The organism is Aquisalibacillus elongatus (genome assembly GCF_003843875.1).
GTDB classification, from domain to species: Bacteria; Bacillota; Bacilli; order Bacillales; family Alkalibacillaceae; genus Aquisalibacillus; species Aquisalibacillus elongatus.
Window position 1 is genome coordinate 56604 of record NZ_RKRF01000009.1, and the last position, 57671, is coordinate 114274.

The 57671-nt window shown below is 37.8% G+C and carries 66 protein-coding genes, 1 riboswitch and 2 other annotated features (2 of these 69 cut by a window edge); of the genes, 33 read left to right on the forward strand and 33 right to left on the reverse strand.

Annotated elements, in window-relative coordinates; all coding sequences use genetic code 11:
* A protein-coding gene (locus EDC24_RS08460) for a GNAT family N-acetyltransferase (RefSeq protein ID WP_245998056.1) crosses the window boundary here: on the reverse strand, positions 1-53 show its 5' portion. 373 nt of this gene lie to the left of the window's left edge; 53 of the gene's 426 nt are visible here — the first part of the coding sequence; it begins with the start codon at positions 51-53; its stop codon lies beyond the left edge, outside the window.
* Between the two features lie 238 nt (positions 54-291).
* Between EDC24_RS08460 and EDC24_RS08465 the strand changes: the two genes are divergently transcribed.
* Positions 292-837 (forward strand): LOG family protein, encoded by a 546-nt coding sequence (locus EDC24_RS08465; RefSeq protein WP_124221645.1) that lies wholly within the window; start codon positions 292-294, stop codon positions 835-837.
* Between the two features lie 37 nt (positions 838-874).
* On the opposite strand, the gene EDC24_RS08470 is transcribed toward EDC24_RS08465, so the two are convergent.
* Genes EDC24_RS08470 through EDC24_RS08480 form a run of 3 tightly spaced genes read right to left on the reverse strand, consistent with a single transcriptional unit; the run spans position 875 to position 3123 of the window.
* The gene (locus EDC24_RS08470; RefSeq protein ID WP_124221646.1) at positions 875-1465 is read right to left on the reverse strand and encodes a hypothetical protein; all 591 of its coding nucleotides are present in this window, start codon (positions 1463-1465) and stop codon (positions 875-877) included.
* Positions 1466-1480: 15 nt separating this feature from the next.
* The gene (locus EDC24_RS08475) at positions 1481-2173 is read right to left on the reverse strand and encodes an aspartate/glutamate racemase family protein (RefSeq protein WP_124221647.1); all 693 of its coding nucleotides are present in this window, start codon (positions 2171-2173) and stop codon (positions 1481-1483) included.
* Between the two features lie 41 nt (positions 2174-2214).
* Positions 2215-3123 carry a cysteine hydrolase family protein gene (locus tag EDC24_RS08480; protein WP_124221648.1) on the reverse strand — a complete coding sequence of 303 codons (909 nt, stop codon included), beginning with the start codon at positions 3121-3123 and terminating at the stop codon, positions 2215-2217.
* 115 nt (positions 3124-3238) lie between these two features.
* On the opposite strand from EDC24_RS08480, the gene EDC24_RS08485 reads away from it, so the two are divergent.
* From EDC24_RS08485 to EDC24_RS08495, 3 genes are all read left to right on the forward strand, one after another.
* Positions 3239-3994, forward strand: coding sequence for a MerR family transcriptional regulator (locus EDC24_RS08485; protein ID WP_124221649.1), 756 nt, complete (start codon positions 3239-3241; stop codon positions 3992-3994).
* Between the two features lie 97 nt (positions 3995-4091).
* A complete protein-coding gene (locus EDC24_RS08490) occupies positions 4092-4889 on the forward strand; it encodes a TIGR00266 family protein (RefSeq protein WP_124221651.1) in 798 nt (265 codons plus the stop codon).
* Positions 4890-4961: 72 nt separating this feature from the next.
* A complete protein-coding gene (locus tag EDC24_RS08495) occupies positions 4962-5135 on the forward strand; it encodes a YfhD family protein (RefSeq protein WP_124221652.1) in 174 nt (57 codons plus the stop codon).
* Between the two features lie 41 nt (positions 5136-5176).
* On the opposite strand, the gene EDC24_RS08500 is transcribed toward EDC24_RS08495, so the two are convergent.
* The 3 genes from EDC24_RS08500 to copZ form a co-directional block, all read right to left on the reverse strand.
* Positions 5177-7597 carry a heavy metal translocating P-type ATPase gene (locus tag EDC24_RS08500; RefSeq protein ID WP_281274512.1) on the reverse strand — a complete coding sequence of 807 codons (2421 nt, stop codon included), beginning with the start codon at positions 7595-7597 and terminating at the stop codon, positions 5177-5179.
* A gap of 15 nt (positions 7598-7612) precedes the next feature.
* Complete coding sequence (locus EDC24_RS08505; protein WP_124221654.1) at positions 7613-7930, reverse strand: metal-sensing transcriptional repressor; 318 nt, start codon at positions 7928-7930, stop codon at positions 7613-7615.
* A 97-nt stretch (positions 7931-8027) separates the two neighbouring features.
* A complete protein-coding gene (gene copZ / locus EDC24_RS08510) occupies positions 8028-8237 on the reverse strand; it encodes a copper chaperone CopZ (RefSeq protein WP_124221655.1) in 210 nt (69 codons plus the stop codon).
* 202 nt (positions 8238-8439) lie between these two features.
* Between copZ and EDC24_RS08515 the strand changes: the two genes are divergently transcribed.
* Both EDC24_RS08515 and EDC24_RS15165 read left to right on the forward strand, forming a co-directional pair.
* Complete coding sequence (locus EDC24_RS08515; RefSeq protein ID WP_124221657.1) at positions 8440-8973, forward strand: hypothetical protein; 534 nt, start codon at positions 8440-8442, stop codon at positions 8971-8973.
* Positions 8974-8999: 26 nt separating this feature from the next.
* The gene (locus EDC24_RS15165) at positions 9000-9158 is read left to right on the forward strand and encodes a hypothetical protein (RefSeq protein ID WP_170158520.1); all 159 of its coding nucleotides are present in this window, start codon (positions 9000-9002) and stop codon (positions 9156-9158) included.
* A gap of 412 nt (positions 9159-9570) precedes the next feature.
* On the opposite strand, the gene EDC24_RS08520 is transcribed toward EDC24_RS15165, so the two are convergent.
* From EDC24_RS08520 to EDC24_RS08540, 6 genes are all read right to left on the reverse strand, one after another.
* Positions 9571-10215 (reverse strand): permease prefix domain 1-containing protein, encoded by a 645-nt coding sequence (locus tag EDC24_RS08520; protein ID WP_124221659.1) that lies wholly within the window; start codon positions 10213-10215, stop codon positions 9571-9573.
* The gene (locus EDC24_RS08525; protein WP_124221661.1) at positions 10202-10555 is read right to left on the reverse strand and encodes a PadR family transcriptional regulator; all 354 of its coding nucleotides are present in this window, start codon (positions 10553-10555) and stop codon (positions 10202-10204) included. Before EDC24_RS08525 ends, EDC24_RS08520 begins: the two co-directional genes overlap by 14 nt.
* Before the next feature lie 245 nt (positions 10556-10800).
* A complete protein-coding gene (locus EDC24_RS15490) occupies positions 10801-10884 on the reverse strand; it encodes a putative holin-like toxin (RefSeq protein WP_425455184.1) in 84 nt (27 codons plus the stop codon).
* Between the two features lie 150 nt (positions 10885-11034).
* Positions 11035-12009 carry a DUF5667 domain-containing protein gene (locus tag EDC24_RS08530; RefSeq protein ID WP_124221662.1) on the reverse strand — a complete coding sequence of 325 codons (975 nt, stop codon included), beginning with the start codon at positions 12007-12009 and terminating at the stop codon, positions 11035-11037.
* 15 nt (positions 12010-12024) lie between these two features.
* Positions 12025-12519 (reverse strand): hypothetical protein, encoded by a 495-nt coding sequence (locus EDC24_RS08535; protein ID WP_124221664.1) that lies wholly within the window; start codon positions 12517-12519, stop codon positions 12025-12027.
* A 69-nt stretch (positions 12520-12588) separates the two neighbouring features.
* On the reverse strand, positions 12589-13230 hold the full coding sequence (locus EDC24_RS08540) for an HD domain-containing protein (protein WP_124221666.1): 642 nt from the start codon (positions 13228-13230) through the stop codon (positions 12589-12591).
* 135 nt (positions 13231-13365) lie between these two features.
* A riboswitch (TPP riboswitch) is annotated at positions 13366-13468 on the forward strand.
* Between the two features lie 90 nt (positions 13469-13558).
* Here EDC24_RS08540 and EDC24_RS08545 point away from each other — a divergent pair.
* From EDC24_RS08545 to EDC24_RS08570, 6 genes are all read left to right on the forward strand, one after another.
* Positions 13559-14146: a YkoF family thiamine/hydroxymethylpyrimidine-binding protein gene (locus EDC24_RS08545; protein WP_124221668.1), complete on the forward strand. Its 588-nt coding sequence runs from the start codon at positions 13559-13561 to the stop codon at positions 14144-14146.
* Between the two features lie 14 nt (positions 14147-14160).
* Complete coding sequence (locus EDC24_RS08550) at positions 14161-14766, forward strand: ECF transporter S component (RefSeq protein WP_245998059.1); 606 nt, start codon at positions 14161-14163, stop codon at positions 14764-14766.
* Positions 14750-16327, forward strand: coding sequence for an ABC transporter ATP-binding protein (locus EDC24_RS08555; protein ID WP_124222079.1), 1578 nt, complete (start codon positions 14750-14752; stop codon positions 16325-16327). Before EDC24_RS08550 ends, EDC24_RS08555 begins: the two co-directional genes overlap by 17 nt.
* Positions 16311-17090 carry an energy-coupling factor transporter transmembrane component T family protein gene (locus tag EDC24_RS08560; RefSeq protein WP_170158521.1) on the forward strand — a complete coding sequence of 260 codons (780 nt, stop codon included), beginning with the start codon at positions 16311-16313 and terminating at the stop codon, positions 17088-17090. The genes EDC24_RS08555 and EDC24_RS08560 overlap by 17 nt, the downstream gene beginning before the upstream one ends.
* A 207-nt stretch (positions 17091-17297) precedes the next feature.
* Positions 17298-18080 (forward strand): helix-turn-helix domain-containing protein, encoded by a 783-nt coding sequence (locus EDC24_RS08565; RefSeq protein WP_245998062.1) that lies wholly within the window; start codon positions 17298-17300, stop codon positions 18078-18080.
* Positions 18080-18475, forward strand: a complete 396-nt coding sequence (locus EDC24_RS08570) for a VOC family protein (RefSeq protein ID WP_124221673.1) — start codon at positions 18080-18082, stop codon at positions 18473-18475. Before EDC24_RS08565 ends, EDC24_RS08570 begins: the two co-directional genes overlap by 1 nt.
* 20 nt (positions 18476-18495) lie before the next feature.
* Here the strand turns inward: EDC24_RS08570 and EDC24_RS08575 are convergent, their stop codons facing one another.
* Complete coding sequence (locus EDC24_RS08575; protein WP_245998068.1) at positions 18496-18855, reverse strand: nuclear transport factor 2 family protein; 360 nt, start codon at positions 18853-18855, stop codon at positions 18496-18498.
* On the reverse strand, positions 18852-19820 hold the full coding sequence (locus EDC24_RS08580) for a threonine ammonia-lyase (protein ID WP_124221675.1): 969 nt from the start codon (positions 19818-19820) through the stop codon (positions 18852-18854). Before EDC24_RS08580 ends, EDC24_RS08575 begins: the two co-directional genes overlap by 4 nt.
* 169 nt (positions 19821-19989) lie before the next feature.
* Between EDC24_RS08580 and qoxA the strand changes: the two genes are divergently transcribed.
* The 4 genes from qoxA to qoxD are packed head-to-tail and all read left to right on the forward strand — an operon-like array spanning position 19990 to position 23753.
* The gene (qoxA, locus tag EDC24_RS08585) at positions 19990-20925 is read left to right on the forward strand and encodes a cytochrome aa3 quinol oxidase subunit II (RefSeq protein ID WP_124221676.1); all 936 of its coding nucleotides are present in this window, start codon (positions 19990-19992) and stop codon (positions 20923-20925) included.
* Positions 20915-22849, forward strand: coding sequence for a cytochrome aa3 quinol oxidase subunit I (qoxB, locus tag EDC24_RS08590; RefSeq protein WP_124221678.1), 1935 nt, complete (start codon positions 20915-20917; stop codon positions 22847-22849). Before qoxA ends, qoxB begins: the two co-directional genes overlap by 11 nt.
* 1 nt (position 22850) lies before the next feature.
* Positions 22851-23453, forward strand: a complete 603-nt coding sequence (gene qoxC / locus EDC24_RS08595) for a cytochrome aa3 quinol oxidase subunit III (protein WP_124221680.1) — start codon at positions 22851-22853, stop codon at positions 23451-23453.
* On the forward strand, positions 23454-23753 hold the full coding sequence (qoxD, locus tag EDC24_RS08600) for a cytochrome aa3 quinol oxidase subunit IV (protein ID WP_124221682.1): 300 nt from the start codon (positions 23454-23456) through the stop codon (positions 23751-23753). It begins immediately after the preceding gene.
* 25 nt (positions 23754-23778) lie between these two features.
* On the opposite strand, the gene EDC24_RS08605 is transcribed toward qoxD, so the two are convergent.
* Positions 23779-24048 carry a hypothetical protein gene (locus EDC24_RS08605; protein ID WP_245998071.1) on the reverse strand — a complete coding sequence of 90 codons (270 nt, stop codon included), beginning with the start codon at positions 24046-24048 and terminating at the stop codon, positions 23779-23781.
* A 205-nt stretch (positions 24049-24253) separates the two neighbouring features.
* Between EDC24_RS08605 and EDC24_RS08610 the strand changes: the two genes are divergently transcribed.
* The 10 genes from EDC24_RS08610 (at position 24254) to EDC24_RS08655 (ending at position 33840) form a co-directional block, all read left to right on the forward strand.
* Positions 24254-25333 (forward strand): GGDEF domain-containing protein, encoded by a 1080-nt coding sequence (locus EDC24_RS08610; protein WP_170158522.1) that lies wholly within the window; start codon positions 24254-24256, stop codon positions 25331-25333.
* A gap of 64 nt (positions 25334-25397) precedes the next feature.
* Positions 25398-25650 (forward strand) — a binding site (T-box leader).
* 42 nt (positions 25651-25692) lie between these two features.
* Positions 25693-25962 (forward strand) — a binding site (T-box leader).
* A gap of 51 nt (positions 25963-26013) precedes the next feature.
* Positions 26014-27315 (forward strand): anthranilate synthase component I, encoded by a 1302-nt coding sequence (trpE, locus tag EDC24_RS08615; protein WP_124221688.1) that lies wholly within the window; start codon positions 26014-26016, stop codon positions 27313-27315.
* Positions 27316-27927: an anthranilate synthase component II gene (locus tag EDC24_RS08620; RefSeq protein ID WP_124221690.1), complete on the forward strand. Its 612-nt coding sequence runs from the start codon at positions 27316-27318 to the stop codon at positions 27925-27927. It begins immediately after the preceding gene.
* Positions 27899-28927 carry an anthranilate phosphoribosyltransferase gene (gene trpD / locus EDC24_RS08625; protein ID WP_124221691.1) on the forward strand — a complete coding sequence of 343 codons (1029 nt, stop codon included), beginning with the start codon at positions 27899-27901 and terminating at the stop codon, positions 28925-28927. Before EDC24_RS08620 ends, trpD begins: the two co-directional genes overlap by 29 nt.
* Entirely contained in the window at positions 28924-29706 is a 783-nt protein-coding gene (trpC, locus tag EDC24_RS08630) for an indole-3-glycerol phosphate synthase TrpC (RefSeq protein ID WP_211342360.1), read from the forward strand. The genes trpD and trpC overlap by 4 nt, the downstream gene beginning before the upstream one ends.
* Positions 29703-30314, forward strand: coding sequence for a phosphoribosylanthranilate isomerase (locus tag EDC24_RS08635; RefSeq protein ID WP_124221695.1), 612 nt, complete (start codon positions 29703-29705; stop codon positions 30312-30314). Before trpC ends, EDC24_RS08635 begins: the two co-directional genes overlap by 4 nt.
* Complete coding sequence (gene trpB, locus EDC24_RS08640) at positions 30314-31504, forward strand: tryptophan synthase subunit beta (RefSeq protein WP_124221697.1); 1191 nt, start codon at positions 30314-30316, stop codon at positions 31502-31504. Before EDC24_RS08635 ends, trpB begins: the two co-directional genes overlap by 1 nt.
* Positions 31505-31519: 15 nt before the next feature.
* Positions 31520-32314 (forward strand): tryptophan synthase subunit alpha, encoded by a 795-nt coding sequence (gene trpA, locus EDC24_RS08645; RefSeq protein WP_124221698.1) that lies wholly within the window; start codon positions 31520-31522, stop codon positions 32312-32314.
* 71 nt (positions 32315-32385) lie between these two features.
* The gene (locus EDC24_RS08650) at positions 32386-33060 is read left to right on the forward strand and encodes a hypothetical protein (protein ID WP_124221700.1); all 675 of its coding nucleotides are present in this window, start codon (positions 32386-32388) and stop codon (positions 33058-33060) included.
* A 48-nt stretch (positions 33061-33108) separates the two neighbouring features.
* Positions 33109-33840, forward strand: a complete 732-nt coding sequence (locus EDC24_RS08655) for a sulfite exporter TauE/SafE family protein (protein WP_124221701.1) — start codon at positions 33109-33111, stop codon at positions 33838-33840.
* 283 nt (positions 33841-34123) lie between these two features.
* On the opposite strand, the gene EDC24_RS08660 is transcribed toward EDC24_RS08655, so the two are convergent.
* Positions 34124-35176, reverse strand: coding sequence for a C45 family autoproteolytic acyltransferase/hydrolase (locus EDC24_RS08660; protein ID WP_124221703.1), 1053 nt, complete (start codon positions 35174-35176; stop codon positions 34124-34126).
* 733 nt (positions 35177-35909) lie between these two features.
* Between EDC24_RS08660 and EDC24_RS08665 the strand changes: the two genes are divergently transcribed.
* Entirely contained in the window at positions 35910-36401 is a 492-nt protein-coding gene (locus EDC24_RS08665) for a hypothetical protein (RefSeq protein ID WP_124221705.1), read from the forward strand.
* 234 nt (positions 36402-36635) lie between these two features.
* On the opposite strand, the gene EDC24_RS08670 is transcribed toward EDC24_RS08665, so the two are convergent.
* Positions 36636-37118: a GyrI-like domain-containing protein gene (locus EDC24_RS08670; protein ID WP_124221706.1), complete on the reverse strand. Its 483-nt coding sequence runs from the start codon at positions 37116-37118 to the stop codon at positions 36636-36638.
* Between the two features lie 140 nt (positions 37119-37258).
* Here EDC24_RS08670 and EDC24_RS08675 point away from each other — a divergent pair, with 140 nt between their 5' ends.
* The 3 genes from EDC24_RS08675 to EDC24_RS08685 all read left to right on the forward strand — a co-directional run bounded on the left by EDC24_RS08675 (position 37259) and on the right by EDC24_RS08685 (position 39700).
* Entirely contained in the window at positions 37259-37633 is a 375-nt protein-coding gene (locus EDC24_RS08675; RefSeq protein ID WP_124221708.1) for a PH domain-containing protein, read from the forward strand.
* Between the two features lie 116 nt (positions 37634-37749).
* Positions 37750-38271 carry an RNA polymerase sigma factor gene (locus EDC24_RS08680; RefSeq protein WP_124221710.1) on the forward strand — a complete coding sequence of 174 codons (522 nt, stop codon included), beginning with the start codon at positions 37750-37752 and terminating at the stop codon, positions 38269-38271.
* Positions 38258-39700, forward strand: a complete 1443-nt coding sequence (locus EDC24_RS08685) for a hypothetical protein (RefSeq protein ID WP_124221712.1) — start codon at positions 38258-38260, stop codon at positions 39698-39700. The genes EDC24_RS08680 and EDC24_RS08685 overlap by 14 nt, the downstream gene beginning before the upstream one ends.
* A 39-nt stretch (positions 39701-39739) precedes the next feature.
* Here the strand turns inward: EDC24_RS08685 and EDC24_RS08690 are convergent, their stop codons facing one another.
* Entirely contained in the window at positions 39740-39967 is a 228-nt protein-coding gene (locus EDC24_RS08690) for a hypothetical protein (RefSeq protein WP_124221714.1), read from the reverse strand.
* Between the two features lie 232 nt (positions 39968-40199).
* Between EDC24_RS08690 and EDC24_RS08695 the strand changes: the two genes are divergently transcribed.
* On the forward strand, positions 40200-41396 hold the full coding sequence (locus EDC24_RS08695) for an MFS transporter (protein WP_124221715.1): 1197 nt from the start codon (positions 40200-40202) through the stop codon (positions 41394-41396).
* A gap of 87 nt (positions 41397-41483) precedes the next feature.
* Here the strand turns inward: EDC24_RS08695 and EDC24_RS08700 are convergent, their stop codons facing one another.
* Both EDC24_RS08700 and EDC24_RS08705 read right to left on the reverse strand, forming a co-directional pair.
* Complete coding sequence (locus EDC24_RS08700) at positions 41484-42911, reverse strand: sensor domain-containing diguanylate cyclase (RefSeq protein WP_124221717.1); 1428 nt, start codon at positions 42909-42911, stop codon at positions 41484-41486.
* Between the two features lie 179 nt (positions 42912-43090).
* A complete protein-coding gene (locus tag EDC24_RS08705) occupies positions 43091-44797 on the reverse strand; it encodes a methyl-accepting chemotaxis protein (protein ID WP_124221719.1) in 1707 nt (568 codons plus the stop codon).
* A 140-nt stretch (positions 44798-44937) separates the two neighbouring features.
* Here EDC24_RS08705 and EDC24_RS08710 point away from each other — a divergent pair, with 140 nt between their 5' ends.
* Positions 44938-45288 (forward strand): DUF488 domain-containing protein, encoded by a 351-nt coding sequence (locus EDC24_RS08710; RefSeq protein ID WP_124221720.1) that lies wholly within the window; start codon positions 44938-44940, stop codon positions 45286-45288.
* Between the two features lie 18 nt (positions 45289-45306).
* Here the strand turns inward: EDC24_RS08710 and EDC24_RS15070 are convergent, their stop codons facing one another.
* The 6 genes from EDC24_RS15070 to EDC24_RS08735 form a co-directional block, all read right to left on the reverse strand.
* On the reverse strand, positions 45307-45717 hold the full coding sequence (locus EDC24_RS15070) for a hypothetical protein (protein WP_170158523.1): 411 nt from the start codon (positions 45715-45717) through the stop codon (positions 45307-45309).
* Positions 45718-46006: 289 nt separating this feature from the next.
* Positions 46007-47308, reverse strand: a complete 1302-nt coding sequence (locus tag EDC24_RS08715; RefSeq protein ID WP_124221722.1) for an alpha/beta hydrolase — start codon at positions 47306-47308, stop codon at positions 46007-46009.
* Between the two features lie 61 nt (positions 47309-47369).
* Entirely contained in the window at positions 47370-47852 is a 483-nt protein-coding gene (locus tag EDC24_RS08720; protein WP_124221724.1) for a DUF456 domain-containing protein, read from the reverse strand.
* An 11-nt stretch (positions 47853-47863) separates the two neighbouring features.
* The gene (locus tag EDC24_RS08725; protein WP_124221725.1) at positions 47864-49090 is read right to left on the reverse strand and encodes an ABC transporter permease; all 1227 of its coding nucleotides are present in this window, start codon (positions 49088-49090) and stop codon (positions 47864-47866) included.
* Entirely contained in the window at positions 49087-49797 is a 711-nt protein-coding gene (locus EDC24_RS08730; protein ID WP_124221727.1) for an ABC transporter ATP-binding protein, read from the reverse strand. Before EDC24_RS08730 ends, EDC24_RS08725 begins: the two co-directional genes overlap by 4 nt.
* Before the next feature lie 98 nt (positions 49798-49895).
* Positions 49896-50495, reverse strand: coding sequence for a DUF3889 domain-containing protein (locus tag EDC24_RS08735; protein ID WP_124221729.1), 600 nt, complete (start codon positions 50493-50495; stop codon positions 49896-49898).
* A gap of 153 nt (positions 50496-50648) precedes the next feature.
* Between EDC24_RS08735 and htpX the strand changes: the two genes are divergently transcribed.
* Positions 50649-51554 (forward strand): protease HtpX, encoded by a 906-nt coding sequence (gene htpX, locus EDC24_RS08740; RefSeq protein WP_124221731.1) that lies wholly within the window; start codon positions 50649-50651, stop codon positions 51552-51554.
* A 95-nt stretch (positions 51555-51649) separates the two neighbouring features.
* Here htpX and EDC24_RS08745 read toward each other — a convergent pair whose 3' ends face one another.
* The 6 genes from EDC24_RS08745 to EDC24_RS08770 form a co-directional block, all read right to left on the reverse strand.
* The gene (locus EDC24_RS08745; RefSeq protein ID WP_124221732.1) at positions 51650-52750 is read right to left on the reverse strand and encodes an ABC transporter permease; all 1101 of its coding nucleotides are present in this window, start codon (positions 52748-52750) and stop codon (positions 51650-51652) included.
* On the reverse strand, positions 52751-54019 hold the full coding sequence (locus EDC24_RS08750) for an ABC transporter permease (protein ID WP_124221734.1): 1269 nt from the start codon (positions 54017-54019) through the stop codon (positions 52751-52753).
* Positions 54020-54032: 13 nt separating this feature from the next.
* Entirely contained in the window at positions 54033-54965 is a 933-nt protein-coding gene (locus tag EDC24_RS08755) for an ABC transporter ATP-binding protein (RefSeq protein ID WP_124221736.1), read from the reverse strand.
* A 120-nt stretch (positions 54966-55085) separates the two neighbouring features.
* Positions 55086-55727 carry a response regulator transcription factor gene (locus EDC24_RS08760; protein WP_124221737.1) on the reverse strand — a complete coding sequence of 214 codons (642 nt, stop codon included), beginning with the start codon at positions 55725-55727 and terminating at the stop codon, positions 55086-55088.
* A complete protein-coding gene (locus tag EDC24_RS08765; protein ID WP_170158524.1) occupies positions 55705-56826 on the reverse strand; it encodes a sensor histidine kinase in 1122 nt (373 codons plus the stop codon). Before EDC24_RS08765 ends, EDC24_RS08760 begins: the two co-directional genes overlap by 23 nt.
* 120 nt (positions 56827-56946) lie before the next feature.
* A protein-coding gene (locus EDC24_RS08770; protein WP_124221740.1) for a hypothetical protein crosses the window boundary here: on the reverse strand, positions 56947-57671 show its 3' portion. It continues 691 nt past the right edge of the window; only the last 725 of its 1416 coding nucleotides appear in the window; its start codon lies beyond the right edge, outside the window; it ends in the stop codon at positions 56947-56949.

The window sequence follows — 57671 nt, forward strand, 5'->3', positions numbered from 1 at the left end:
CTCATTAATTTAGTTAATTCCTCTACATCAGACAAATTTGCTTCTCGAATCATATTTTTACCTCTTTTCTAAGTGGTGTCGTTTATAATTGATTTCTAGAATTGTTTAAAATGTCCTGCTGTTAAATTCAATCAAACGATTGTTTAATTCTTGAACATTAATGTAGACAAGGTTTTCACAACTTTAATCAAACGTTTGATTGATAAATTTCACAAACTTGAAAACTCACATAATCAAGGATAAATTAGAATAAATATTATTACTTAATCTTAAGACATAAGGAGTGTCACTATGAAACGTCTTGCTGTTTTTTGTGGCTCTAGAGATGGAACGAATGATCATTATCGAAACACTGCCAAAAGGTTTGGGGAATTACTTGCGCAACATGATATTGAAATTGTCTATGGAGGAGCCATTGTTGGACTGATGGGAGCTGTAGCAGAAGGAGCTCTCGAGCATGATGGTAAAGTCATTGGTATCATTCCTGAACGCCTGAAAACTGTAGAAATTATGCACCCTGATGTTACGGAAATGCATGTTGTCGAAACAATGCATGAAAGAAAAGCCAAGATTGCAGAATTGGCAGATGGATTTGTCGCTTTACCAGGTGGTGCGGGAACAATGGAAGAATGGTTTGAAGTCTTTACCTGGGCACAAATTGGTTATCACCAAAAACCATGTGCTTTATTAAATATTAATGGCTATTACACACCCTTAATAGAGCTGTTTGACCATATGATCTCAGAGGGATTTGCCGATCCACATTATAAAGAATTCATTATGATGGAAGAAGAACCTGAAGACTTAATCGATCGTCTTAGATTATTTTCGAATTAAAAAGGAGCGACTTTCTTACGAAAATCGCTCCTCTACTCTATTTTTCTTCAACTTGAACCTTCATTAAATATACGACTCGATTGTTGTTAAGTATTTGATCGACATCATCATACGCTTTAATACTGTTCTCATTATTACTTTGGTTAAATACAGCAATGGTATATTCCTGACTTTTTTCTAGATCAATCGAACCATCAATTAAAAAGCCGTGAGATATCGGGTTGCTATTTATATTTGATTCGAATTTATTACTACCTGTAGTACTACCTGACTCATCAAAATCATAGAGTCTCATATCCAACAAGTCAGCTTGAGGATCGACGATAAACCACCCGATAGTTCTGTTAGCATGCTTGATGTTTTCATCTACCGTCCTAAAATGTTTACTATCAGGATTAAATAACTCACCTTCATGATAGCGTTCAATCCACACATCTAATTTAGTATTCTCAGGATCTTGAAACGTCAAGTCAAATTCCATCACTGGACCTAGAGCCAGACGTTTTGTACTTTTAGCCGTATTCGATTCTTCTAAAGGCTCAAGCGTTACAAACGCGTCGTCAGCACTCGCCTCAGGACTACACGCAATTAAGGTTAATAAACTTAATAAAAGAACATACTTTCTCACATAACTCCCCCAAAACTATTCTTCTAGCGCTTCATCAACTGCTGCTTTTACATGAATTTCTGTTGTATCAAACACTGGCAATTCCATATCATTCTGTTGTATTAATAAACCTATTTCCGTACAACCAAGAATAATCCCTTCCGCACCTTGGCTCACAAGGTCTTGAATAACTTTTAAATAATATTCTTTTGACGAATCTTTAGTTTCACCATATACTAATTCATCAAATATAATCTTATTAACTTTTTGTCGATCATCCTCATTCGGCACAACAACATCAATGTCTGATGAATCAATACGTTCTTTATAAAAATCTTGTTCCATAGTGTATTTAGTACCAATTAAACCTACTTTATTTAACTCTTTTTGATTAATTGACTGAACGGTTGCATCTACAATGTGTAAAATCGGAATTGTAATGCGCTCCTCAATAATCTCGACTACCTTATGCATGGTATTGGTAGCCAGTATAATAAAGTCGGCACCTGCTAACTCTAATGACCGAGCGGCATACCATAATGCATCTCCAGCTTTCCACCAGTCACCTTGTGTTTGCCACTTTTCAATTTCAGCAAAATCAACACTGTAAATAATACACTGCGCAGAATGTAATCCGCCTAATTCTTCTTGAACTTTTTCGTTTAATAAACGGTAGTAAGTGGCTGTTGACTCCCAACTCATACCACCAATGATCCCGATTGTTTTCATGATTCACCTCTCCTCGACATTTCCCGGGAAATATCAACAATTTACAACTCTAATTCTGTAGAATTAACTAACTGTATACCGTAATTTTCTACTAATGAATTCCAAGCTTTTTCATTGATCTCTTCAAATCCGGGTATACAACTCATGCCATCTTTTAAAACATAAATGTTCTGTAACCATTGTATATCATTAGAAAAGTGCTCTGCAATTTGTCGAACTGACTCATAAACACAATGTGATTCAGCTTCACCCGCTATAACAACTTGATCAAATTCACGTATATAGTTTAAGAGGTTGTAATCAGTTTGATCTTCTTGACTATACTCAGGCTCAATAATACCGTATTTTTCGCTAAGTGGATCCTGTCCTTTCACGACCTTCTTCACTTCAGTATCTCGAGCAACTGAATGAAAATGTGCTATTTTAGAAAACTGGCTTTCTAGTGCTGCACCCGGTGTGCCCTTAACACAATGGTAAGGCCAAATGCATAACTTTTGTCTGCCTATTTCTTCAATCTGACGAACATATTCAACACTTTCTTCCTTATGAGCAACCGGAATCCATTTTCCATTTTCCACATCTTCAGCTGTAATAATCGTTAATGGTTCTGGGTGTTTCCCTTCTGAATCCACCCACCAACTTGGGTGAAAGATTTGATTCAATTCGTGAGTATCTAATGATACAGCAATGCTTGTTATTTTTTCTAAATTATTATAAATAAATTTAGTGATTCGTTCTAGGTCCTTATGTGCTCCAGGCACTCCTAATGCCCCTTCTTCCATAAAGTCATTTTGAATATCAATCCCTAGAAAGAGCACTTTTTTATTATCATTCTTAGCTGGTTCTACTTCTTCTTCAATTGCTTGTTTTACCACTTCATTTAGATTGACTTTCTCATATGTACCTATCTTCGCTACATTCACAATCTCATTATAAGATGTGTTTAACATGTTTCATCCCCTCCTATTTTTATTATAAACGATGTTAATCATTCTTTCATTTTATAAAAAAAATTCTTGACCCTTACGTAACGTGATGGTTTAACTTAGAGATTGAGGTGATGATATGTATCAAGTCAAAGACGTTTCAGAAATCACAGGTGTTAGTGTGCGCACACTACATCATTATGACAAAATCGGACTTTTAAAACCTAATCGTGTTAATGAAAATGGTTACCGTCTCTACAACGATAATCACTTAAATCAATTACAACAGATTTTATTTTTTAAAGAGCTTGATTTTTCCTTACAGCAAATAAAAGAAATTATGTTAGATGACGATTTCGATGAAGCTGAAGCACTAATAAACCATCGAGAACTCTTAGAAAAACGTAAACATCGCCTCGAACAATTAATTCAGACGATTGATGAGACTTACAATTCTTTAAAGGAGGATCAACAAATGAGTAAAAAGAAAATGTTTGAAGGCTTTAATATGGGTGACATACGTGAGCATGAAAATAAATATAAAGACGAAGTAAAAGAAAAATATGGCCATACAGATGCTTATAAACAATCTCAGGAGCGAACAGCAAAGTATACTGAACAAGATTGGAAAACGATTCAAGAGAAATCTAATAGTATTTATAGCCGATTAGCAGAATTAATGGAACATGACCCTTCCCACAATGATGTTCAAAACGTTATAGGTGAATGGCATTCATTAATAAATGATTATTTTTACGAATGCCCACGTGAAATGTTTAAAGGACTTGGGGACATGTATGTCAGCGATGAACGATTTACAAAGAATATCGATCAATACGGGCAAGGATTAGCTAAATTTATGCGTGATGCAATGTATATCTATGCAGATTCCTAATTCCCATCAGTAAAGTTTTTACAATCTAGTAGGATTAACTCATGTTTTTATCGAATAAACATATTATCAAATGATAAATGTTTAGGGAGAGGATATGATGAATAACCACGAAATTGATTACGAACTTCATGGAGATGACATGCAGTTCGTCGAAGTTGAGCTTGACCCTGATGAAACGGTCATTGCAGAGGCTGGAAGTTTAATGATGATGGATGATGGTATTGAGATGGAGACGATTTTTGGAGATGGTTCAGAGAGCCAAGGTGGATTTATGGGCAAATTACTTGGGGCTGGTAAACGAGTCATTACGGGCGAAAGTTTATTTATGACTGCTTTTACTAATTCAGATTCAGGTAAAAAACATGTTTCTTTTGCCTCACCTTATCCCGGTAAAATTGTACCAATGGACTTAAGTGAACTAGACGGTAAAATCATTTGTCAAAAAGATGCATTTCTTGCCGCTGCTAAAGGTGTGTCAGTTGGTATTGACTTTCAGAAGAAAATTGGCGCTGGCTTTTTCGGTGGGGAAGGCTTTATCATGCAAAAATTAGAAGGCGACGGAATGGCATTTGTCCACGCAGGCGGAACGATTTACCGTAAAGATTTAGAGCCCGGTGAAACACTTCGGGTGGACACAGGTTGTTTAGTAGCCCTATCGAAAGATGTTGATTATGACATTCAATTTGTCGGAGGGATTAAAACAGCATTATTTGGTGGAGAAGGATTATTTTTTGCAACTTTAAAGGGACCAGGATCAGTTTGGGTTCAATCGCTACCATTTAGCCGCCTAGCAAGCCGAATTTTTGCAGCGACACCTGAACAAGGTGGCGAACAAAAAGGAGAAGGAAGTATCACCCAGGGACTATTTGATATGTTCGGAGGCGATAGAAGATAAACTTCCATTAATAACTAATAAAATCATTTCATTTTCACATACTAATCACAACTTTAATAATGAGGTGATGGTATGGGAAAAGACGAACACAAGCGAAAAAGTAAGAACCGAATGGCACAAACGCCGAAAAACCAACTTCGAGCCCATGATGTTGAATTTTCAGAGTCAATGGCTGACCAAGAAGATCTTGAGGCTCAAGCAAGAGCACGAGCAGCTGATACCAGAATTAAAAATCAAAAGCGTTAAAAAAGAAAAATGCGTCCGCGGACGCATTTTTCACTTTAATCTTATATTTCTTGTCTTTTAAGTCTTAACGCATTCGACACGACGGAGACTGAGCTAAAGGCCATTGCAGCGCCTGCTACCCATGGAGCGAGTAACCCAATCGCTGCAACTGGAATGCCTGCACTATTATAAGCGAGCGCCCAGAATAAGTTCTGTCGAATATTACGCATCGTTTTCTGGCTTAATTTAATCGCTTGTGCGATATTCGATAAATCGCCACCAACTAGTGTCACATCCGCTGCTTCGATTGCAACATCCGTTCCTGTACCGATTGCCATACCAATGTCTGCAATCGCAAGAGCCGGCGCATCATTAATACCGTCTCCTACCATCGCGACTTTCTTGCCTTTTTTCTGTAATTCTGATACTTTGTCAGCTTTGTTTTCTGGTAGAACTTCTGCAAAAACGTGAGATTCTGATATGCCGACTTCTTTTGCCACAGCTTGAGCTGTTCGGGTATTATCACCTGTCATCATATAGACTTCAATTCCAAGGTTTTTCAGTTCTTCGATGGCTTTTTTCGATGTTGGCTTGACTGTGTCTGCAATGCCAATTGTAAATCTTAACTCACCATCAATCGCAGCCAATACAGCCGTTTTACCTTCTCGTTCAAACTCTTGTAATTTATCTTCAACAAGTTCTGTATTAATGCCTTGCTCAACCATTAACTTACGAGTTCCAACTAAAACTTGATGCTGATCAATTTGCGCCTGGATTCCGTGGCCAGAGACCGCTTCAAATGAATCCGGGTCTTCAACTTCATAGTCATGCTCCGTCGCATAAGCCATAACCGCTTCTGCGAGTGGATGCTCAGAACGCTTCTCTGCTGCGGCTACTAAGGCAAAATCATTATTAGAGCCTGAAACCGTCATGACATTCGTCACTCTTGGCTTACCTTCTGTAATCGTACCAGTTTTATCTAGCAACACCGCTTCAATGGCTTGCGTTCCTTCGAGGTATTCACCGCCTTTAAATAAAATGCCTTTTTCAGCACCTCGACCAGAACCAACCATAATTGATGTTGGCGTTGCAAGCCCTAATGCACATGGACACGCAATGACTAGAACAGCAATTGATGCTTCTAATGCTGATGACCATACACCAGGGTCTACAAACATAAACCACACAGCAAACGTCACAACAGCAATCGCAACCACAATTGGAACGAAAACCCCTGAAATACGGTCAGCCATACGCTGAATCGGCGCTTTTGATCCTTGGGCTTCTTCAACGATCTTTATAATCCCAGCGAGCGCGGTATCTTTTCCAACTTTTTTCGCTGTTAGCGTAATCGTTCCATTTTTATTAATCGTAGAACCAATCACCGCATCGTTTTCACCTTTATCAACTGGAATAGATTCCCCTGTAATCATGGATTCATCAATTGATGTTGACCCTTGAATGACTTCACCATCAACCGGAATCTTCTCACCAGGTTTAACGATAATATGATCGCCAACTTGAACTTGCTCAACCGGGATACGCTCTTCTTTTCCATCCCGTAAAACTGTTGCTTCTTTGGCTTGAAGCTTGAGCAAGTTTGTAATAGCTGCTGTCGTACGCCCTTTCGCTAATGCTTCAATATATTTACCTAATATAATTAACGTAATTAAAATCGCACTTGTCTCAAAGTAAAGGTCTGCATGTTGAATGGCACCAGTTTGCCACAAAATAGCCTGAACAACACTGTAGAAATAAGCAGCTGACGTCCCTAATGCAACTAACAAATCCATATTGGCGCTTTTATTAACTAAGGCCCGATAAGCACCTGTATAGAAAGGCCAACCGACGTAAAATTGAACGACCGTTGCTAAAACAAACTGCGTCCATGGATATTCTATAAACCCTGGAGCAGATAACCCAAGATCAAACGGCATGTGCCCTAACATCGTTAATAATAATGGAAATGATAATATAGCAGAGAAAATAAATAAGTGTCTTTTATTTCGAATCTCTTTTTCTTTATGAGATTCTTTTTCCTCCTGGTCTTGTTTAACAACTGCCTCATAGCCTAGTTTTTTAACTTTCTCTAATACATCATCTATTGATACTACCCCTGGGGTGTATTCAACCGTTCCAGATTCTGTCGCCAAATTAATATTCGCTTCAGAGATACCCTCCATCTTAGAAAGGCCTTTTTCAATGCGAGTTGAACATGCTGCACATGTCATACCACGTATATCAAGTTCGACTTTTTCTTCTTGAACGCCGTAGCCTAATTTATTAATCCGATCAATTACTTCATGAACCGTTGCCTGGTTTTCATCATAAGAAACTGAAGCTTTTTCCATTGAAAGGTTCACATTAGCTTCAACACCGTCCATCTTGTTCAGCACTTTTTCAATTCGCGTTGAGCAAGCTGAACACGTCATGCCGGTTACATCGAGTTGGGTTTGCTTTTGATCCTTTTCTTCCGTTGCCACTATGATACCCCCTTCCTATTTTGAGTACTGCTTGATGACTTTCATTAACTCATCCATGTACTCATCACCGTTACCTTCTTTCACGGCATTCGTAACACACATCTTTGCGTGACGCTCTAGCATTTGGTAGCCCACTTTATCTAATGCCGCTTTGACAGCTGAAATCTGCACTAAAACATCTACGCAATAACGATCTTCTTCTACCATTTTTTGAAGACCACGTACTTGACCTTCAATTCTTTTCAATCTGTTTGCCATTGCTTCTTTCTCGGAGTTTGTCCTCGGAACAACAGGTTCCTCTTGATCCACCATTTTCACATCTTTTTCGTCCATGACAATGTCACCTCACACCCACTATATACTATACCCGGATACGGTATATTGTTAATCGAAAAATTCCCCGTTCAAAATTCGAACGGGGTAAAATTCGTTATGCTACTACGTCATAACCTTGATCATCAATTGCTTCTTTCATTTGATCAACGGTTACTTTTGATTCATCAAATTTAACATCAACTTTACCTTCACCTAAGTTAACGTTAACCTCTGAAACCCCATCTAATTCGTTTAGAGCACCTTCAACTGAAGATACACAATGTCCACAAGACATACCTTGAACAGTTAGTGTTAAATCCTTCATGAATATAACCCCTTTCTATTTGTTCTGATTATAATATATCATACCCCCGAAAGGTATTCAAATTATATAACTCATTTTTCTTTATAATAATTGAACTCTTGAAGTCCTGCCTATCATATACCCCCTCCAAGCATTTTAATCATATTATGAAAGACAAGCGTATATCTTAGTAAAGTAACAGTTTATTGAAGGGGGCGCACTAATGAGTGTAGTCATTTTTTCAAGCGTGGTTTTACTGATTAATTTGTTAATCATTTTTATTTTTATTCGTCCAAACGGAAAACAGATGGAATCTATGATCACAACCATGGTTTTAACTTCATCTACGGGGTTATCAATTGGTTTTTTTATCTGGTTTTTGTTCAGCGAAAATCACCTAGTAGCTACACTTATCGCAATTGGGTCAGCTGCTTTCATCGGTATGTTTATCGGTATGAAATTTGGGATTAAGTGTCAAGTTGAGGGGTTCTTCTCCGGACTAATGGCATCTATGATGGGGATTATGTTAATTATGATGTTTAATGTTCAGGATAGCGCCTTTTTATTAATGGTTGGACTAGCATTTCTATGTAGTATGACTATCTTTTCAGTAGCTCGGCAATTTGAGTTGCCTTATAAGTTGTTAGTTATTTTGTGCATAACTGTGGTACTCGTATTTGGGTTATTCCCAAAAGAAGTTATAGTTGACCATCACCCTAAACATCATAGTTTCAAAAACCAAATTTTGTTAATATAGAGACAAAAGCTAAAGGGGTGAATGAATTGGAGAGTTTTTCAATTATTGGGATTTTAATTACTTTAATCCCTATTATAATTTGCATTGTAGTCGTTATGTGGATTTTACAAATTCGAGATTATAATCACGAACAGGTTGAACAAAACAAACGCATCATAAAATTGCTTGAAGAACAGAATCACTAATTTATGCGCTTCTTTCTGCGATTTATGCACTACTTTTTTGAATTTATGCGCTTCGAATTCTGTCGAACGCAACAAATTCTTAAATTTATGTGCACTTTTTAAGTCGTTTATGTGGTGTTTGGCGCAGGGGTGATCCCCCTATGCCATCATTTTTTTCTTTTTTCTTTCAAATGAACGAAATTATTAATTTATGCGCTGCTTTCTGCGATTTATGCGCTACTTTTTTGAATTTACGCGCTCCGAATTTTGTCGAATGTAACAAAATCTTAAATTTATGCGCCCTTTTCAGGTGGTTTATGCGCTGTTTGGCACAGGAGATATTCCCCCTGCGCCATTATTCATATTGTTCGTTCTTCTTTTCATGTGAACGAAATCATTAATTTATGCGCTGTTTAGTGCAGGGGTGACCCCTTTATTTTGTTCGATCTACTTTTTCAGATAACATTAGCGATACGAACATGCCTATTCCGATAACTAGAAAAATAGTACTCGATGAGAAAGCGATAAACATCTCACCAGTGGCTAAACCTGATGTGACTCCGACGAAAATTCCAAATAACGAAACACCAACTGCTAAAGCGTACAAAACCGCACGTATGCGATTCATCGCATATTTTCGAGCCGTTTCTCTAGCCAATAGGCTATAAGTTAAAATAGCTCCTCCGATGACAATAAAAATACTCGTTCCTGACTTCGCCGGTGCTGCAACATCCATAAAGTTCATGCTAATCGTCATTAAAAAGCCGAAAACAATTAACATCACACTAATTACAATTCCACCAGTCGAAATCCGATTCGTCATGGAACTATACACTTCACCTTTTGCTTCTTCACGGCCCGCTTCACGCATATCATCAACTAAACCACTTAAGTCACCCATCGAAACCTTTGCTTCTTTGAATGCTTCCTCATCCGACATGCCCTGTTTTTGATAATCTTTAATACGCTCATGCATATTCGTTACCAATTCTTGTTTCAAATCAAACAGTTGCTGACTTTTCCCTACGTCCTTAAATAAATCATCAATATACTTCCTTACTTCATCATTTAGATTCACTCTGATCCCCTCCTGTAATTAATTGATCCAGTACATCTTTTGCAAATAGCCATTCCTCTTTGTTTTGTTGGTACTTTTTCAGACCATCTTCAGTTATTCGGTAATACTTCCGCCTTCCACCTTGCGTCTCGTCTCCCCAATAAGATGTAATAAGGCCTTCTTTTTGTAAACGTCTAAAAGCTGTGTAGAGTGTAGCTTCTTTTAATTCATACTGGTTTTGGCTGAGTTCAATAATTTTTTTGTAGATCTCATATCCATAACTATCTCCTTGTCTCAAAATGTTAAGTATGATGGTCACTGTATGTCCGCGGATTAAGTCTGTTGAAATATTCGTGCTCATATATGCCTCACCTCCTGAAATACATCATATAACATATTACTATTTGTGTCAAAGTAATATGTTATAAAAAATAACCTTTGACTTGTTTTATTAGTCAAAGGTGGTTATAATATAATTAGAAAATTTGCATAAAATAAAGTAACCGCTGGTGCGGACACACCAACGGTTACGTACAATAGCCCTTCAAAGGGGCGGCTCGCATTCGGGATAGTAACTACCCTACAGCTTACCAGGCATGAGGGTGGTTACTTTTTTTGTGACAGCAGTAACACCACAAATGATCCGAACGTCAACATGATCATGAGGGCTTCAAATACCGTCATAGGCATCACCCCCTTTGTTCACCAAATGAGGGGCGAGCCACCACCCTAAAAGCCTTATTGTACACTATTCATTTTAACAAATGTATCTATTAAAATACAGAACATATATTCCTATTATAAAAAGCCCACTAGATTTACTAGTGAGCTTTGACATGATTAATCATCTTCGCGATCTTCATCCTCGTCGTCATCATCTTCGTCTTCTTCATCTTCGTCTTCTTCATCTTCGTCATCATCGTCGTCACGATCGTCTTTGTCTTCTTCATCTTTTTCTTCTAATTTCTCAACTTGTTCTTCTAATTTTTCTAAAGCTTTTTCAGCTTTTTCTTCAGCTTTTTCTTCAGCCTTTTCTGTTTTCCATTCTAACTTTTCTAGAATCTTATCGATTTTTTCTTCGGCTTTATCTAATTTTTTCTCAGCTTTTTCTTCGCTTTCAACCTTTTCTAATTCTCGTTCTAATTCAGACAGAACTTTATCTAACTCACGCTCTGCCTTCTCTGTTGCTTTATCTAATTTCTTAGTTGTTTTCTCTTTTTCTTTATCTAGCTTACGTTCTGTCTTTTCTACTTTCTTAACGACTTCATCTTTTTCTTCTTTTACTTCTTCACTCTCTTGTTCCTCTTGTTCGTTTTCTTCTTCAGATTCCTCATTGTCTTCTTTTGAAGTCTCTTCATTTTGTTTTGTTAGAACGCGTTCAAGTTCATCTTTAGTGTCTTGTGACAATTCATCATTGTTTAATAAATCTTGTAAATTAACCACTTGCTGCTCTTGATTTTCTTCTACTTCCTCTTCGACTTCCGTTACATCTTCACCATCAGATTTTGCTTCTTCAATATTCTTCTTGATTTCTTCTAAATGTTGCTCATACTCTTTGAATAATTCATCCACTTCTTCTTGATGGTCTTTTTCAATTAATTCTTGGATCTCAGCTAGTCTTTCTTCAGCAAATCCATCTTGTAATAATGCCTTAACTGTTTTATCTTCTGTTAATTCATACTCCGCTTGCTCCATGAAGCGACTCATGTCATAAACTTCTGAGTCAGGGCTTACATACGTTTTCTCCTCTTCAGCGTTTACTGTTCCTCCAATTAGCAAAATACTAGCTGTAATAGCAAATATTAATCTTTTCAATACACTCGCCCTTTCTTATTTTTGTAACTCGACAGCTGATTGAAATTCTTCAATGGTCTCTTTTACATCTTCATATACATTTGTTTTAGATAAAAAAGACAAAATTAATGTTTGTTCTTCATCTTGTTCAAGATAAACATCTGTTCTAATGCTTTCTTTATTTTTGGTTTGGTATGAAAAAGACTCTTCTTGTTCTTCTATAACCTCAACATCTCCAGCACCTGCAAGAAGTTCATCTTTAATTTGATTAAAATCTTTTTCAGTCTCTACCACTGTCGCAATAGCTTTCAAATCTTGATGGTTAAAATTAACCGTTAAAGGTTCTTTCTTTTCTTTACCTATAGACCAACCTGAAACATTCGAAACTACTAGTCCACCTTCTTCATACAAGGTATCTTTTGTTTCTTCTTTTGCCTGGTCTTCTTGTTGATCTTTTTCTTCAGCGTCAGCTCCACAGCCCGACAAAACCAACAATCCTGCTACCAGAACAAGACATAATTTGTTAAGCATTTATGTACCTCTCCCTCAATCAATCTACTTATACTTTACGAAATTGGTTTTTAGCTTTTGAGGGTTAAGTTACTTTTTTCCCTTCCATTCGTCAAAAAATTCATTAAGAAAATGCTCCATAAATTCATGTCGACTATTGGCTATCTCATACCCTGACTTGGTATTCATTAGATCTTTCAACTTAAGTAATTTCTCATAAAAATGGTTAATACTTGTACCCTCATTATTTCTATACTCCTTATGCGTCATGGTACCCCGCGGTTGCACTTCTGGATTATAAACAACGTTGCCGACTGATCCACCGTATGTAAAACATCTCGCAATCCCAATGGCACCAATCGCATCTAAACGATCAGCGTCTTGTACAACTTTTGCTTCTAAATTGGTGAGTTCAGGACCATTACCACCTTTAAACGAGATCGATTCAGTAATATCAATAATATGCTGACGGGTTACTTCCTCTACACCCATGTGTATTAACCAATCCTCTACTTTTTCCTTCGCCGCTTCAACATCTTCATTCAGTTTCTCATCCGCCAAGTCATGTAAAAGAGCAGCCATTACACATATAAATTTATTTGCCCCTTCTTCTTCAGCAATTCTTTGAGTCATTTTGGTCACACGATCAATATGCCACCAATCGTGACCAGAACCTTCATTCTCTAACTCCTGTCTGACAAATGAAGCTGTTTTTTGTATGATTCCATCCATGGTAAATCCTCCGTCCAACTAGTGTAAGTTCATTATACCAAAGAACTTTCAGGCAATTTAAACAATAGGAAAAATTAACCTTTACAAATTTAATAAACATGTTATTCTTTTAACTGTAAGAAAACTGCATACTCGAACAAACACTAGGGGAGCTAAGTCAAGTGGCTGAGAAGGCAATGCCTGACCCTTTGTACCCGAACTAGATAATACTAGCGTGGGGAAGTGTGGTGAAGCTGTATAATAGATTATTTTTTTACATACAGGTGAACTGCATTCCCACGGGAGTGCAGTTTTTTTATGGAAAAAATTCTAAGGAGGAGAGATTTTTATGACAAGTAACAATTCTAAAAACAGTTTTGTAGGGTGTGAATTCACTCTATACCCAATGAGTGACAACTTCGTCGATATAATCCTTTCTGCATTAGATGAAGTTGATACGTCTACAGTTTGGATGGAGACAGATGATGTCAGCACTTGTATTAGAGGAAAAATGGTTCACGTCTACGATATAACTCAGGCCATTTTCCTTCATGCGGCGAAGACAGGGAAACATGTCGCGATGAGCGGAACATTCGGCGTTGGTTGCCCATGCGATACGACGGATGATGTATTTTTATCAGAAGAGGATGAGCCAAAAAATATTTCAAAAATAAAAGAAATTAACCAAAAGGCTGGCTGTAAATTTGCCTTATACCCAATGGGTGAAAAAGATTATATTGAAAAGATCCAAGAGCAGGTCAACCTTTCGAAACACCGCGGAGTCGAAGTTAGTCCAACACACTACGCTACTCGTTTAGATGGTGATGTGAAGGATATATTCAAAACTCTACACGAATCCTTTGACCAAGTTCAGCAAGCAGTCTCACACGTCACGATGACATTTACGATTTCAGCCAATAGTCCATCAAATCAATAAAGGAGAGATGAACCGTGAACCAATGGAAACTTAAAGAAATTGTCTTAATGTCGATTTTAGGTGTTGTCTTTGGGTTTATTTATTTAGGGTTTTTTGGCGTGGGGAAAATCCTCACGAGTATAATGGCTCCACTAGGTTTAGGGGATTTAGGTTACGAGGTGATCTACGGGATATGGTTTATCGTCTCTGTCATCGCAGCCTATATCATCCGGAAGCCAGGTGCAGCCTTAATGGCCGAGATGATCGCTGCGTTAGTGGAAGTTTTAGCAGGTTCAACAACAGGACCATCTTTACTAATCTCAGGTTTTATTCAAGGGTTAGGAGCTGAGCTCGCGTTTGCCTTAACCAGATGGAAAGACTACCGCCTACGTATACTCATATTCTCAGGTGTCGGAGCCGCATTACTAAGTTTCCCTTACCATTTCTTCACACAAGGCTATGATGCCCTTGAACCATGGGTGGTCACATTAATGTTTAGCGCACGCGTCATCAGTGCCATTCTAATTACTGGTTTACTAGGTAAGTTCATTAGTGACCAACTAGCGAAAACAGGTGCCCTTCAAGGTTATGCCTTAGGTAAAGAGATGAAACAGAAAAAACGTGATGACCATGTCGCATAGTCCGTTATTACAGCTAGAACATTTCACGTTTTCATTTGAGGAAGATGAAAAGCCAGTCATCAATGACTTGAGTTTTCAAATTAACGAAGGTGAGTCCGTTCTTTTAATGGGAGCTAGTGGTTCAGGTAAAAGTACATTAGCTTTATGCTTAAACGGTCTTTACCCAGAAGCCGTTGAAGGAATATCATCAGGAGACCTTTATTTTCGTGGAATAAACATCAATGAATTTAAAAAGGGGGAACTGAACCAGCAGATCGGAATTGTTTTTCAAGACCCTGAAAGTCAATTTTGTATGATAAAAGTTGAGGATGAACTAGCCTTCACACTAGAAAATCTATCAATTCCTAGAAAAGAAATGGTCGAAAAAATTGATCATGTCTTGGATTTGATCGGTATGAAACCATATAAACAAAGTAAAATTCACGAATTATCAGGCGGGCAAAAACAAAAAATCGCTTTAGCAGCTGTTTTACTCATGGAACCAAAATTACTCATTCTAGACGAACCGACGGCTAATTTAGACCCCGTCTCTAGCTTGGAGTTCATCGAATTAATCGGTGAGCTCCAAGCAAAATCTAGTATGAGCATTGTGGTGATAGAGCATCAAGCCGATGACTGGGTTACATTAATAGATCGTGTGTTAGTTTTAGACCAAGAAGGCCAATTAACGCTTGATGGTAATCCTAGTGACGTTTTTCAAACACATGCGGAACAATTCAAACAAGAAGGGCTTTTCTTACCTCAGGATTTTTCAGGACATCAATCACCAAAACAGCAACCTTCGCCTATTGCTAGCACACATCCTTGCATGACCATTAACCATTTATCTTTTACTAGAAAAAATAAAACCATATTAGATGAGTTAACCTTTAAGATCTATCCTGGAAAACTAATGGCGATTGTCGGACAAAATGGCGCAGGAAAATCGACTTTATTACAACTCATGGCTCGATTACTTAAGCCAAAACATGGCTCCATAACATTTGAGGGGTTGCCCCTTCACGAATGGAACGAACCGAAATTAAGGCAACGAACAGGTTTTGTCTTTCAAAATCCAGAACACCAATTTATTACCGACACTGTTTATGACGAAATAGCGTTTGGTTTGAGATTGAATAATGAATCTGAGGAAAAAGTTAAGACGGTGGTTCAGCAACTACTAAACACATTTCATCTATCAGAACAACAATGGCGTAATCCGTTTTCTCTGAGTGGAGGGCAAAAACGCCGTTTAAGTGTTGCGACTATGTTAGATGAGACACCTGATTTACTATTATTCGACGAGCCGACATTTGGTCAAGATGCTTATACCACACAAGAACTGATGAACATGATCATGAACCTTAAACAAAAAGGAACGGCAATTGTGTTTGTCACACACGATATAAATTTAGTTGATCAGTATGCCGATCGAGTCATGGTGTTAAACGAGGGCAAGATTGCGCATGACGGAATACCTGAAAGATTGTGGCAAGATGAAGATTTACTAAAAGAAGCACGACTTAGAAAACCGTATCGTTTAGAACGAAATGAGGTGGAATCCATTGGTCTCATCCATTAATCCAAGTGTTAAGATGATTGCCATTGTCATTCCTGGCCTCATCCTAAGCTTAGCATTTGATGTAATGACACCACTTATATTTTTCTTATACTTGTTGATGGTGACCGTCTTTTTCTCTGGGGTCAATTTGAAGAAATGGCTTATGTTTTTTATACCATTGTCAGTCTTTGCATTAATGTTAGCCTGGACTTCAATGATTCATACCGATGAAAAATACGCTGGTGGTGACATTCTCGTTGACTTTTGGTGGATTGAAATTACAACAGGAAGCTTACAAGTTGGAATTAGCCTAGCCTTAAGGTCGATGTGTTTTATTGCATTAACGTTGCTTTTCGCACTCACAACCGATCCAACGAAGCTCATGTTAAGCATGATGCAGCAGCTTAAACTTCCACCGAAACTGACTTATGGGATTTTAGCTGGTTACCGATTTTTACCCTTATTTAAACACGAGTTAGACCTATTGAGGCAAGCCCACCAAATTCGTGGGGTTAGCAGAACCAAAGGAATCAAAGGCCGCATTCAACGTTTCAAACGATACTTGATCCCATTGCTCGCTAACGCTATTCGTAAATCGGAACGTGTCGCGAACGCCATGGAATCAAAAGGCTTTACCGGAAGCCGAGAGCGGACACATTATCACGACATTCAAGTACAAAAACGAGATTGGATGTTCCTAGCCTCCATGGTCAGCGCCTTAGTCCTGGCCTTCTACCTTTCTTACACATTCGGTTATTTAAATATTTTTGGTAAAACATTTTAATAGATGATTGGGCATCATGACCAAGTTCATGATGCTCTTTTTTTGGATTAGATAATAAACTATGCAAAATAGAGAATAACGCTATCGAAATAGATAATAAACTAGATTTTTAGATAATAAAACTCACCCTAATTTTCTTAAAATTGACACACCGATTTTAAATATGTTACCTTTTAGTCACATAAAATAATGAAATGGGGGTTAGAGTTGAACGAAAATGACATTACATTAGTTTTTAAAGCCTTAGCCCACCCAGTTCGTCGCCGCATCCTAGACCATATTAAACATCATCCATCAACCACAGGGGAACTCGTCTCACGCTTTCCAGACATCAGCCGCTATGCCGTCATGAAACACCTTAGAACCCTAGAAGATAGTCAGCTCCTTTTATCTCGCAAAGAGGGGCGATCCAGAATTAATTATTTAAATGTTGTTCCGCTTCAAACAGTTCACAACAGGTGGGTCAGCCAGTATGAAGAGTTGCAAAGTCACAATCTATTATCATTAAAAAATCAAATTGAAGGTGGAAATCAAATGTCAGGTTTAGTTCATGATTCATTTAAAATTGAACAAAAAATTAACATTAAGGGATCTAAAGAAGAAGTGTTCAAGGCTCTTACAACAGACATTTCAAAATGGTGGACGTATAGTGTTTTTGACGGTGAGAATACGACACTTACACTCGATGCGAAACCAGGTGGATTATTTTTAGAAACTAACGAAGAAGGCGGTGCTTTATGGGGGACCGTGACTTATGTTAAGGAAAACGAAGAATTGAGGCTTAACGGTCTGTTAGGTATGAAAGGTGCTGTTGATAGTGCTTACTCGTACACTCTTGAACAAGACGGTGATTATACGACTCTAAAACTGTCACATCATGCTGTTGGACTTCTCGACCCTGAATGGCACAAAATGCATAATGAAGGATGGCAAGAACTATTAGGTGACTTCTTAAAAGATTACGTCGAAAAAGGAAAAGTGAGATCTTAATGGGAAGAGGGTTATTACACCATATCGAACTATATGTGTCAGATTTAGAAGAATCGCTCGCTTTTTGGGGATGGTTCTTAGAAGAACTAGGCTATGAATCTTATCAGAAATGGGAACAAGGCGCTAGTTGGAAAATGGATAACACTTATCTTGTATTTGTTCAAACAGAGGAAAAGTATCTGGATATCCCTTATCACCGTAAGCGTACCGGATTAAATCACTTAGCCTTTTACGCAGAGTCACACGAGGATGTCGATGTCATGACTCGTAAATTAATAGAAAAAGGCACTAGAATTCTGTATCAGGACCAACACCCGTATGCAGGTGGCCCTGACCACTACGCGGTTTACTTTGAGGATCCTGATCGTATCAAAGTTGAATTCACAGTTGGATAAAGTAAAAATACAGCCTCCAGTTAACTGGAGGCTGTATTTGTGATAGTTCCTTGGTGAAAAACCATCTGCCATTGTCCTTCTATGTCCTTCCAAATCGAACTTCGATAGGAATACTGTTCAGTTCCTTCATTGAACACTAAAAATGTGACTAAGGCGACCTTATCAGCTAAAGGCTTCATGTCAAAATTGGAAAGGTGATATTTTGTCATACGTTTATGAACATCACCTTCAAAAGCATCTAATTGGTCTTGTTTCGTAAAGACCTCTCCTGAGCTACCAAACTCTTTAAAGTCATCTGCTAGTAATCTCTCAAAGTCAGATTTTCGTTTTAATAATAGCATCTCTTCTAATTCTAATAAGTACTGTTTCAAATCACTCAATTTGACCCCTCCGTTTTGACGAGCAACTCACTTAGTTTCTGTAAATCTACATTTCCACCTGATATGACACAAACAACTTTTTCATGGTTCAAATTAACTTTGTCGAACATAGCGGCTGCAACAGTCGTTGCGCTTGATGGTTCGATGAGTTGTTTCATCCGTTCCATGACAAAACTCATCGCATAGCGAATCTCGTCTTCGGTTACTAAAACGAGTTCATCCAAATACTTTTGTAGAATCGGAAACGTAAGAGTGCCTGGTTGAGTCGTTCGAATACCATCTGCAATCGTTAAGTGCGTGCCTTCAACGGGTGTGATCTCCCCTCTTTCAAGTGAAAGCTTCGTATCATAACCTAACTCTGGCTCAACGCCAATTACTCGGACATTAGGGTTTTTTTCTTTAATCGCAATTAAGGTACCAGACATCAAACCTCCACCGCCAATTGGTACAATCACGGTATCGACATCCTCAACCTGTTCCAAAATCTCTAAACCGACCGTCCCTTGTCCAGCTATAATATCTGGGTGATCATATGGAGGGATAAACATGCCATCTAGTTCTTCCGCTAATTCTTTGGCTCGAGGAATGCGTTCAGCAGAGGTCGTGCCGCAATATTCAACCGACCCTCTATACTCTTTTATCGCATTGACTTTGCTTTCATTTGCATCAGTTGGAACCACAATTGTTGCTGGTATTTCTAAATTATTGGCAATATAAGCAACTGCTTGTCCATGGTTACCAGATGAAGCAGCTGCGACGAACTTTACCCCCTCCTTCTTTGCTTGTATAACTCTATTTGTAGCGCCACGAATTTTAAAAGAACCTGTTGTCTGCAAATGTTCTGATTTTAAAAAGATTTGAGCTTCGCATCTTTTAGACAATTGACGCGATTTCAAAATAGGCGTTGTTTTAACAGAATCTACAATTCTTCCTCTCGCTCTTAGAACATCCTCTAATTGAACCATCAACAGCACTCCCTAGTTTAAGTTAGTTTTAGTTTCCCTTTTTGAACATCCTATGTCAACACTTCAACAAATCTGTGATGAATGTCTTACAAAAGAGTTAACTCGGTTTAAAAGTGGTATATAGACTATATACAATGAAATGAGAACACGAAGCATGGAGTGATTGCTCATGAGATATAAAAAAATACTGTTTTTATTAATGATAGGAGGCTTTTTCCTACTTTTAACTGGATGTAGCGATTTAACAGTATTAGATCCTAAAGGTCCAGTTGGCCAAAGCCAAAAAGACCTCATCGTGTATTCCCTTTGGTTTATGTTGGGGATTGTCGTAGTGGTCTTTGTTTTATTTGGAATCATGGTCATTAAATACCGCGATCGACCAGGACGTGGGGACAAAAATTACAACCCTGAGATTCATGGGAATTTAAAAGTTGAAATACTTTGGACAGCGATACCGTTAATCATTGTGATGTTACTCTCTGTTCCAACTGTTGAGACATTATTTGATTTAGAAAAACCACCTGAGTCATCTAATGAACAAGAACCACTTGTCATTCATGCGACATCAGCAGATTGGAAATGGTTCTTTAGTTATCCGGAACAAAATATTGAAACAGTCAATTATTTGCATATACCAACCGATCGAGCTATAGAATTCCGTTTGACATCTGCTGATTCAATGGCTGCTTTATGGATTCCTGCTCTTGGTGGTCAGAAATATAATATGGCAGGTATGGAAACTACTTTATACCTCCAAGCCGATGAAGAAGGCGTTTATGATGGGCGCAATTCCAACTTTAACGGGGAAGGGTTTTCCCTCCAAACCTTTAAAGTTCACGCAGAACCAAAAGAAGAATTCAATAATTGGGTCGATCAAATTCAAAATGAAAAACCTGAATTAACGCAAAATCAATATAACGAACTTTTAAAACCTGGAATATTAGGTGAGATGGCCTTTTCAAACACCCATCTAGAGTGGGTTGACCATAGCACTATGAGGGATAGTGATTATTCACTTAAACACCATCTAGGTGATTACGAACAACACCTTCACATTAAAAGTTTAACTGAATACGAGAAAGAAGGTGAAGATCATGAGTCTTGATGAATTTTTTGTGACAGGAGAACCTTTAATTTATGCAGGTATGGTAGCGATTGTTTTGGTGACGAGTGCAATTATCTTTCTATTAACCTATTTTAAGAAATGGGGATGGTTATGGCGCGAATGGCTCACGACTGTCGACCATAAAAAGATTGGTATTATGTATATCTTAAGTGCACTCGCCATGTTATTCCGAGGTGGTGCTGATGCGCTTATGATGCGTGTACAGCTAGCATTTCCGGATCTAAACTTTTTAAACACCCAGCACTATAATGAAATCTTCACTACCCACGGAACTGTCATGATTATTTTCATGGCGATGCCGTTTTTAATAGGCTTAATGAATATTGTCGTGCCACTTCAGATAGGTGCACGAGATTTCGCATTTCCATACGTGAACGCACTCAGCTTCTGGTCATTCTTTTTCGGAGCCTTATTATTTAATATTTCGTTCGTAATTGGTGGATCACCCGATGCTGGGTGGACTAGTTATACTCCATTAGCAGGAGCAGCAATGAGTCCTGGTCCTGGTCAAAACTTTTATTTACTAGGTTTACAACTTTCCGGAATCGGAACTTTAGCAACAGGTATTAACTTAATGGTGACCATTTTGAAGATGCGTGCTCCGGGTATGAAGTTATTCCAAATGCCGATATTTACTTGGTCAACATTAGTAACTTCATTTATTATCATTTTCGCATTCCCAATTTTAACCGTAGCATTAGCTTTAATGACGATTGACCGAATCTTTGGCTCTCAGTTCTTTACATTAACTGGTGAAGGACTTCCTATGATGTGGGCAAACCTTTTCTGGATGTGGGGTCACCCTGAAGTATATATCGTTATTCTTCCAGCATTCGGTATCTTTTCTGAAGTCATCGCTACGTTTGCTAAGAAACAATTATTCGGTTATAAAGCAATGGTATGGTCAATGATTTTGATTGCTGCACTTAGTTTCTTAGTGTGGGTACACCACTTCTTTACGATGGGTGCCGGCGCATTTGTCAATTCAGTATTCTCAGTATCGACTATGTTAATTGCTGTGCCAACAGGAGTTAAGATCTTTAACTGGCTAGGGACACTCTATAAATCTAAGATTCAATTTACGACACCGATGCTTTGGGCATTAGCCTTTATACCGAGCTTTGTGATTGGTGGTGTTACAGGCGTCATGTTAGGTATGGCGGCTGCTGACTATCAGTTTCACAATTCCTATTTCTTAGTTGCACATTTCCATTATGTATTAATTGCTGGTACCGTATTTGCTTGTTTCGCGGGATTAGAATATTGGTATCCAAAAATGTTCAATCATAAGCTAAATGAGAAATTTGGAAAATTAAGTTTTTGGCTATTTGTCATTGGATTCCACGTGACGTTCTTCCCTCAGTATTTCTTAGGGTTAGATGGAATGCCACGCCGTATTTTTGATATAGGACCTGAATGGTTTACATTAAACTTTATTTCAACCATTGGTGCATTCGGTATGGGACTTGGATTTGCTGTATTTGTCTTTAACATTTACTACAGTTATCGAACAAGCCAACGTGAAACAACTGGAGATTCATGGGATGGTCGCACACTTGAGTGGGCTACACCAACACCTGTACCGCACTACAACTTTGCGACTCAACCTACCATCCGTGGTCTTGATGCTTTTGTAGAAATGAAAAAGCACAATGAATCAACTTTTGATGAATCGAAACTTGAACCGATTCATATGCCAAATAATACTGGCCAACCCTTTATCATGATGGCACTATTGTTTATGTCTAGCTTTGCATTAGTATTTGAGTGGATGACGCTAGCCATTCTATTCTTAGTAGGTGTAATCGTCATGATGGTTGTTCGTTCCTTTGATGAGGATGAAGGGCACCATGTTGAAGTTGAAGAAATTAAGACAACTGAACGTCAATTAAGGGGGTTATAGTATGCAATCGAATGTTAAACATACCCCATTAGAATATCAAACAGAGCATAATCAAATGAGTATTTTAGGATTTTGGATTTTTCTAGCGGCTGAAGTTGTATTATTCTCAACCCTATTTGCAACTTATGCCGTGTTATTTGGGCGCACAGCCAATGCACCTCTTCCGAGTGAATTATTTGGAATTGAAATTGTGTTAATCATGACCGTTCTATTACTGACAAGTAGTTTTACATGTGGCATTGCCATACACCAGATGCGCCATGGATCTAATAGCGGTTTGATTACCTGGCTAATTATAACGCTAGTACTCGGTTTAGGCTTTCTGGGCTTTGAAATATATGAGTTTATCCACTATTCACATGAAGGAGCAACTCTTTCTTCAAGTGCCTTCTGGTCTAGCTTTTATGTACTAGCAGGAACACATGGCTTACACGTCACACTTGGGATTGGTTGGGCAATTCTCCTAATTATACAGCTCTATAAAAAGGGGATTACAGCCGTAACAAGTCGAAAGGTTTTCATCATTAGCCTCTATTGGCATTTTCTAGACGTTATTTGGATTTTTATTTTCACAAGTGTTTACTTGATTGGGATGGTGATTTAATTGTCAAATCAAGTTAAAAAAGTACCAACACAACATATCGTAGGCTTTGTTTTATCACTAGTTTTAACAGCATTAGCAGTTTGGACAGCCTTAGGGTCTGACTTATCAACTGCTTGGATTATTACCATTATCATGCTACTGGCAGTCATACAAGCAGGTATACAACTTGTTATGTTCATGCACATCGTAGAACCAGAAAGTCAAAATGGCCACGTACCATGGAATATGATCTTTCACGGTTTTGTTACTGCAGCCATAGTCGTAGTCGGTTCACTTTTTGTAATGGTTTATGGCTTCTAGAAAACTGAAAAACCCCTCATTTCAATTACATTTGAGATGAGGGGTTTTTATTTATTGCAGGTTGGTCTGTATTTTTAACGACATAAATAATAAACATTATCCACGCCACTTCGGCTAAAATGAAACTTAAGTAGAACGACGTCCAAGTTAATGAAAAAATAGCGGGTTCAATACCAAGTAAAGAAATATTAATACCATATATCCACATACCGATAACTACAATAGCTTGCACTCCAGCAAGCCATTTTTTATTGATCTGATAAAACAAATATGGAGCAACACTTGCTAAAATCATGAACATTAATGTAATACCCATATTAGTTCACCACCGATTAAATATTGTTACTTCTACTGTAACAAAATTTCCATAATCTTGACACAGAAAAGTCAATTTTAATAATTAAATATTTGTAAAATTTTAAATTATTGATTAAAATTTAAATACTAGTACTTTTTTATTATACATCATGGTAATAAAATACTATTTGGGGCTGAGAACCATGATCGATGATTTAATCATTAATATATGTGTATTGATTACTTTTATATTTTTTTGGCACCAATTATTTCGAACCAATCGTTTAACCTTCCATTCACCTTTTTGGATTAAGTTAATTGATGGGCTTCTTGCTGGTGTTTTAGGCATTATTTTAATGCGCTATAGTATCTATGTAAATGACATTACCATCCTTGATTTAAGACACGTCCCCATAGCTATTGTTGCTTATTATGGCGGCTTGATTCCGCCTATTGTAGGAGCTATCATCATTACCATTGGCCGCTACATGATTGATATTAATTTTTCTTCTCATGTGGCATTATTTATGATGCTTATTATTGCTGTAGGAACAGGCTTCATTGCGCTTTATGTTAAAGCTGTCCCTTGGAAAAAGTGGCTCCTCCTTTTAGTATACGCACAAGCTATTTTCTCAATTGCTTTATATATTGTTGCACCCGTGTACTCAGAAGTTATTAGTGCAGCCATCCTTCATATTGTCTGCACACTCACCGGGGGTATGTTAGCTTTCTATTTTGTTCGATATGTTAGAAGGAATAGCGAATTGTTTCTCAAGTATCGTGAATATTCAAGGTTAGACCCATTAACAGGTCTTTATAATGTGAGAACTTTTTATTACTACTATGATAAATTTTTAAGAAGAGCTCGAGAAGAACTAGCCCCAATGGTTTTAGTGATGTTAGATATCGACCACTTTAAAGAAGTAAACGATACCTATGGTCATATGGCTGGCGATGAAGTGCTAAAGCAATTAGCTGACATCATGACTGAAGAAGCAGGACCACACGCAAAGGTATCTCGTAACGGCGGTGAAGAATTTTCTATCCTTTATTCCGGGCAAACGATCAAGCAAGTTGAGAAGTTCTCTGAACGAATTCGAAAACGGGTTGAACATACCATTTTTACACTGCCACACGGAAATAAGGTTCGAATTACTGTTTCAATAGGAATTGCAAACTACAAGTCAGCCATGGAACAAGATCACATCTTATACAACGAAGCAGATCAGGCCTTATATCGCGCAAAAGACATTGGCCGGAATCATATAGAAATTGAGGCATAATATAAAATAAATAGTTGACATAATTGAAAAAACATCATATGATATTCAATAACAATTTAGAAACGGAACGGCATTGATGAAGAGGAGTACTTTTGCGAAATACTTCAGAGAGCTAGTGGTTGCTGCGAACTAGCGTAGGACGTAAAAGGAATGGACTTCTGAGCCTCTAGCCCAACGTAACGACAAGTTATTAGTATGGCTAGCGAACGTCTCATCGTTACAAGAGACACGTATTCAAGCTTAACCGCTTCGATACGGACTAAGTGGACTGCATTCGCAGTCAACAAAGGTGGCACCACGGGTTTCCCGTCCTTTTTATAAGGATGGGAAACCCGTTTTATTTTGTAAAAATTTAAGATTATAAATCGACGAGTAAGAGAAGTAAGTATAATGCAGTCGTTACAGAGAGTCAGCGTTGGTGAGAGCTGGCACGATACGTTATACCGAATGGACTTACGAGAGGAATCTGAACGCTAAAAAGCTAGTATGATATCCCGGTTTTTCCACCGTTATATGGATAGGGTATCGGAAGTACAACATCCCCCTTTTATGTTCTTCCCGTACCTGAATCGAGCGGGAAAGTATACACTTTCCAACTGAGGTGGTACCGCGAGTCAATCGTCCTCTGTAAACACAAATACGTGTTTGCAGAGGACTTTTTTTATAAGGAGGAAAATAGCATGGTTCAATGCCATTATCGAATCGTCGAAGGAGATACACTGACACCCATTTCAATTTATTTAAATTTAAAAGGTGGTCAAAAGTTCTTACTTGAAAGTTCATTAAAACACGAAAAATCAGGCCGTTACTCGTTTATCGGCGCAAGCCCATACAACGAGCTCAAATCAAACGACGTCCATCAAGCTTTTCAGACGATTGAAAACACGTTAAATACAGAGCTTGACCTGCCGATTGACATACCATTTCCAACAGGCGGGGTTGGTTACGTCGCTTACGATGCGATTAGACATTTTGAAAACATTGGCGATGACGCGATCGATGAGCTCCATATGCCAGACGTTCATTTCATGTTTTATGACACGATCATCGTCTACGACCATTTAATGCAAAAAGTTTATATCATCACGCTTGCAGACGAATCAGAGCTTGACGAAATTGAACATCAGCTTTTCGAAAACACGGAAAATCAACACGAGCCATTTAGCCTTTCGTCTTTCCAGTCCAATACTGCACAAAAAACGTTTGAGAAGAAAGTAGACCAAATCAAAGAACATATTGCAGCGGGCGATATTTTTCAAGCCGTATTAACTCAACGGTTTTCAGCTCAATACGAGGGTGATGCATTTGAGTTTTACCGAAAGCTTAGAAAATCAAACCCCTCCCCTTATATGTTTTTCATCGATTTTCAGGATTATATTGTACTAGGTGCTTCGCCTGAGAGTTTAATAAAAGTCAATGATCGAACGGTGACGACAAATCCAATAGCTGGGACGCGCAAACGAGGATTAACAGAATCAGACGATCAAAAGCTTGCTCAGGATTTAATTTCGGATGAGAAAGAAATAGCTGAACATCAGATGCTCGTCGATTTAGGGCGAAACGATTTAGGTCGAATATGTATACCGGGTAGCATCAATCTTTCTAAATATATGGTCATTGAACGCTACCGCTACGTGATGCACATTGTCTCAGAAGTTGTCGGCGAACTCGCTGAGCAATATACATCACTTGAAGCCTTAAAAGCCTGTTTGCCAGCTGGAACAGTCAGTGGTGCTCCTAAAATACGAGCCATGCAAATTCTTAATGATTTAGAAGATGTTAAACGTGGCGTTTACTCCGGAGCTGTCGGTTACATTGCCATTAATGGAAACTTAGATTTTGCTTTAGCTATTCGAACGATGGTTTTAAAAGACCAACAAGCCTATGTTCAAGCTGGCGCTGGGGTCGTTCACGATTCTAATCCACTTAGTGAATACGAAGAAACCATACACAAAGCTCGCGCATTAATGGAGGTGAATTAAATGATTTTGCTTATTGATAATTATGACTCGTTTACCTACAACTTGTTTCAGTATTTAGAAGAGTTAGGTGCAGATGTACTGGTTAAGCGAAATGACAAGATTTCCATTGAAGAGATCAAATCCTTACAACCTGAAGCCATTGTGATTTCACCAGGACCCGGAAAGCCGACAGATGCCGGATTAAGCGTACCTATTGTAAAACACTTTTATCAAACGATTCCAATCCTTGGTATCTGCTTAGGCCATCAAGCGATTGGCGTTGCCTTTGGTGCTGAAGTCAAACGTGCAAAAGAAGTCAGGCACGGAAAAAAGTCTTTACTGCGACATAAAGGATCAGGCTTGTTTCAATATTTGCCACAGCCTTTAGAAGTGATGCGATATCACTCCCTTGTCCTTGATTCCATGACGCTCCCGCCTAGCATGACAAAATTAGCGGTTGCAATGGATGATGGTGAGCTGATGGCTATGAAACATCACCAATACCCTGTTTACGGATTACAATTCCACCCTGAGTCAATCGGGACATCAGATGGAAAACGGATACTCAATCAATTTTTATTAACGATTCGGAAGGAGAATGTATATGAACACCTTGTTAAAAAAGTTAACTAACGGTGAACAACTTATGAAAGATGAAATGCGCAGTGTCTCACAGGCTTTATTCGACGAGCAAACGTCGGATAGCGAAATCGCGTCTGTTCTAACCGCATTAAGAGTACGCGGAGAGTCAGCAGATGAAATTGCGGCGATTGTAGAAGTTTTACGTGAAAAAGCCATGCCCATTAAAAGTCAAATCGACCATGTCATGGATAATTGCGGAACGGGTGGTGATGGCTCAAGCAGTTTTAACATTAGCACAACCTCAGCTTTTGTATTAGCTGGAGCGGGTGCTAAAGTTGCCAAACATGGTAATCGTAGTGTTTCGAGTAAAACTGGCAGTGCTGATGTCCTAGAGCAACTTGGCATTTCACTCGATTTTACAAGTGAAGAAGTTGAGGAGTTACTTGAAACAAATGGAATTGCCTTTTTATTCGCACCGTATGTACATCCTAGGCTAAAACGCATCATGAAAGTACGCCAAGACCTTGGGGTTCCTACCATCTTTAACTTAATTGGACCATTAACCAATCCAGTTGAGTTAGACACTCAATTCCTAGGCGTCTACCGCCGCGATATGTTAATGAAGATGGCGTCCGTTTTACACCAACTCGGTCGCAGCAGAAGTATTGTTGTAAATGGAGCTGGACATATGGATGAAGCATCACTTGCTGGAGAAAATCACATGGTTCTATTAGATCAGGGCGATTTAATTCCGTTTACGTTAAAGCCTGAAGATGTTGGCCTTAACACTTACTCAAATGAAGAGATTAAAGGCGGCAATGCGAAAGAGAATGCGGATATATTATTAAGTGTCCTAAAAGGTGAGCCTGGCGCTTACCTCGATACAGTTCTATTAAACGCTGGACTTGGTCTTTATTCAGCTGATATTGCACAGAATATTCAAGACGGTGTTAACCGCGCTCGTGAAAGCATTGAATCAGGTCGTGCATTAGAGAAGTTAAATCACTTAGTTGAATATAGTCGTAATCGAAAGCAGGCGATGTCATCATGACCATTTTAGATCAAATTTTAGAAAAGAAAATAGAAGAAGTTCAAACCTTAAAGTTAGCTGGACTAAATTACAAGTCTAGTCTCCCTAAGAATGAATTTTCATTATATGATTCTTTTAAACACTCGGATGCTTTATCCGTCATTGCAGAAGTTAAACGTGCCTCCCCTTCCAAAGGGGACATCAATATTGGAATGGAGCCTTCAGAGCAGGCCAAAACTTATGAGTTAAGTGGCGCAGGAGCTGTTTCAGTTTTGACAGACCAACCTTTCTTCAAAGGCTCTATGGACGATTTAGCAGCCGTTCGACAGACCATTGACCTGCCCATTTTAAACAAAGATTTTATAATTGATGAAATTCAGATCGATCGGGCACATCAAGCAGGTGCTAATGTCATTTTACTCATTGCAAAGGCATTAGATCGCGAACGATTAAAGGAACTCTATCAATATGCCCAATCACAAAATCTAGAAGTCTTATTTGAAGTGCATAATGAAGAGGACCTTGAAGATGCCTTTGAAGTGGGGGCCAAAATCATTGGGATTAATAACCGAGATTTAAAAACGTTCCAAGTCAACCTAGAAACGACAGAACGGTTAGCTAAACAGATCACTAACCCCGATACGCTAATTATTAGTGAAAGCGGAATTAAAACGCGCGAAGAAGCTAAACGTGTAGCAAAAGCAGGTGCAGAGGGCATTCTAGTCGGTGAATCGCTTATGCTTAGTGGCGATGTCACGCAAACGTTATCTGAACTAAAAATTGAGGTGCCAAGCGTATGACGCAAGTTAAAATTTGTGGCGTTCAAGACCCTTTACATGCTGAGGCTGCTGCTCATGCGGGCGCGGATGCCATTGGTCTTGTTTTTGCCCCGAGTAAGCGACAAGTCAGCATTGAAAAGGCGCGTGACATTTCATCAGCTGTGCCAAAACACGTTAAAAAAGTTGGCGTTTTTGTTAATACAGATCCTGAAGAACTGGTGCGAATTAAGGAAGAAGTTGGACTCGATTTTGTTCAACTTCACGGCGATGAAACTCCAGAGTTTTGCCGTCATTTATCCATTCCTTATATAAAGGCTTTGAGTATTACGACTGAACAAGATCTAAAAAAACTTGAGCAATACGAAGCTGATTACATGCTACTCGACAGTGGCAACGGTCCTGCTCGAGGGGGTAATGGCACCACGTTTGACTGGTCGTTACTCAAACAAATATCAATCGACCCTAGCCAATTCATTTTAGCTGGTGGGCTACATGAAGAAAATGTTCAAGAAGCCATCGAGCAAACAAACCCAACTATGGTTGATGTGTCAAGTGGTGTTGAAACAAACAGTGTTAAAGACCCAAAGAAAATAAAACAATTTATTGAGCGAGTAAAGGAGCGATCATAATGACCTATGCACAACCAGATATGAACGGACAATACGGCCCTTACGGAGGACGTTATATCCCAGAGACCTTAATGGGTGCCGTGAAAGAACTTGAAGAAGCTTATGAAGAAGTAAAACACGACGAGCAGTTTCAAAACCGACTAAACGACTTGCTAAAAGAATATGTCGGTCGTGATAACCCCTTATATTTTGCCAAAAACCTAACCGAAAAACTCGGCGGGGCTAAAATTTATCTTAAACGTGAAGATTTGAACCATACGGGTGCCCATAAAATCAACAATACCATTGGGCAGGCTTTATTAGCCGAACGTATGGGTAAGAAAAAAGTCGTTGCTGAAACAGGCGCCGGCCAGCACGGTGTAGCAACCGCAACTGTCTGCGCCCTACTGAATTTAGACTGCGTGATTTTTATGGGAGCTGAAGATATACGCCGCCAAAAACTAAACGTATTCCGTATGGAACTATTAGGAGCGCGCGTTGAAAGTGTTAATCAAGGAAGTGCGACGCTAAAAGATGCCGTAAATGAGGCATTACGTTATTGGGTGACTAATGTTGAAGATACTCACTACATTATGGGGTCTGTATTAGGACCACATCCTTTCCCACAAATGGTACGTGACTTTCAAAGTGTGATAGGCAATGAAACGAAAGCTCAAATGTTAGAGAAAGAACAGTCACTACCTGATGCCATTATCGCCTGTGTAGGCGGTGGAAGTAATGCGATGGGTATGTTTTACCCGTTTGTAAATGATGATACTGTAAAACTATACGGTGTAGAAGCGGCTGGTAGTGGTGTTGATACAGACCGCCATGCCGCAACGCTTACGAAAGGCTCAGTCGGTGTATTACACGGTTCGATGATGTACCTACTACAAGATGATCACGGTCAAATACAAGAGGCCCACTCCATTTCAGCAGGTCTCGATTATCCTGGTGTCGGCCCTGAACACAGTTATTTAAAAGATATTGAGCGTGTACAATACACATCGGTTACCGATGATGAAGCACTTGAAGCATTCCAACTACTGTCGCGCACGGAAGGCATTATTCCAGCTTTAGAAAGTTCACACGCTGTTGCTCAAGCTCTTAAAGTCGCACCTAGTATGTCACAAGATGAATCTTTAGTCATTTGTTTATCAGGACGTGGCGATAAAGATGTTGAATCCGTTAAAGAAGCACTAGGTAAATAAAAAGGAGGTATTAGAATGACACATGGACGCAAGTTTCTTGAGTCACGATTAAATGACACACTCGAAAATGGAGATAAACTATTTGTCCCATACATCATGGCCGGTGACGGGGGCTTGAATGAGTTGATCCATAAGCTACAATTTTTAAGCGAAGCTGGGGCATCAGCCATTGAAGTTGGAATCCCCTTCTCAGACCCTGTGGCGGACGGTCCAACCATTCAAGAAGCGGGAAAACGAGCATTAGAAGAACAAGTTACATTATATGATGTTATCAACACATTGAAAGCGAACAGACACTTAGTTGATGCACCTATTATTTTTATGACTTATTTGAATCCGATTTTTAAAATGGGCATCGAATCATTTGTTCATGACGCTAAACTAGCTGGCGTTGACGGATTAATCATCCCGGACCTTCCGTATGAACAACAGACCGTCATTCAAGGTTATTTAAAAGAAGCAGATATAGCATTAATTCAACTCGTGTCTCTCACCAGTTCAGAACAACGAATCAAACATTTAGCAGAAGCTTCCGAAGGTTTCACGTATGCCATTACCGTTAATGGCATCACAGGGGCTCGTAGTAACGTCACTGAAAACTTAAACACTTATTTTAAACAATTAAAACAAGCGAGTTCAGTTCCCGTTTTAGCTGGGTTTGGGATCTCAACTCCAGAACATGTGAAGCAAATGAGCGAAACGACTGACGGAGTAATCGTCGGAAGTAAAATTGTTGAGCTATTTCATCAGAAAGACTATGAATCAATCAAACGTTTGATTGATTCTTCTAAATCAATTATCTATAAATAGGCATATATAACTCGCCATCATTTCCAATATGTGTTATGTTATCTTTAATAAAACCATAGGTGGCGAGAATGATGAAAAAACTCATAATATGGGTGTTCATATGTGGTTTAATCCTTTTTAGCTTTTACTTTTTAATAAATCCTGAACGAGATGACGTCACCGCTGAACAAGATGAACCCAAACCACGTATTACACAGGATATCGACTCCTTAATTGAGCAAGCTATTTTAAACTACCGTCAGTTAAATGAACAGCATGATCAAATAACGGTTCATAAAAAATCCATTAAAATGGATGACCCTGAAGTGAAAAACTGGATCATACACACCCACATCCAGTCAGCTGTTTTGCAGAATGAAGAATTAGAGGGTATTGAATTAGTTGATCGTGCCATGACTTATAAACACAACCATGATCAATTAATGAAATGGGCTGAAAAAGAACATCAGATTGACGTAACAGACTCAGAAGTGGATGACTATATTCAAAAACAATTAGAACACATGGATAGTGGTCAAGAAACTCAACCTTTCTATACGAAGCTGAGTCAGGCACTTAACCTTTCTGAAACGGAGTATTTCTACGAATGGGAATATGACCGGATGGCCGAGTACCTTGTCCAGGATCAACTATTCGTCACATACCAAGAACTATATCCTCAAGAAGACAATGAGAGTTTAGAAGAATACCAAGACCGAATCGTTATATTAATAGAAGAAGATTTTCAACAATATCAGTCCGAATAAAAATCCGCTTAAAGAGCGGATTTTATTCATGTCAAAAGGAGTATTCACATGGACTTAATCCTACTCTTTTTTATCGGAACGATCGCCACCACCCTTGGAACGATGGCTGGCGGTGGTGGTTTAATCAGCCTTCCAGCTATGCTGATGATCGGAATGCCAGTTCACTCAGCCATTGGGGCCAACAAAGTATCAAATACATTAAGTTCACTATCTGGTTTTATTATGATCTACAGGCAAAAAGGCGTGTCGTTACAAGAGGGGTTCAAAGTTATTCCGATTAGCCTTGCAGGGGGTATCACAGGTGGTCTGCTCGCCGCATCTATTTCTGAAGATGTTTTATTCAAAATAGCTATTGGCCTTTTAGTTTTTGCATTTTTATTTTCGTTTATTGGAAAGGCGGACTTCTCTGGTCAGCAAACTTTTAAAATTTCATTTAGAGGTACACCATTGCTTTATGGAATAGGTGTTTATGATGGTGTGTTCGGCCCAGGACAAGGAACACTCATGCTCTACTTATTTTCCTACTTAAACATTGCATACTACCGTGCAGTGGGCCTTGTGAGGATCGCCACATTTTCAAGCTGCTTCGGTGCTGCCATCAGCTACATTTCAACCGGTAAAATCATTTGGCCATTAACCTTCGCCTTATTAATCGGATCCCTTATCGGAGCACAAATCGGCGTCCGACTAGCCGGCAAGCTTAAACCAAAACAAGTTAAGCTATTACTAAGAATCGTAACAGCAGCCTTAATTATTAATTTAATCACTGAAGGGTTCTAAAGTTTAATAAAAAAGGTCTGAAGAAAATTTTTTTAATACACTTCCAAGTTTCGTGCTTAATATTTTTTGAAAACGGTCTAAAGCTGACAAAAAAAGGGTCTAAACACGAATTTAAACGGTCTTAATGACATAAAAAAAGTAACCACCCTCTCTTTTTTTCAGGTGGTTACGATGCCTAGAAGCGAGCTGCCCCCTTTGTAAGGGCTCGTGTGCATGACCTACGGTGTGACCGAACACCAATAGAGTCATCATATTATATGCGCCTATTCTCGATTTATACCTTTTATCTTAATTTTGAATCCATATTTGCAAAGCCTAACTCCGTATCTACTTCGCCATACATACGTTTGAGATCGAGATCCTCTCCATTTAGCCAACGTTTAAAATCAAACACAACCGGCTTCTCATCCCCTCCGAGGACGAACCAAACCAACTGTTCCTGCGGTAAATATAGTGATGTGTGAATCGTGCCAGCCCAGCTTTTATACTGTTCTGCAAAAATGCCTTGATCCCGGTCGTTAAAAAATCGGAAGGCCTGATATGGATCTTCTAAATGATGAGCTTCTTCTTTAATAAGGTTTTGTCGTTTTAGTGAATCCTTTAAATAGCGGCGATTCTCTTCAACTAAAATTTCAAAATGATTCGTACAAACGTTAGACTCTCGTACTTCAACTTTACGCGGGCCTGCCTCAATTGTGTAAGTGATACCGCTCGTATCCATCACATTATAACTAAATGCCCCGCGATGTGGCACAGCTTTGACGAGTTCAACCGCTTCATCAACTGTTGCACAAGTCTCAAGAATCATTCGCCCAATTACATAACAAACAAACCCGTCAGCCGTTTTCTTACGATGGGTGAAATTATAAGCCATGACTAACCCTTTTTCGTTCATACCATCCATTCGGCCAGTGATACGTGAAGTAGGACCAATCACCGCATAACCACCATCCGTGGGTTGATAAAGGCTAAACATCCCATCATAAGTAAATGGATGAAAATCATAATTGCGAACCATAAAGTGCTCAGTTGAGAATACGGAACAACCACTTGGATCCGGTTCTACACGATAACCTCCAAAGTCACGTAATACTTCCTTCATCGGCAAATCCAGCCCATCCCGAAGTCCTTCCATTTCATCCCACAATACTGGATGGAATCGTTTAAATTGTTCTTCTGCCTCTTTTACATCGATTTCAAAACGAGGGCGTTTCAACTTCCACCCTTGCCTACGATTTTTTACCGTGAGCGACTCACGAAGCTCTTCCCCTAATGCTTTTCCAAAATCATAATGGGATCCTCTGAATTGAAAAATGTCACTATGTATTTGTTTCATGGTTGATCATTCCCTTACGTTTACTTACAAAAGCCATTTTACCTAAAAACTAAAAATAAGAAAATCAATGACATTTGATCACTAATTAAGAATAAATTGTTGATGGATACATAATAAAAACGAGCATCTGTTGTGTGAAATACAGATCCCCGTTCAATAGCCGCTAACTCTTAGCGGCTATTTTTTAAAAACCAGTACGCAGAAACTTTTTAACTCAATCTTTATACTCTTTTTTATTCGCAACGATATACTTTGGAATTTGATTCTCATACATTTATCGAACAGTTTCTCAATTTTGTTAAATGATCGATTAAGTTTATTGCTCAACTAGTCTTCTCCAATAGATTAAACTATAAACGAGAAAGGAATCGATTATTTCCGTTATGGTGAGATATTTGAAACGAGTAACAACAAGAGAGTAATGGCCTTATTATCTACATTATTCGTTTTTAAAAAAGTAATATTTCAAACGAACAAAATGTTATTACTTACAATTATAAGATCAAAAATCAGTAGATGAACAGCTTCAGAGGAAGTTTCGAAAAAACCGAAAGTTAAAGAAAAGTACGAACGTCAGCTATACCGTATTAACTCCAGTCGTAACAATCCTCATAAAATGACTCGTAGAAGAATAAAAAGGCATTGGAAATAAAAGGGTTATAGACTATTTTATAGAAATATGTATTTAGATTAATTAAAAGTTGAATGTAAATATGAGGAGGGATGTAACAAAATGAAACTTGAATGGGAAGGCATTAAATCAATTAAAGATAGTTTATTAATAGGGATTTATGCAAATCCTCTCCATATTAACAAATCATCTAAAGGTTTTAAGCTTCATTCGGCAGAACCTATTTTAGAATACAGAGATTTTAATTCTAATGAATCACGTTATTGGAGGTTTGACTGCATTGAAGATAATCAAGGAGATGATATCATAACTCCCATTGTACAGAAGACTCCACAACCACTTCAGTACGAACTTGCAGAGGCTTCACATCAAAACCATATTATTATGGGATCCAGTTTTTCTGTTCAAAATAATTGGATAAAACAAGTTAGCGGTTATGGTTTTAAAAAGAATAATAAAGAATTTTTATCTGCAATTGTTTTAGAATTAGATGAATTATATATTATAGCAAATGCAGGTGAAGTTGTTGAAATTAACGTGACGGATAAAGACCCGGAGTTAATAGACGATTTAATTGTTACAACCGCAGATTAATATTGTATTAGATGTTAGTTTAACACGTTGGATACCTAATTAGGTACCCAACGCGTTTATTGGCAATTTAAGTTAATATACCCTCTGAAATGTGTGGACCTAAATTTGGAAGCAATGTGAACTTCAATAAGATTTATAATCCTTCAATTTCATAGAACATACTTATTTAGTGTCTTTTTTAGTTTTAATTTAATAACTTCAGTTTTTCGTTCTCTACTTTAAGTAAATACTGGTTTAAAAGACAATTGGAAAATGAACCTCCAATATTGATTCTGGTTCATCTCCCTTAAAATCTTTCCCATAATATTCATACTCAAACGCACCTGATTTTTTGTAACCTGATTCAGGTAACCACTCATTGTAAAAGTAATTAAACCCCTTACCTACTTCTGTTAACGTTCCTTTAAAACGTACTACGGCATACTCCTGTGCTGGTATTTCTTTCACAACCATTCCTTCTGGTACCTCTTCCGTATCTGAAACTGCCACAGCAGCCGTGTATAAAAAACGATTTCCTAATTGCCAATCCCTTGGAAACTCAATTAAGCCATAGCCAACATGTGTATCTACTAAATTCGGGATCTGATGACTTACCTGATTAAAATCCTCCCACAACCCTGGAATTGAATTTGGCTCTCCTTTTTTCATAATGCCGTACGTTTTAATTTCCATACCTATTAAAGTGACTTTCTCTCGATACTCAACTCGAACGTCCATACAAAAGCCTCCTATCAATTCTTAACTCGATTATACAATTTTTACATATAAAGTTCTAATCTCTCTTTCCTAAAAATGATACCCCGACTTACAATTTTATATTTGATATAATACGACTAAAGCAATTTGGAGGTTTTATTATGGGTTTATTTGATGGAATGATGGGAAATGCTTCTGAAATGGATACGGCAACTGTACAGTCAGAATTGGAGGAACTACTGGCGTCCAATGAACAAGTCGAACACGCTTATAAATTGATTCGTGACCTCTTCGTCTTTACTAACAAACGTTTAATCTTAGTTGACAAACAGGGTGTAACTGGTAAAAAGACAGAGTATCACTCCATACCATACAAGAGCATCACGCACTTCTCAGTCGAAACAGCCGGTACGTTCGACCTTGATGCAGAGCTTAAAATCTGGTTATCAGGTAGCTCTCAACCAATAGAAAAAACATTTAATAAACAGTTAAACATCTATAAAGTTCAAGCCGTTTTAGCTGAATATATCGGGTAACAGCGGGGGGTCTCGCTGTTCTTTTATGCAATAAATTACAAAATACTATAATTTACTGCAACAATCCCTCCAGTCTTACGTTTGTTTAGTAGAATACACTGAAAGGAGCGGGCTAGGTGAATGATGAAGCAAAACGACAAGTAAATGTTTGGTACCAAACCTATAATCAGGACTTATACCAATATATTTTCTTCTTAATTCGCGATCACGATCAGGCTAAAGATTTACTTCAAGACACTTTCCTTAAAGCTTATCAAAAGTATGATACTTTTAGGCAAGATAATGAAAAAGGGTGGTTATTCCGTATCGCACGCAATATCACCATCGACTTCGTTAGAAAAAAACACCCTGTCAGTTATTTGATGGATACACTTCCATCTAACCAACATCAAGACCACTCTCCAGAAAAGCACTTGGAACTAACAGAATCTGAAAAAGAATTATACCATGCACTCGGTAATCTAAAACGGTCATACCGAGATGTCATTATCCTAAGGAAAATTAAGGAGTTCTCAGTCAAAGAAGCCTCTGACATATTAGGTTGGAAAGAGGAAAAAGTACGAGTCACGCTCACACGTGCTATTCAAGCGTTAAAGCGACAGTTGGAAAAGGAGGGATACCAGCATGAAGCGTTATAACGAGCCACTAGATGATCAATTAATAGACTTAAATGACCAATTTAAATTATCTGAAGACGAATCAAACGAACTGTTGGTATCAATCAACGAACGCATGGATGAATCAGGGAGATCTAAACAAGGTTTTTTTAATAAAGCATTGGCATTTACACTAACAGGGGTTGCGGCTGCACTCTTTTTGTTGATGATTCCAATGTTAATGACCCCTAGTGAAAACACAGGTGAACAAGAAAGCACATTAAATAATCTTTCAGTACAAGAATTAACTGACAAGATTAAAAACGAATCTATTACAGATGTTATTGACCAGCAAGATTATACGACCGTTCACAATTACGAAAACAAAACACTTCAGCGTTATGATATTGGAGCAAGTGAATCATACGAATTTAACGATCCCGCACAGATTATCGATGTGGATGCATTAAAAAGTGAAAACTTAACTGCGCAGTTATTCGTTGAACAGGATAATGGTGAAGTACTACGCTACTATGCCTATTATTTAAATGAACAAGGTGACCTAACCATTTATATGAGTGACGATGAAGAATATGAAGGTCAGGTTGATGAAACTCTATTTGGAGAAGATCGCGCTTCTCAGTTAAGGGCAAAATTAAAACAAGATATTGAAATAGGCATGTCCAAACAAGAAGTACTTGCGATTTTAGGGCCATACAGTTTTATTTTTAGCCATGGCGCAACTGAAAGTGAGTTAGATTATCAATATAATTATTTACGATACGATGTAGGAGACAATACGTACACACCCCTGACAAATTTTGTGGACTTTCCTGCAATAGTTAACGAAAAACTGGATATGCAAATGTTTATCCAACTAAACGATAATCAGGTAGAAGCATTTTCAGCTATATACACGAAAGACCTTGATGAAAACATCTATCAATATCACATGACTGAAGAAATACGAGAGCATGACAAAGGTGATTTGACAGAAGGAATATTTGATAGAACGGGAGGCGAAACCCCACAACACATCAAAACAGGCGATTTCATGAACCGTATACCTTCAGTCGATCAAATGTTATCTCAGTTTGAGGCTTATGACACTAACCAGTCTATTACGGTTGAAGAACTGTGGGCTCAACACATTGATAAGCAATTTAATGAACCTATAACGACTATCAGACATTTTAAACCAGGTGATACCATCTATGTTGAAGACCAGATTGATCAAGTAGGATATGATGAAGAACTTGACCTTACGCACCTCATTTTTGAAGGGGATCATGAAGAGTCCATCGTGTTTAAAGGTGATCTGACAGACGAATATGTAAAAGGTGACACCATTAAATTAAAGTTCAAAGTCTTAGCCTTATCAGCAGATGGTGTATTTTCTAGAATAAATTATCAATTATACACCTCAAAATTCGATGAACCACCAACTATAGATCAATATCTAGTCGAATAACGAAAACCTTCCATGTGAGTTTCGCTCCATGGAAGGTTTTTAATAAAATATCCGATCTTTGCGTTTGGCTTTCTTTGAAAATAACCCACCGAAAATTAGAAATAAGACACCAAATAATAGTGCCACTCTTGCCGATGATTCAAATAATAAATATGATATGATATCTCGCCATTCCTCTCCTTTTGGAAAGTCAACAATGGCAAGGATGATTCCGACTAATAGTACTAAGGACCCTAAAAAAATGAGTAACTTCGATAAAAACCTCATCCATAATCCTCCAGATATCTAATTATTCAGACTTTTGTATTATTCTAACACAAAATTTCGACAGATAACATGGATAATTGGAAATTTCTTTCGATTACCTAAATATTTTACGGTTAAGATCGAATCTTTCCATCCAAATAAGTTAATAAAGAATAAGTTATTACATAAATGAAGAAAAATTAAATCATTTTCAAAATTTCAGTATATTTGGTAAATTGTCTTTAAAGGCGGGATGAATTTGTGGCAAAATAAAAACTTTGTGCGTTTTTTTAGTGGTCAAATTATTGCTTTTCTCGGATTGGCGTTATTCACTACTTCCCTTCCTTTTCTAATTCTATATCTGGATGGAAACGCTAGTCATATTAGTGGGGTGCAAAGTGCTTTTATACTCCCGCAGATATTTATACTTCTTTTTGGAGGGGTGTTAGTTGATAGACTCCCCAAAAAATTAGTAGTAATCGCTATTGATATTCTAAGAGCAACGTGTCTCCTTATAATTGCGATTTTAATATTCACATCGAATATTAAAATTTGGCATGTTTTTGTTCTTACCTTCACCTTAGGTTTACTTAATACCATTTATAGACCTACACTAAAAGCCTTTTTACCTGCGATCATTCAAAAGGAATATCTAATCAAAGCAAACTCATTTCGCTCAATGGCCAGGGAGATTTCAGAGATGATTGGTCCTGTCATTGCAGCTTTTTTAGTGGGGGCAATCGGTATATTCGTGACGTTTGGCATCACTGGAATCTCGTTTATATTAGCCGCTATACTTTACAGCTTTATTTTTATTGAAAAGAGAACGAATGTTGAAAAACAAACTTCGATTTTCAAAGAATTTATAGAAGGATTCAAAGTACTTCTTATACATAAGTGGCTGGGGTTAAGCATCTTAATTGCTTCATTTGTAAATATAGGTATTGCTTCTTTCGATGTGATTATTTTGCCTCTTTATGCTGAATACTATTTTGATGGAATTGAAAGCTTTGGACTATTATTAAGTAGTATGGCTGTCGGAGCATTTTTAGGCGCGTTATTTATTAGCAGAAAAACACATATTGAGAATAGAATGCTAAAATATTATCTATTTATGTGTGGTATGGGCTTATGTTTATTGTTACTAGCTATTGTTCATACCTTATTTCTCGCAATGTTCCTTATGGTGTTGATAGGTTTTTCAATTACTTCTTTCGTCATTCTTTGGGACAGTACTGTGCAGGAATTAATTGAGGAAAAGTATCTTGGAAGAGTCACTAGTTTGCAAATGTTTGGAGGATTACTTTTCCTACCAGTAGGTTATTATATATTTGGTTTCATTATTGACTACGCGGGAGTACAAACCAGCTTGATAACAAGCGCGCTATTTATTTTGATTTCAGCGTTATCAGGTATTTTTATACAACATATTAATAAAATTCATATTTAATCTATAAAAAGAATAAAGCAGTTCAATTAAGGGTGCAAAATACACTTTGCACTCCAAAATTGAACTGCTTCTTCTATCGAATATTCTTTATATACTCATTTGTGGTACGTACCACATCAATTTATTTTTACCAGACTCTTTTGCTTGATATAGTGCCCGATCAGCTTTCCTTATAAGATCGTCAACTTCCACTCCATCATCTGGCGCAACTGCTACACCAATACTCATGGTCACATGATAGACTTTACCACAAATCTCCCATGGTTCTGATGAAGCATTAATTAATCTTTCAGCGACTTTAATAATATCATTTTCAGTCGTAATATTTTTGACTAAAACATTAAATTCATCTCCACCAATACGGGCGATTAAATCCTCCCCGCGAAGACAATTATGTAGTCGCTTAGATAAGTGCATTAAAAATTCATCACCAGCATCGTGACCTAGATCATCATTAATTTGCTTAAAGTTGTCACAATCTAGATAAAATACCGCTAAACGATCTGTTGTTCTTTCTCGATCGATTAAACTTCTTTCTAGCTCTTGTTTGAAGTAACGTCTGTTAGGGATACCCGTTAACGGATCATTATTTGCTAAATAGAAAACTTGCTGTTCTGCCTCTTTCCGCTCCGTAATATCAATTAAAACGCCTTCGATGTGTTGTATTTCACCTGTTATACTTCGAGTAATAGTTGTACGGTCATCTATCCAACGAACTTGCCCATCCGCTGTTATGAGACGATACTCTTGCTGGTATTGATTAATTTTCTTAGATAGGTACTCATCAACTTCTTGTTCAATCCGACCTAAGTCGTCTGGATGAATAACGAAAGAAAAATCTATTTTTTCTTGAATAAACATATCTGGCGTATACCCAAGCTGTTTAACATTCTGTGAAACATAATCGATTGGCCAACCTTTTTCAGGCTTCCAACGAAAAATAATAGCTGGACTATTTTCAATAACACGGTTAGCTAGTATTAAGTCATCTTCGGATTTCTTTTTATCAATAATAACTGCAGCTAATTGACTAAATTGATCTAGTAAATCTAGCTCCTCTTCAGAAGGTAATCTCTTCTCTTTTAGATAGAATGCTAGGGTCCCAAATAAGTGACCATTTTCGGATGTTATTGGAAGTGACCAACAAGCTTTCAAATTATAAAGTGTTGCATATTCTCGGAGGTCTTTCCAACGAGGATCTGACATAGTATCCTCAACTAACACTTTTTCGTTAAAGTATGCAGCGGCACCGCACGAACCAGCGTTCGGTCCAACTTTTAAGCCGTCCATATTATTTAGATACGCCTTAGGCAAATGAGGACCAATCGGTTTTTCCAGAGTATGTAGATTCTCATTAAAATGAAGAATCGACGATCTAACATCTGGTAGAACTATATCCATAGTCCCCATCAATCTCTCTAGTATTTTTGCTAGTGGAAGGTAATCCATAGCTAGCATTTCAATAATTTTTCGTTGTTCCTTAATCAATTGTTGGACGTTTATTAACTGATTCATGCAGGTCCCTCACTACATTTCAGAATGATATCGTTAAAATATAACGATATTTATATTTTACTATACCATTTTTTTCTTAAATTTAAAGTATTTCGACAAATATTTTACAAAATTTTCTTTAAAATTTTAATCTCCTACATAAAAATAAAGACTGTCAGGGGTTCTGACAGTCCTCATCACTATAATCTAAACCTTCTAATTAGGTCATTTAGTTCTTCTGATAGCTGTGCCAATGATTCCGAACTAGCTGAAATTTCTTGCATGGATGAGCTTTGTTGTTCTACTGTTGCTGAACTTTGCTCAATGCCAGCTGCTGCTTCTTCAGACGTAGAAGCGATTTCCTCACTGGCAGATACCACTTTCTCACTGAAACCTGAAACGTGTTGCAAGTTATTAGATACATGTTCAATTCTCTCAATCATATCCTCAACTGATTCACTAATTGTATTAAAGCTCTCCTGGCTCACTTTGATTTGTTTATTTCCTAAAGCAACTTTTTCCTGTCCTTGTTCTAAAGTTCCCACAACAGATTTTGTCTCTGTTTGAATCCCACTAATAATTGTGGTGATTTCCGAAACGGAATCCCCCACTTGTTCAGCAAGTTTCCTTACTTCATCAGCTACAACAGCAAACCCTTTACCAGATTCACCAGCTCGTGCCGCTTCAATAGCTGCATTTAAAGCTAGTAGGTTGGTTTGTTCCGCAATATCCTGAATGACATCGACTAATTTTGATATATTAGTCGAGTACGTCTCTAATTGTTTTACTTTTTTAACTGATTCTGAAACGACGTTTGTGATGTCATTCATTTGTTCGACAGACTGTTCGATTTGCTCGTTACCTTTATGAGCCTGATCTTTGACTTGATAAGAAGAATTTTGTAAAGCTTGCCCACTTTCATTAGCTTGTACGACTTGTTCATTTAACTCTTTAGATAAGTGTGTAATTTGATTAGACGAGTTAGCTTGTTGTTCTGCACCTGAAGACAGTTCTTCCATTGTTGATGCAACCTGCTCTGCTCCTTGACCAACTTCTTGTGCTGATTGCGTTAATTCTTCACTTTGGCTACTGACTGTTTCTGATACATCCTGTACTTTATATACCATTTCTCGCAATTGTTCCACCATCTCATCCATGGAGTCCGCCAATTGACCAATCTCATCACGACTGTCATGGTTCATTTTTTTAACAGCAAGGTTCCCTTTTGCAACCTCTCGAGTCATGCCAATAACAGCCATTAACTTATTACGAACTGAACGGCTAATGACAATCATCAATAATCCACCAACTAGAATCGATCCTAATACAGAGAAAATAATTAATGAGTACGTATAATTAGCATTATCTTGAGCATTTTGTATCGATTGAACCCGTTCTTGATTCATAGCGACGCGTAGTTGATCTAATAATTCGTCTGTTTCATCTCTAATTGCTGCTGCTTCATCACGATACCGCATAGAAACTGCTGTCTGTCCTTGGTCAACAGTTGGAACAATCTCATCTAAGAAAAATTCATTCACTGTTTTTTCGTTTTCTAAAATTTGGTTATGTATGTCTTGTTGATTAGATGTCTCTAAGTAAGCTTCAAGGTCAGAAAGATTAGCTTGAAAATCATCTCTAATTTCTTTAAACTCTTCAATCTTCAATAAACCACGTGAAATGACGTAATCTGCTATTAATGTATCTTTCGCACTAAATTGTGTTGTCATTTCTGTGATTTGAACTGAACGGTCAGCTTGAACATCAACCTCTTCTAAATCTTGAATGACTCCGTTCATAAAATACGCAATAAAACTTGCTGAAGCCATAAATAATAAGATTGTTAAAACAAATGCTATTCCGTACTTCCATCCAATTCGAATGTTCTTCCACTTAAGCCTTTTCAAACTACCACCTTCTACCGTAAGTATTAATGCCTATATTATAGCACAAAATTTCTAATAATTTGTAGAAAATTCGGAAAAATTAGTTGAGTTTGTTTAATTATGACAAAAGGTGATAACTTAAATATTAGAGAGGTGAAACGATGAGTATTCAAATTAAAAGGATTTATGAGAATGTAACAGATGATGATGGAAAGCGTGTATTAGTTGATCGAATTTGGCCAAGAGGTGTTTCAAAGGAAAAAGCACAACTTGATGAGTGGTTAAAAGAAGTTGCTCCATCAACCGAATTAAGAAAAGAATTCAATCACGACCCCGAGCGGTTTTCTGAGTTTAAGAAACACTATAAACAAGAGTTAAACGAAAACCCTGTACAACAAGAGGCTTTTAACAAACTGCTAAAATGGTCAAATAAAGAACTCGTGACGCTGTTATATGCTTCAAAAGATGAAACCTACAACCATGCCCAAGTGTTGAAGAAGTTACTAAAATAAAAAAGGACTTTTATGGTGTTATATATTTTCCCCTAAGAAAACGTGGTAATAGCTAATTAAAAATAGTACTTCTACTAATAATAAAGTGCCCATTATAGTAGTTACTAACATTGTAAAATTAAAGATAGCACTTAAACCTGCCAGGATGAATAGCAATAACATTATATTTACTAGATTGTATAACAGCTTTTTATTAATATTACTAGTTGAAGCGTCCATAAGTTCGAAAATAATAACAAATACCATAAACATACCTATAACTATAAACACAACCCCAACGAAAACTATAATTGTCTCTAGCATAGTTGACATACCCATCGTTAACGGCGAATGATCCGTAATATTCAATAAGAGAAATATAATACTATGAATGACCATAATAATGACGTAAGGTTTGACTTTTAAAAGTCTTTGATTTGTTCTCCCCAATTCTTGTATCCCAAAATACATCGTTAAATATCCAATTATATTAGTTAAGTAATAGGTCACTCCGATATCCCAAAAACTTAAATTTGTTTTAAAGAAGACAAAGATAAGCCCTATGAAAATATTTATCAAAAATAATACACCTCCCTTTATTGTTGGATATTTATAACTATTATAGCTCATCACTTCTATTTAACTGCTTCCTTAGCCTACTGCTCTATATAAAAAAAAGTAGTTCAATAAGGGGTACAAATTACATTTTTGTACTCCAAAACTGAACTACTTATAAGTTTTAGAAGTCCTCTTTTAAAAATTCAACAACCCCTTCAATTAAGCCTTCTGAAAGAGGTAGATCTGGGTTCGTGTATGTCTCCATGTTACTAGCCGAATCTTCTGATGCATCCTTCAACACATGACTCATGTCTTCTAATATTAACTGTTCAGCTTGAGGTGTTGCTTCTAATAACATCTCAGCATTCTCAGGTGAAATTTGCAAATCTTGATTCCCTTGTACAATTAATATAGGGAGATTTAGCTTAGAATAGACAACTCTTGGATTATATTGCATCCATGAGATCAGAAATGGCTGTATCGATTGAGAAAATAGTCCTTCTAAGTTTGGATTTATGTCATCAACCGTATTTCCTTGTTTGAGGCTCGTTAAAATTTCAACTGCCTCATTATAGTCTTCTTCATTTAAGTTACCTTGTAATTGGTCCTTTAAGACATGGTCAACGGACTGTCCTGCTCCTGCTAAAGAAACAAAGGCATCGGCTCCAGACTCTTGAATCGCTAAAGCTCCAATTAACGCTCCTTGACTATGTCCGATAACACCAACATTTAAGAAGCGTTCGTCTTGTTTTAACATTTGAAGCCAACTGTTAGCATCGTTAATAAAATCATCAAACCGAATCTCTTCTTCTGGAATAACAGCCTCCGAATTCTCGCCTGCACCTCGTTTACTGTAACGTAAGCTGGCAATACCATTTTCTGCAAGACCTTCTGCTAACATTTTCAAACTATTATTCTTCCCCGGCAGAGTTGAGATACTATTACCATCCCGATCAGTAGGTCCTGATCCGGGAATAATTAAAACAACCGGATAAGGGCCTTCCCCTTCTGGCTCAAGTAATTCACCCTTCAGCTTACCGTGTTCCGTTTCAACAGTTAGGAAATTCTCTTCTTCCGTACGATCTCCTACTTGACCCGCTAATTGACCACGATCTAAATAAAATGAAAACGATTGACCTTGTTGAGTAAAAGTACCCTCAATGCGGTCTTCATTAACTAATTCACCTTCAAAGTCAATCTGTTGTTCAGGTATCTCCATCTCGAAATAAACCGATTCACCGTCGAATGTTAAGTTGGACAAAGGAAACTCATCTAAATTTTGTATAGGTATACTAATGTTGCCATCAAGTTCATCTTCGCTAGCAAACTCAATCACAATGTTAAGCGGTGAGTCTGGGACCTCAATAGCGCCGTTCCACGTTCCTGCTATTTTGTCTCCAACATGTTCAGTCTCCTCATCATCTGAGCAGGCCACTAGTAGCATTAATAGACATACGAATGACAACATCACTAATTTTTGCATATGATTAACCCTTTCCGACCCTTTTATTTAGTAAGACGAACTAAAATAATAATTCGTTTCACTAAAACACAATTTGAATAAAGAACCAAATAACCATAATTAATTGAATGACAACTTTGGCAACTGATCCACTTAAAAAACCAACAAACGAGCCAACCGAAGCTTTTAAAGCTTCTTCTGCCGTGCGTTTTTGAATCATTTCAGTTATAAAAACTGCAACAAAAGGTACAACTAGTATTCCAAATGGCGGGATGATGAAAGACCCAACAATCACGGCCACTGCAGCGATTTGCTCGCCTCGTTTAGAGCCTCCAAACTTTTTGACAAAATAACTATTCGCAATAATATCTGCGACTATTAATATCACAGTAAACACTACCATAACTGAATAAAAGACCCAGCCAAGTTCACTAGAATCAATAAAGAAATGATAGGTTAAAAACCCAAGCCATAATACTAAAACTGATGGGACAATCGGGAATATAACGCCAATAAAACTTAAAACAAAGAACGCTAAAATTAAGATCCACCATAAAATTTCCATAGAAGGCCTCCTTACTCGTTACGAACGCTTCGACTTAAATAATTAGCCAAAACGAAAGTCAATCCAAGTCCTATAACAGGCATGATCAATAATCCTAGGAATGACAATACATTATAGCCTAACGTTACGCTTATTAACATAGCTCCTGGCAACATTGCTTTTTGAAAAATACTTTTTGTGATGTCTGACAAATTTAGATGTTGCCATTGAACTATTTGTAAAAACTGATTTGACATGACCTGAATCCAAAATACTTTTAAAACGACTCCTATAATAAAAAGTATTAACATCCAAAGAATTAATTTAACCCAAACAGGTACAAAAATAACTCCCATTACACCAATCAAAGTAACTTGTACATAAAATGATAACCAATTTTTGTTTCGTAATAAGGCTTTAATATACAGTTCTTCAAAAGCCGCTTCGGGCGTAGATTTCTTAAATAATTTTCTAGATTTTCTAAATATCCATGGGTTTTCGCGTTTTCTATAAAGACGCTCACCAACAAACTCAGGCGCACCTATATGTGAAGATTGCATCAAAATCAAGCTTAAAATTTTATTTTTACGTTCTAAGTCGAACGCAATCTCTTGATTGAACTTTTGTGTTTGTTTAGTGACTTTTAGAATTACCATAATTAAAGCAATCAAAGCGAAAATAGATAATACGGGTTGATATAAAACAGTCAAAATAAAATAGATTATGATACTACTTACTAAAAAGAAAAAACGGTTTGTCCAATTAGAAAACCTAACCTTCATCTCTCTTTTTATTATACCTATTGATGCATTTAATAGAGAAGCAAAAAGTGCATAGTAAGTATAGTTTAACACGGACCATTCTAAATATTGAATGAAGATAGGAGCTATGATGAGCATTAATAACCAAGTCTTAAAAAGTGACAAAGACACAAAATATGCCCAGCGAGCACGATTTAAACGTTTAAAAATTGATTGATACTGCCACAAAAAGAGGATATCTGCCCCACGTATAAAAGAGGTGCTGTAACTACTCATAACTACTATTAAAACTAATAATGGTGCTGTGAACTCATTTGATAATAACCCTAAGTCAACATATCCTCGCCACAAATCTATATACAATCCTAAACCTATAATAGAAAAAGGGATAATGATATAAACCCAGACAGCCCAATAAACCGTCACCCTATAAATCTGGTTATAAAACTTCAGTTGGTCTTTTAATCTATGTACAAACAACTCTTTACCAGTCATCATGTCGATCGCTCCATTAAGACTTCAAAGCTATCAAATAAGCTTCCTTGATCCATTCCTGCTTTCTGATGAATATCATCAATCTTCCCTTGCGTTAATATCTCACCATCCATCAGTAAAATTATTCGATCACAAATACGCTCGGCAGTATCTAGCATATGCGTAGTCATTAGTACCGCAGCACCTTCTTGACGCTTTTCATTTAATAAGCGCAAAAAATCATTAATCGCTTTTGGATCTAAACCGACAAATGGTTCGTCAATGATATAAAGACTTGGATCATTCAACATTGCCAACACAATCATCAGTTTTTGCTGCATCCCTTTTGAAAAAGTCACTGGAAGTTCATGCACTCGTTCCTCTAATCGAAATGTTTTTAAAAGCGGTAAAACACGCTGGGTCATTTCATTTTCAGACCATTCTCTAACAGACGCAACAAACTGAATATGTTCCCATAAAGTTAGCTCTTCATAAAATACGGGTTGTTCAGGAATATACGCATATTTCATTTGGTTATTTTCAAAACACACAGACCCCTCTAGGTAATCAATCGTGCCTAATATAGATTTGATTGTCGTACTTTTCCCTGCACCATTTGGTCCAATTAAACCGATTAATTCACCCTTCCTAACTTGAAAAACAATATCACGAATAATACGATGCTCTTCACTGTAGCCAGCTTGTTCTATATTCACATTTAAAACACTCATGCACACCCCTCCGCTTAAACGATATTAATCTAAGTATACCATGCCTTCCTCACATAATTTGGAAAAGTTAAAGCCGCAGGTTAACTGCGGCTTATGTTTTACTGTTCAATTTCTGATAAATCAAATGAAATGACTCGATTTGTATTAGGGTTATAAACCACACTTCCTCTAACTTTTATCGTTTCACGCGGAGATTCTAACGTATAAATATACGTTTCTCTTACACGATTGGAAGAAACCTCTTCACTGCCTTCGAAATCGTAATTTACAACTCGATATCCTGGGTAACCAACCTGAACAAGTTCAATTAAATATTTACCAAATTTTTCTTCTTCTAATTCTGGTGATGGTGTTATTTCAACATTGATCACACCAACATCAGCGTTAACTCCAAGTGCCTCAAAAGCCCGTTTGTGTAAATTTATTCGATTTGGTGGATAATTTTGGACTGTATCAACGACTTCAACAAGTACTTCTCTAGTATTTTGTGGATTACGGACCTTTAACGTCTGACCGCATTGAAATCCTGCACGAGGACTAACTGCCACCGTCATATATTGATTATCCGACCACGCGATATTACACTTTGTGACTTGTCCTCCCTCTGTCCAAGTCGCTTGACCTTGGATGACTTGCTGTCGAGCGTCAAAAAAAGGCGGTATTTGGTAAGGATTATGGTGAAATGGATTGTTATACATACTCTTCCTCCTTTAAAACCGTACTTTTTACAACATATGCCTACATATGGTTGACCCGTGACATTGTCACACTGAATTCATTTCTTCTTACATGATTTTCGTGCTATAATATTTACAGAAAATTATATTCAACAACCATAGGGGGCAAATAGATTGGGTAAACGTATTTTTTATTTTCTACTCACAAACATTCTTGTTATGACTACGATTGTGATCGTATGGTCAGTATTATCACACTTCTTTGACCTTGGTAGTATTAGCGGAGTCAATGGAGTTGGAACATTGGACTTTGGCACACTGTTATTATTTAGTGCCGTTGTAGGTTTTGCGGGTTCCTTTATTTCATTAGCCATGTCTAAATGGATGGCTAAGAAGATGATGGGCGTCCGCGTGATTGATCCAAATAAAAATATGTCGGCTCGTGAAAAAGACTTAGTGGACCGTGTTCACCGCCTTTCGCGCGCAGCTGGACTTATGCATATGCCAGAAGTTGGTATTTATAACTCAAGAGAGGTAAACGCGTTTGCAACAGGGGCATCGAAAAAGAAATCGCTTGTTGCAGTATCCTCTGGTTTACTTGAATCCATGGATGATGACGCCGTTGAAGGTGTACTAGCCCACGAGGTAGCACACGTAGCTAATGGTGATATGGTTACGATGACCTTATTACAAGGTGTCGTCAACACATTCGTAGTCTTCCTATCACGGATTGTCGCGAGCATTGTTTCAAGTTTTGTTAAAGAAGAAATGCGTTTTGTCGTTCATTTCGCATCTATTATCATTTTCCAAATTTTATTCTCGATCTTAGGTTCAATGGTGGTGTTCGCTTACTCTCGTTACCGAGAATTCCATGCCGACCGAGGCGGAGCTGATTTAGCAGGTAAAGATAAGATGGTTCACGCATTAGAATCACTAAAACAGCATGTCAACCGCGTTCGAGATCCACAGCATGAAGACAACGCTGTTCAAACGCTTAAAATAAATAACAAAGGCAAAATGAATTTATTTTCATCACACCCAGACTTAGATGATCGTATCGCTAGATTAAGAGCTAAATAATAAATAAAGAGGCATCCGTCCGGATGCCTCTTTATTTATATGTTGTTAGGTTGATGTTGCGAGCGCTCAGGTCACTATATTGAGCACCCTTACTATTACGCCCTTCTCTCGATTAAATTCACACCAATTCCCATACAAACTACACCAATGAGTAATAGTACAGATAATGGTTGGAGAATATCTGCAAGATTATTACCATACATACTAACGGATTTTAACGCCTCCATAGCATAAGTGACTGGGTTTATTTTTGAAATCGATAAAATGGCCTTATGACTTACAAACTCAATTGGCCAAAATGCCCCTCCAATCATTGCTAGACTCACTGAAACAATCGGAACAACAGCATTTAACTGCTGCATTGACTTTGTCAGGCCTAATATCAACATTCCAATAGCAACAAATGCAAAAACGTAACAAGCAATCGTTAAAATAATCGCTAAATATTGTTCACCTAGTTCATAGCCAAACAAATATTTAAACATCATAAATACTATAAATATTTGAGTAAAACCAATAATATACGAATAAGCCATATGCCCAAGGTAGACTTGCCATTTTTTAATCGGAGATAAAATCATACGGTCAAGTGTCCCCGTTTGCTTTTCCTGTGCAAATTTACTAAGCGAAAAAACGATACTGTATATCGCAAAGAATAAAGCCATTCCAAACAGCGTTTGCAACTGGTGATCATAACTTGGTGCACTCTCTAGCATACCTGGAGCTTCATTTACAACTTTAACAGGTGGATCATCAATTCGTTCTTCAATTTGCCCTCTAAATTGTTCAGGACTTCCAGATTGCGTACTTGCGACATCGATTATTCTCTCAGTCGTAAACGTTTGATAGACAACCTGATTTAACAATGGCAAATGCTCTCCTTCTGCCATCACAACAATATTGTAATCATCTTCCATAATATGAAGCCCATATTGGTGTTTGCCTAATGCAATGCCTTCTCGTGTAGAAACTTCATCTAATTCAAAAAACGTAAACCCTTCCGCTTCATTTAGTTGTTCTAACCAACGGTCTGGATGTTCGACTGATTCATCAAAATATGTCGGTACCGAAACTGTCATATTGACCTGAAATCCACCAATGACTGCTACGAATACTATACTCATCACAAACATCGCCAAGACGGAAAACGGCTCTCGTCTAAAGCGCTGCCACTGCAGCTTAAATAAATGCCTCAACTAAACCACCCTCTTTCTTGGAAATAATACCAATCCAATGACTAAAATAATTACCGCCATGACGAGCAGTTTAATCAGGGAAGGTGTAATATATTCAAACCCTAAACCTTGTGACCACTGCAGGTAAGCCGTTAACGCTAATCCATTAGGTGTAAAGTTTCCGATTGTGTTAATGATCTCAGGTAGTTGAGTCTGCGGGACAAAACTGCCACCTAAAAAGGCCAGAATGCTGACAACAGCTCCCGTAAAGAGTTCAGGAATTGATGCACTTTCAAATAAAAGAGTGATCGATGTTAATAAAACCCCTATAGCTCCAACACAAAGCGCATACACAAACGTAATCAGACCAATTCCCAACCAATCCGTTAAAGTTTCAAACATAAAAGCTCTTAGAATAAATATGGAGATAACCAATAATAAAGCTACTTGTATGGTAACTAACATGACAGTTGAGATGCCTTTCCCAGATAGATAGAACATAGGGTGTTTTCCAGCTAATACAATACGACTATAGACGTTTTGAAAAGTCTCAACATAGGATTTTCTTGCGATAGTCGAAGCTATATATAATCCAAACATAGCTGCCATAGCAAATGCATAATATTGCATGGCTGACATAGGATCCCGGTCAGTAACTGACTTAATTTCCCCAGGGCTCATTTCATATTCTGAGAATGTTATAGCGCCTTGTGATTCCATTGAAATTGCTGTCATCACATTCATTTGACCAATCACCATATCGACAACACTCTCAATTGTGCTAGCAGATACTGAACTATGATCAGCAGTTATAACAGTTAGTTCACTCCCATTGCCTTCATTCAATAACATTTTCCTCAAAGCTTTGAATGTGAAATCTTCAGGGAGTACTAATATGGCTGAAACTTCTTCATTCATTAATGCTTCTTGAGCCTGAGTTTCTTCTAAATAAGTTAATTCAAATATAGAACTCAGTTCATCAGATTTAAAGGTTTCTTGAATAATCGTAGAAGGTTGATAAGCTTCTGCTCCTTCAATTATTCGTTGCTTGGCATCTTCAGGTATAGGTTGCTCATCAAGCTCACTAACAAAATGCTCAAACCCTTCTTCAGCGTTGTCATCATTTACAATAGCTAACTTCGATTCCATAGCATCTGTTTCACCTGACATTAAACCACCAAGCGCAAAACCTAATATTGCTGTAAGAATAAGGGGCATCGTAATGAGTACCGCAAGTTCCGTTTTATCACGTAACAAAACTAATAGATCCTTCTTTAAAAAATTCCACATTTACGATCCCCCCTTAATCTCTTAATTTTCGTCCTGTTAAATGTAGAAACACATCTTCAAGGGTTGGGACTTGAACATTCATACTGACAATCTGCGCTTGTTCTTCCTCCGCTAAATCAAAAATCGTCCCCAGCTGATGACTGCCTTTTGGAACAATAAGCTTAATACCCTTCTCTGTTTCTGTAACTTGCAAAATCGATTCTTGTTGTTTGTATCGTTCGATTAAATTTGGTTGATCTCGATCTAATTCAATTAAGATAGACTCTTCACTCGATAGAATACTAGTTAATTCATCTTTCGTGCCTGTTGCAATGATTTTGCCGTGATCCATAATATAAATTCGGTCACAAAGCCGTTCAACTTCTTCCATGTAATGACTCGTATATAAAACGGTCATTCCCTTTTCCTTATTAAGTTGACGAACCATTTCCAAAATATAATTTCGAGACTGCGGATCAATACCAACAGTCGGCTCATCCATTATTATGATTTCAGGTTCATGCAGCAGCGCGACTGCAATATTTAATCTTCTTTTCATTCCACCTGAATAATTCTTTACCAGTTCATTTTGCCGTTCATTAAGCCCAACGTGATCGACGACCTCTTCGATTTTTCGGTCAAGGTTACTTCCACTAAGACCATAAATTTTACCGAAAAACTTTAGGTTCTCAAGTGCCGTCAACTCCTGATATAATGCAATCTCCTGTGGTACAACTCCTAACTCTTTACGTATTTCACTAGGATTTTGAATGACGCTCCGACCATTCCACTTTACATCCCCAGTTGTAGGTTTCATCAGCGTAGACATCATTGAGATTGTTGTTGATTTGCCCGCCCCGTTTGGACCTAACAAACCGACAGATTCTCCTTCATCCAAATACAAATTGACATCATCAGCAGCTATATTTCGTTTAAATACTTTCTTCAGATTTACTGTTTCTAACATTTCCTCTCCCCCAATAAATGAACATCGTTAAATTTAATATATAAAAAAGAAGACAGCATGAAAACTGTCTTCAGTCATTAAATGATGATTTAACCCATGACCTAAGTCATTATTTTTACTTTAAACCAACCCATTTCGTATCGCAAAAATAGCAAGCTGCGTACGATCGCGAAGATCTAACTTATCCAACAACACACTGATATGATTTTTAACTGTACCTACCGATAAGGCAAGTTCCGATGCAATCTCTTTGTTACTTTTACCTTCACCGATTCGCATTAATATATCGGTCTCACGTGGCGTCAATGAATAATGAGCTTGTGGTGTCGCTTCCGATTGTTTCTGCTTTAGTAATCGAGGAACTACTTTCGCCGCTACATCCCCATGAATCTCCAGTCCACCTGCCAGACATTTTTTTATGGTGTCGATTAAAGACTCTGCATCAGCATCTTTTAATATATAGCCATGTGCACCAATTCTCAGTGCTTCTAGCGCATACTCATCATCATTAAACGTTGTCAGCATCAACACTTTCATATCTGGCCACCTAGACCGAATTTCCTTCGCCGCCTGGAGCCCATCCATTTCAGGCATACGAATGTCTAGAATGGCTATATCAAACCATTGCTTCTCACACCATTCAATCGCCTCACGACCATTTTGGGCTTCACCTATCACTTGAAGTTCCGAATCGGTTTCAATCATCATTTTAATACCTTGAATGACTAATGACTGATCCTCAGCGAGCAGCACTTTCGCCATTTAGACCATCCCCCTTACTCAACAACGGAATTGTTCCACGTACAATAAATCGATTCTGATAGATTAAGACCTCGAGCTTCCCGTTAACACTTTCAAGCCGTTCTCTCATCGATTTAAGACCGTAACCTTCCTCATATTTAAGTTCATCTTGTATCGGGTTAGATACTTCAAAACGAAAGATACTTTCACCAGGAGATTCAAAAAGAATGGAAACCTCACGTTCTGAACCATGTCTCATAACATTCGTCAATGCTTCTTGAACCGCTCGGTATACAGCGACTGTTTGATCCACTTCTAATGTTGCCGACAAAGCACGATGACGAACTGAAAAGTGTATACGGATAAAGTTTTCGGTTTCTAATTTTCGAATCAAACGAATAATCGCTGGTAAGCCACCTATGACTTCATGATCCATGGTTTTAACTGCCTGTCTCGTCTCATCTAAACTTTCACGTGCTAATTCTTTTAACATATTAAGCTGCTCTTGAGAATTTCCCCCATTGTTCATTCGAGCTACTTCTAATTGCATTAATAGATTCGTTAATTTATGCCCGACTCGATCATGAATTTCTCTTCCAATTTGCGTTCGTTCTTCTTGTCTAGCCAACTTTTCATCTGACTCAGACTTCAACTTCATTTTCCTGAACTCGTGTAATAACGCATCATAACGAGTGTCCGACTCTTTCGTCCGATTCCAATATGTATACCCTAAAATACTAGCCAGTGTTAGTAAAGCTGTTAAGAGTAGTGTGAAACTTTTTGAAAATGGCTCAATAATGACTAAGTACATGACTAAAAATGCACCGACTAACACAGCATGCCATTTTTCTAACCTTACAATGGTTTCTCCGGCTAAATAAGCCAAGATTAATATTGCATAGGGTGAGCTATGAGATTCAAATGCCATCGTCACTGATGCCCCCGCTAATATTAATGCCATTGTACTTGCAAGCGAATGGTTCTTAATAATAGGCATCACAAAAATGAGAGAAAAGAAAAGCGCACAAGCTAGTAATGTAATCGCGCTAAGCTCGTTAATTCCAAAGCCCCACGCTAAAAACAACAACGTTAACCAGAACCAAACTAAATGACGTTCCATATCCTTATCACCTAATCTATTTATTACGTCTATCATACCATTTTTAAAAAAATTGTTGAGTTAATTTTTTTCATAAAAAGAAAAACTGCCTTACGCTGATGCGAAAGGCAGTTTGTAAGTTTACCAAATCCAGACGGCAATAAGCGTTGACAGGATCAGGCCGATGATAACAGGGATAAAGTTTTTTCTGGCGAGCTCTAAAGCAGAGACGCCACAAAAGCCTGCTACCGCAACAAGCGAAGACCATGCGACAATAGTTCCGCCTCCAGTCCAAATCGATCCCATCTGACCGATTGCTGCGAGTGTTGATGGTTCTAATCCACCAGTCGCTAACGCACCTGATAATGAACCAGTCAGAGGCAATCCTGAAAATCCAGAGCCATCTAAACCTGTAATAATCCCAATGATGAGAATACCTAATGCGGTTAGAAATGCGCTTTCAGGAATGGCGTTTTGACCAGCTGCAACTAGGTCGAATAGTAATGCTGGAGGTTCTGCTTCTCCCATCGATAAAATACTCCCTGAGAAATCACCACTTCCTAGGAAGAAAAATCCCGCTATTGGAATGACCGGCCCCATGGCTTTAAAAGCAAAGACAAACCCGCTGACAATATGCTCACTAATTCGGTCCAATGCTTTTACTTTTCCAAACGCCAAAGTTGCAAAAGCAAGGAGTAAAACGGCTACTCCACCAATTAATGCAGCACCATCGCCACCTTCAAATCCACCGGAACGTCCACCTTCAAATTTGGTGTAAACCATAAAGATCATTACAGCAAGCATGGATAACGGAACTAAAACAGCAAAGAATTTTTTCCAGTTCTCACTCGTTCCAGTAACCTCTG

Coding starts and splice junctions, on each gene's coding strand:
- EDC24_RS08720 (WP_124221724.1), bottom strand. CDS start 47,852: ATGGAAATTTTATGGTGGATCTTAATTTTAGCGTTCTTTGTTTTAAGT.
- qoxC (WP_124221680.1), top strand. CDS start 22,851: ATGCAATCGAATGTTAAACATACCCCATTAGAATATCAAACAGAGCAT.
- EDC24_RS08635 (WP_124221695.1), top strand. CDS start 29,703: ATGACGCAAGTTAAAATTTGTGGCGTTCAAGACCCTTTACATGCTGAG.
- EDC24_RS08675 (WP_124221708.1), top strand. CDS start 37,259: ATGGGTTTATTTGATGGAATGATGGGAAATGCTTCTGAAATGGATACG.
- EDC24_RS08700 (WP_124221717.1), bottom strand. CDS start 42,911: ATGAATCAGTTAATAAACGTCCAACAATTGATTAAGGAACAACGAAAA.
- EDC24_RS08755 (WP_124221736.1), bottom strand. CDS start 54,965: ATGTTAGAAACAGTAAATCTGAAGAAAGTATTTAAACGAAATATAGCT.
- EDC24_RS08610 (WP_170158522.1), top strand. CDS start 24,254: ATGATCGATGATTTAATCATTAATATATGTGTATTGATTACTTTTATA.
- EDC24_RS08485 (WP_124221649.1), top strand. CDS start 3,239: ATGTATCAAGTCAAAGACGTTTCAGAAATCACAGGTGTTAGTGTGCGC.
- EDC24_RS08710 (WP_124221720.1), top strand. CDS start 44,938: ATGAGTATTCAAATTAAAAGGATTTATGAGAATGTAACAGATGATGAT.
- EDC24_RS08535 (WP_124221664.1), bottom strand. CDS start 12,519: ATGCTTAACAAATTATGTCTTGTTCTGGTAGCAGGATTGTTGGTTTTG.
- trpC (WP_211342360.1), top strand. CDS start 28,924: ATGACCATTTTAGATCAAATTTTAGAAAAGAAAATAGAAGAAGTTCAA.
- EDC24_RS08665 (WP_124221705.1), top strand. CDS start 35,910: ATGAAACTTGAATGGGAAGGCATTAAATCAATTAAAGATAGTTTATTA.
- EDC24_RS08750 (WP_124221734.1), bottom strand. CDS start 54,019: ATGTGGAATTTTTTAAAGAAGGATCTATTAGTTTTGTTACGTGATAAA.
- EDC24_RS08725 (WP_124221725.1), bottom strand. CDS start 49,090: ATGATGACTGGTAAAGAGTTGTTTGTACATAGATTAAAAGACCAACTG.
- qoxB (WP_124221678.1), top strand. CDS start 20,915: ATGAGTCTTGATGAATTTTTTGTGACAGGAGAACCTTTAATTTATGCA.
- EDC24_RS08525 (WP_124221661.1), bottom strand. CDS start 10,555: ATGAGCACGAATATTTCAACAGACTTAATCCGCGGACATACAGTGACC.
- EDC24_RS08735 (WP_124221729.1), bottom strand. CDS start 50,495: ATGTATAACAATCCATTTCACCATAATCCTTACCAAATACCGCCTTTT.
- EDC24_RS08655 (WP_124221701.1), top strand. CDS start 33,109: ATGGACTTAATCCTACTCTTTTTTATCGGAACGATCGCCACCACCCTT.
- EDC24_RS08540 (WP_124221666.1), bottom strand. CDS start 13,230: ATGGATGGAATCATACAAAAAACAGCTTCATTTGTCAGACAGGAGTTA.
- EDC24_RS08570 (WP_124221673.1), top strand. CDS start 18,080: ATGGGAAGAGGGTTATTACACCATATCGAACTATATGTGTCAGATTTA.
- EDC24_RS08465 (WP_124221645.1), top strand. CDS start 292: ATGAAACGTCTTGCTGTTTTTTGTGGCTCTAGAGATGGAACGAATGAT.
- trpD (WP_124221691.1), top strand. CDS start 27,899: ATGAACACCTTGTTAAAAAAGTTAACTAACGGTGAACAACTTATGAAA.
- EDC24_RS08760 (WP_124221737.1), bottom strand. CDS start 55,727: ATGGCGAAAGTGCTGCTCGCTGAGGATCAGTCATTAGTCATTCAAGGT.
- trpE (WP_124221688.1), top strand. CDS start 26,014: ATGGTTCAATGCCATTATCGAATCGTCGAAGGAGATACACTGACACCC.
- EDC24_RS08475 (WP_124221647.1), bottom strand. CDS start 2,173: ATGAAAACAATCGGGATCATTGGTGGTATGAGTTGGGAGTCAACAGCC.
- EDC24_RS08620 (WP_124221690.1), top strand. CDS start 27,316: ATGATTTTGCTTATTGATAATTATGACTCGTTTACCTACAACTTGTTT.
- EDC24_RS08495 (WP_124221652.1), top strand. CDS start 4,962: ATGGGAAAAGACGAACACAAGCGAAAAAGTAAGAACCGAATGGCACAA.
- EDC24_RS08650 (WP_124221700.1), top strand. CDS start 32,386: ATGAAAAAACTCATAATATGGGTGTTCATATGTGGTTTAATCCTTTTT.
- EDC24_RS08715 (WP_124221722.1), bottom strand. CDS start 47,308: ATGCAAAAATTAGTGATGTTGTCATTCGTATGTCTATTAATGCTACTA.
- EDC24_RS15490 (WP_425455184.1), bottom strand. CDS start 10,884: ATGCCTATGACGGTATTTGAAGCCCTCATGATCATGTTGACGTTCGGA.
- EDC24_RS08765 (WP_170158524.1), bottom strand. CDS start 56,826: ATGGAACGTCATTTAGTTTGGTTCTGGTTAACGTTGTTGTTTTTAGCG.
- EDC24_RS08730 (WP_124221727.1), bottom strand. CDS start 49,797: ATGAGTGTTTTAAATGTGAATATAGAACAAGCTGGCTACAGTGAAGAG.
- EDC24_RS08545 (WP_124221668.1), top strand. CDS start 13,559: ATGACAAGTAACAATTCTAAAAACAGTTTTGTAGGGTGTGAATTCACT.
- trpB (WP_124221697.1), top strand. CDS start 30,314: ATGACCTATGCACAACCAGATATGAACGGACAATACGGCCCTTACGGA.
- EDC24_RS08605 (WP_245998071.1), bottom strand. CDS start 24,048: ATGATTTTAGCAAGTGTTGCTCCATATTTGTTTTATCAGATCAATAAA.
- EDC24_RS08685 (WP_124221712.1), top strand. CDS start 38,258: ATGAAGCGTTATAACGAGCCACTAGATGATCAATTAATAGACTTAAAT.
- copZ (WP_124221655.1), bottom strand. CDS start 8,237: ATGAAGGATTTAACACTAACTGTTCAAGGTATGTCTTGTGGACATTGT.
- EDC24_RS08505 (WP_124221654.1), bottom strand. CDS start 7,930: ATGGACGAAAAAGATGTGAAAATGGTGGATCAAGAGGAACCTGTTGTT.
- EDC24_RS08515 (WP_124221657.1), top strand. CDS start 8,440: ATGAGTGTAGTCATTTTTTCAAGCGTGGTTTTACTGATTAATTTGTTA.
- EDC24_RS08555 (WP_124222079.1), top strand. CDS start 14,750: ATGACCATGTCGCATAGTCCGTTATTACAGCTAGAACATTTCACGTTT.
- EDC24_RS08670 (WP_124221706.1), bottom strand. CDS start 37,118: ATGGACGTTCGAGTTGAGTATCGAGAGAAAGTCACTTTAATAGGTATG.
- EDC24_RS08690 (WP_124221714.1), bottom strand. CDS start 39,967: ATGAGGTTTTTATCGAAGTTACTCATTTTTTTAGGGTCCTTAGTACTA.
- EDC24_RS08580 (WP_124221675.1), bottom strand. CDS start 19,820: ATGGTTCAATTAGAGGATGTTCTAAGAGCGAGAGGAAGAATTGTAGAT.
- EDC24_RS08660 (WP_124221703.1), bottom strand. CDS start 35,176: ATGAAACAAATACATAGTGACATTTTTCAATTCAGAGGATCCCATTAT.
- qoxA (WP_124221676.1), top strand. CDS start 19,990: ATGAGATATAAAAAAATACTGTTTTTATTAATGATAGGAGGCTTTTTC.
- EDC24_RS08490 (WP_124221651.1), top strand. CDS start 4,092: ATGAATAACCACGAAATTGATTACGAACTTCATGGAGATGACATGCAG.
- trpA (WP_124221698.1), top strand. CDS start 31,520: ATGACACATGGACGCAAGTTTCTTGAGTCACGATTAAATGACACACTC.
- EDC24_RS08480 (WP_124221648.1), bottom strand. CDS start 3,123: ATGTTAAACACATCTTATAATGAGATTGTGAATGTAGCGAAGATAGGT.
- EDC24_RS08695 (WP_124221715.1), top strand. CDS start 40,200: ATGAATTTGTGGCAAAATAAAAACTTTGTGCGTTTTTTTAGTGGTCAA.